The organism is Pseudomonas sp. GW821-FHT07G06 (assembly GCF_058986625.1).
Window position 1 is genome coordinate 1 of the sequence record NZ_JBYSVW010000005.1, and the last position, 55,203, is coordinate 55,203.

The window sequence follows — 55,203 nt, forward strand, 5'->3', positions numbered from 1 at the left end:
AGCTCAGCTGGGAGAGCGTCTGCCTTACAAGCAGAATGTCGGCGGTTCGATCCCGTCATCACCCACCATTCGTTTCAAGCGTTTCGCGCAGCGGTAGTTCAGTCGGTTAGAATACCGGCCTGTCACGCCGGGGGTCGCGGGTTCGAGTCCCGTCCGCTGCGCCATATTCGGTAACCTGGAACACTGAACGCCAGGTCACCACAGAAAGCCCGCCTTGTGCGGGCTTTTTGCTGTCTGGCATTTGTCCAGTCCTCAAAGCGATCCCGGGATCGCTTTTTTTGTGTCTGCCCGGTTATTGCTCGGCGTTGCGGCTGTGCCGGTAGTCGCTGACAGCTTCATAGACGGCCTTGCGCAGGCGATTGATGCCGCCGATGGGGCGGTGTGCCTCGATACCGAACCAGGGATTGAATGACTGGTTGTCGCATTGCAGGTTCAGTGCCGGTGTATCGAAGTCCTGCGCCGGCACCCTGATCTGCGCCACCGTCTCGAAGGGCGCATCGCTTTCGCGCCATTCAATGCTGGTGTCTTCAATCGGCATGTACTTGTTGGCGTCCTGTCGCTGGATTTGCAAGACGAAACACGCGGGTACCCGGTCGGTCGACAACTGTTGATTCAGCGCATTGCGCAGGAAGTTCGGCAACTTGCGGTTTTGCTCCGGCAGGTTGTAGGCCGGGCAACTGCCCGGATCGGGCATGACCCGGAACTTCGCATTGGCCTCACCGAATTTGTAGGGTGAAACCGAAAAGTACGTCGTCCGGGTTGGGCTCGATGGCGCAGGGGACAATGTCGCCAGGGCAATGAACAGGTGGCGAACCTGCCACGAACGCGGATCCCACCCCGGAAAGAACGCCATCATCTTTTTACCCTCGGCCTGGGCAGCGACGTTCTGACGGTATTCGGCCACGTTACTTACAAAGAAGTTCGGATGGCTGAACATCACAAAGTCCTGTTCGCTTCGCCCCGGCTGATCGCTCAATAGTTGTTTGCCCGCAACATCGAACAGCTTGATCGCCATGCCCCGGGCATCGCGGATGCTGTCGAACTGCGGGTAGGCATTGCCATTGGACAGGCGCATCGTCGCTTGCCAGGTTTTGCCCGGCTCGCTGAACACGCCCTGGCGCAATTCGCTGGTCAGTTCCGGCAACACCTGGACTTCGGCTTTGACGCAGCCGTGGGCCTTGGCGTGGGCATCGCGCAGGTAGCGGGTGCTTTCACGGTGCTGATCGACGATGCGCACGGCGGTCTGGATGATCTCCCGGGTCATCGCGGCTTCATCGTCCGCAATCGACTCCTGCGCCGAGACCGGTCCGCGCTGCTGCCAGGCAAACCAGGCGGTGGCCAGTGCCCAGCCAAGCACGCCGAGAACCAGCAGCCACAGCACCAGCTTGCCGAGGAAGGCGCCCAGGCGCAGCCAGAGTGTAATCAGCATGAGAGCGTCCTTTTGGCTGAGGCTGTGGTCATGGCAATTGCGCTTCCAGCGGGCCGCCCAGCACTTTCAGATATTCCAGCAGTGCCCAACGCTCCTGCGGCTGCAGCCAGCGGCCGATCACGCCATTGCCGAGTTTGCCGGCACGGAATTCATGACCACTGTTGTGGTTTCCGGTGATTCGCGTGTCGAACAGAAAACCATTGGTAAAGGCTTCGGTGCGGTAACCCAGGTGTCCCGGGTCATATTCGAAAGTGCCTTTGTAGAACGTGGTTGCACGCTCATCCTGAGGCGACAGCAATTGATAAATGCTCGGTACCGAACCGTTGTGCAGAAACGGCGCTGTCGCCCATACACCCGCCAACGGCCGGGCCTTGTACGAACGTAGTTCGCGCACACCGATTGGCAGGCCGAAGCCGTCCATTTCCGGGCGCTCGGCGGGGGTGACATTGGCGTCCTGATAGGCGCGGTCGCGGACAAATGCAGTGACATAGGCCAGCCCCGTGGCCACGGACATCTTGCTCAGGTCCAGTGGTTCGTCGGGTTTTGGCTCTACATCAAGTTTTTCCAGTTCTACCTGCTTCCATTGCAGCGCCGTCAGGTCGAAGCGATGGTCGGCGATGTTGTTGGCCGCGCCCGGGTCTGTACCGATGACATCCACCGGGAGCATTTTCAAGTGCTGAACGTATCGTCCCTCGCCCTGGGTGGTTCGCGGTACATGACAGCCCGCGCAGTTTTCCGCGAACAGGGTGCGCCCCTTGGCGGCCAGCGGCTTGTCGATCGCACCCAGCAGGTCTTCCGGCCAGGCCGGCGGCGAGAGTCGTTGCAGGGTTTCTTCGATCAGGTGCAGGTCGCGCACACGGACACTGGAGGGATAGCGGGCATCGCCCATCAGTGGCTGGCCGTTCTGGTCGAAGAAGCTCAGCGTGGCACCAACGCCCAACGCCTCGCCGATGTTGCGGGCCATCGGTTGTTTCGCCGAGCCGTTCCACTGCACCCATTCGAACGTCCACATGTCCCACAACTGCGGATAATCGACCGGAGCATTGGCCACGCGGTAGTTGTCGGGGGAAATTGCGTCACCGAAGCTGGCGTTGGCAATGCGCCCGAAGGCATCGGTGCGGCCCGGGCCTTCCTCGGTTGGATAGAGCCCGCGATGGGTATCGTTCCAGGCCACTTTGAGGAATGTATCGAGTGAAGTCTTGAATTCTTTGCGCAGTTGTTTGTGTCGCGTCTCGTAGTCCTGGCCCAGTACGTTGCGTGCGAAACGTTCGAATTTCCACGGGTTGTAGTAGGTCGAGACCAGGCTGGCGACCAGCGCTTGTCCGAAGCTGCCCCCTTTGAGCGTAGGAACGCTGGACGGCAGGACATGCTGCGCCGAACCGCCGTCGATACGCACGGCTTGCCCCTTGAATCGCAGTTCGCCGGTGTGGCAGGCCGCACAGGTGATGTCCAGAAACACATCCGGGCTGCCGGCATTCTGATGCCGGGTAAAGCCAGCGGGGAGGTTACCGGGGTTGTTCGGTGACGGTTTCTGGCCGGGGTCTACCAGAAAGCCGAAGCGCGCGAGGTACTCAGGGGTAGCAAAGCGTTGCTGCGAGAAGGGCAGTTCGAGGGCGGTGAACCAGTCATAGCGCAAGCCTTTGACCTGGGTGCCCTGGGGGGTAAAGTAATAAGCCTCTCGGTCGACGGCGCTCCATTGCTCCAGGTAATGCACCTGTTGAGCAGGTGACCAGGCCGGCAGTTTCGGGTTGGCGACGTAATAAAGAATCACGGCCAGGGCCAGCCCGAGCAGGACTGCGATGAGAACCAGCAAGCGTAGGAAGAGGCGCAAGATAAACATCCTTGTCGAATTATCATGCTGTTATGCCCGAGTGCCCAAGGTGCGGCAAGAGGCCATTACGCCAGATTGCAGGTTCAGGAATCAGCCTCTGTCGGAACAAGATGAAAGAAGCTTCATCATCCGAATTGTGAAAAGCGTTTAAACACCTGAACTTATCAATTGTTTCCGGCTCTCATGCCGGTAGCCATTGGTCGTGGCGGCCTGATAAGCTCGCGGCTTTACTCGATTGCCCTTTAGGCGCATGAACAAGGAAATAGCATGAAACAGCATCGGTTGGCGGCGGCGGTGGCCCTGGTTGGCCTGGTACTCGCGGGTTGTGATTCGCAGACCAGCGTAGAGCTGAAAACTCCGGCGCAAAAAGCTTCCTATGGCATTGGCCTGAACATGGGCAAGAGCCTGGCTCAGGAAGGCATGGATGACCTGGATTCCAAAGCTGTAGCCCAGGGCATCGAAGACGCCGTCGGCAAGAAAGAGCAGAAGCTCAAGGACGAAGAACTGGTTGAAGCGTTCGCCGCACTGCAAAAACGTGCCGAAGAACGCATGGCCAAGATGAGCGAAGAGTCGGCCGCTGCCGGCAAGAAATTCCTCGAGGAAAACGGCAAGAAAGCCGGCGTGACGACCACCGCTTCGGGCTTGCAGTACGAAGTCGTGCAGAAAGCCGATGGCCCTCAGCCAAAGCCGACTGATGTAGTGACCGTTCACTACACCGGCAAGCTGACCAACGGCACCGTATTCGACAGCTCCGTCGAGCGCGGCAGCCCGATCGATCTGCCGGTCAGCGGTGTGATCCCGGGTTGGGTCGAAGGCCTGCAACTGATGCACGTTGGCGAGAAGTACAAGCTGTACATCCCTGCTGACCTGGCTTACGGCGCTCAAAGCCCGAGCCCGGCGATTCCAGCCAACTCGGTGCTGGTATTCGACCTGGAACTGCTGGCCATCAAGGACCCGGCAAAAGAAGACGCCGCTGCCAAGTAACCAGCGCCTGCTTCGACAACAACGCCTCGCTCATGCGGGGCGTTGTTGCATCTGGCGTTCGGCAGGGGTAAACAAAACGAACAGACGCTCTAGGCCGGAGTCTTAGGCATAGTAGTGTAGGCGGTAGACGCACAAGGCCGCCAAGTCAATGAAATTATGGGTTTTTTTTGATGAGTAAAAAACGCCCGATCTGAACGCAGGCCTTGTAAGACGGGGCTTGCAGCGATGAAAAGCAGCTCTGTTCACAAGGTTATCCACAATTTGTGTGGATAACATTTCAACGGGAGGAATGATGAAAGCACCCTGGAATTTCGCTCGTTTCCTGCCACTGGCCGGACGTCTGCTGGCACGCGGTCGATTGCCGACCCTGTTGTTCGCGGTCGCCAGTAAAGGCGCAAGCCAGGGCAATCGACTGGGCAAGATCAAGGACGACCTGAAGCTGTTGCAGGCACTCTGCCTGGCCTACTGGCGTGGCGAGTATCGAGCCATCAGCCCCAAGGCGCTGCTTTCGGTTGTCGCGGGCCTGATGTATTTCCTCAGCCCGGTGGATGCGATCCCGGATTTCATTCCGCTGTTCGGCATGTTCGATGACATCGCAGTCCTGGCGTGGTTGATGAAAGTACTCGACGACGAGCTCAATGCCTTCCGCGCCTGGCGCAAACGGCAGGTCCCGGAGAAGCTCGCGGTGGTTGAGCGCCTGCCCGATACCCCCGAGCAACTTCAACTGCAAGGCCCGAAAAAACGCTGAGTCGATTTCGACGAGTTCATAGATTGATGCCCCCCGCGACCTTGGCCGCTGTTAGGATTACACTTCTAGGGAAAAGTGCCGACTCGCTAAGTGTTGTTGTCCTACGGGGTAGTGATGGATATTCAGATAATTACACGCGAAGGCGAGCCCGAGTATGCGGTTCTGCCATGGGCTCAATATCAGGCGTTATTGAAAGCAGCGGGCATCAAGGAGCAAGCGTCGCCTCAAGCCACGAAGTCTCAGGCGGCGACACCAGACGCGATTCTTCCGGGTCTGGATCAACTACGCAGTTTGCGCGAGGGGAAGGGCATCGCCATCGAGGCGCTGGCCCGCACGGTAGGCATCAGCCCGTCTTACCTGGCCATGATCGAAAGTGGCGAGCGTCTGCCCGACGCCGCGATTCGTCGCAGCCTGGCTTGGGAATTGACGGTGCCAGGGTGGAGGGATGAATCGTGAGTGTACGCATCAGTCGTCAACACTGGGACGGATTGCTGGGCGAACTGGATCAGGCGCGACGCCAGCGCCATCTGTTGACGTATCGGGCATTGCTGGAGCGTTTGCAGCTGCCGACTCCGGCCATGCAGACCCTGACGGCAGCCCTTGAGCATCTGGCGGCTCTGGACGCCAAGGCGGAGCAGCCCTTGCGCAGTTCGCTGGTGATCAGCCAGGGCGCCAGCCGTTTGCCGCGCACCGGATTCTTTGAGTGTGTCGAACGTCTCGGGCGGTTTTCCGGGCCGTCGGACGGCGTTGCCGCCGCGTCCTGGCACGCTTCGGAAGTGGTGCGGGTGTTCGAGTACGAATACCCGGAATCGGCCGAGGCCTGAATGTTTTTGCAACTCAAGGCGCGAGCCGGGTACTGGCTCGCGCGTCGGTTGTTTCACTGGTCGTGGTTTGTTCGCCAGCCGCAGGGCTGGCGCTGGCTCGAAGGCCAGTTTGCACGCATGGCCAACCTGGGCGACGTCGGCGCCCAGAGCTTCTATGGGCACATCCTGACGTTTCGCGGTGTCGGCCTCGGTGCTCGTGAGGAGGGCGTGCGTTTGTTGCGCTTGGCGGCGTTGGCGGGCGATGGCAAGGCGGCGTATCAAGTGGGCGTGATCTGTTTGGCCGGGACGGCGAGCAAGGCTCCGGATCCGCTTGAGGCGGCGCGGTTTTGGGAGATTGCGGCGAAGGCCGGGCATCCGTTGGCGTCGATCAAGTTGCAAGAGTTGGCGTCTCGCGAGTCTGGCCTATAACCCTGGGCCTGTCTGCAAGGCGGTCTGTCTTTTGTTGACTGTGTACATATCCGTTTCTTCGGTAACGGCGGCTTATGGTTTCGCCCTTACGGCGAGTCCCTTTTGTCAAACGACACAAAAGGAACCAAAAAGTCTCGCCCCTTACGTACGGCCCCTCGCTGAGGCTCGGGGTACCTTCGCTGCGGTATTCATCCGGGGGCATTGCCCTCCGGTCGGCTTCGCTTCGACCTACATGCAATGAGTTCGACTGCGTCGAACGGCGCTGCGCGCCCATCCCCGGATGAACACCTCCGCTCAGCCTGCCGAGGGGGCGGGTAGATCAAGAGCTGCAGGCGAGCTAACGCTCGGCCTGTTGAGTGGTGAAGAGCGCTTGTTTACGCAGATCTGCTTTTGCTCTTCTGTGGGAGCGAGCCTGCTCGCGAAAGCGTCCTGTCAATCACCGTTGCCCCATCAGGCAAGCACCTTCTCGTTCCTGCACAACCAGGCTATCAATCACATGCACGCTATAGCCCTGCACATTCTTCGCATGGTGCTTGGCTTGTGACGCCATTTCCGCCAGCTGGCTCGCATCGAGTTGTCCACAGGCCTGTGGATGAAGATGCACCACGCCGATCGACAGCGACAACAGCGCAAACTCCTGCCGCACGCCCTGGCGATTCGGTGCGATGAAGCAGCCGGCCTCCAGGTGCTCGCTGCGGTAGAAGCGTCGGCATTGGCTCTGGAAGTCGTCGAGCAACTGGTTCAAACGTTTGCGCCAGTCTTCCGGGCCGAGCACCAGCAGGAAATCATCACCGCCGATGTGGCCGACGAAGTCGCGGGACGGGTCGATGCGGTCGTTCAGGCATTGCGCCAGGCACAGCAGGACTTCGTCGCCGCGGCCATAGCCGTAGATGTCGTTGAAAGGTTTGAAGCTGTCGATGTCCACGTAGCAGATCACCGATTCCCGTTGCTGTTGCAGCAACCGCGTCAGGCATTGCTGGATCGGCACGTTGCCCGGGAGCAACGTCAGCGGGTTGGCGTAGCGGGCTTGCTGGATCTTCAGTTCGGTAATCAGTTTGAGCACGTCTATCACGCGGCCCAGCCCGAGATAGCCGCCATTGAGGGTGATGATGAAATCTTCTTCGATGCGCTGGCGGGCACGGCCTGTGATCAGGCGGCTGACTTGTTGCAGCGACTGACTCAGCTCGACGGCGAGGAAGTCATCGTTCATCAGGCGGCTGATGGGTTTGCGGGCGAACAGATCGGTGGCAAAGGGCTTGAGCAGGGCATCGGAGAGCGAATGCCGATGGACGATACCGCAAGGCTGACCCTGTGCATCCAGGACCGCCAGCGAGTTCAGGTTGGCCTGGCGGCGAAAGGCTTCGAGCACCGTGGCGGTCGGGGTGTCCCGGTTTACGGCGGGTTGCTCGTTGAGCAGTGCGCTGAGGTCGCTGCCGTCTTCGCTCAATACAACACTGGTGCTGTCCTGGCGGGGCATCATTGCCCGGGCATCCCGTGGCGCGTGTTCCTGGGGGCGGCAGAGCAGATAGCCCTGGACCAGATCCACGCCCATCTCGGTCAGTACCGTGAGTTCTTCCGGTAACTCGATACCTTCGGCAATGACTTGCGCCCGCGAGGCCTTGGCGATTTGCAGGATCGAGCCGACGAACTCGCGCTTGAGCGCATCCTGATGAATGCCATCAATGAAATGCCGGTCGATTTTCACGTAGTCCGGCCGCAGTTCAGACCACAAGCGCAAACTTGAATAACCCGCCCCCAGATCATCCAGCGCAATCGAAAATCCCATCGCCCGATAGTGATGCAGGGCAGTTTGCAACAGCTGGAAGTCATCCGTCGGCGTCTGTTCCGTGAGTTCGATGACCACCTGACTCGGCGGAATGCCGAAATCCTGCAGCAATTGCAGGGTGCGTCCCGGTTGATGGGCCGCTTCGAGCAGGGATTCCGGGGATACGTTGAGGAACAACAGGCCGGGCAGTTGTTGTTCATTGAAACGTCGGCAAGCGCTTTCGCGGCAGGCAATTTCCAGCTCGCTCAAACGACCGGCCTGACGGGCGACGGCGAACAGGGCGACAGGGGAGTGCAGAGGGCTGTTGGACGGGCCGCGACTGAGGGCTTCGTAGCCGAGAATGCGCCGCTCAGAGAGGCTGATGATCGGTTGGAACAAACTGTGCAAACCGCCTTGAGTCAGGACCGAGCTCAATGCACTCAGCTGTTCGGTTGTGGTCATGGCGATCTCTGGCGATAAAAAAAGGACTGGCGTGGTCCCTTTCGACAAGGAGCACGCCAGTCCCGTATTTCACGACAGAATGATGACTGTTTGATGACGCCCTGGAGGGCGTTAGCATTAAATTGCCATCAGCTGTTTGTTAACATTCAGTGCTTCGCCACTGCCGTGTTGAGTTTCAGGTAGTCCAGCAGAATCCGCCCGGTTTCACTCAGGTAGGCATCGTCTTCCGGTTTGGTCTTGTCGTCCTCGGCCGCGATGGCATCTTCGTCTTCTTTCTTCAGCTCTTTGAGCGGTTCTTCGCCCTTGGCCTTGCGACGGATGTTTTCCATGGTCAGCTGTTTGGCTTCGATGTCGGCGTGCTGGGCACGACGCTCGGCCTCATTGAGGCTGACGGTTTTTTCGGCCATCAGTTTCTGCGCCAGGGCCAGCTTGTCGCGGATGAACACGAACTCCGCATCCTTGGCCGTACGCATGTCATGCTCGGACTTGAGCTGCGAAATGTACGGCTTGAACGGATCCAGCGCCGGCTTGATCGCCGCCTTGATGGTGTCCCACGGCATGGCTTCGGGCAGGGCGCTTTCGCCGATTTCCTTGGTGTCGATGATCGACGGGTAATCGATGTCCGGCAAGACGCCCTGATGCTGGGTACTCTGTCCGGAAACCCGGTAGAACTTGGCCAGGGTCAGTTTCAGTTCGCCATGGTTGAGTGGCTGGATGGTCTGCACGGTACCTTTGCCGAAGGTCTGGCCGCCGATGATCAGTGCGCGGTGGTAGTCCTGCATGGCGCCGGCAAAAATCTCCGAAGCCGAGGCGGACAGGCGGTTGACCAGCAACGCCATCGGGCCTTTGTAGAACGCGCCCGGGTTTTCATCTTCCAGCACGTCAACACGGCCATCGGCGTTACGCACGAGTACGGTCGGGCCTTTGTCGATGAACAGGCTGGTCAGCTCGGTGGCTTCCTGCAAGGAGCCGCCGCCGTTGTTGCGCAGGTCGATGACCACGCCGTCGACTTTCTCTTTCTGCAGTTCGGTCAGCAGTTTCTTGACGTCGCGGGTGGTGCTCTTGTAATCCGGGTCGCCGGCACGGAAGGCCTTGAAGTCCAGATAGAACGCCGGGATCTCGATGACACCGAGCTTGTAGTCCTTGCCGTCCTGCTTCAGGTTCAAGACCGATTTCTTCACGGCCTGGTCTTCGAGCTTCACCGCTTCACGGGTGATCGGCACGATCTTGGTGGTCTGGTCGTTCGGCGCATTGCTGGCCGGGATCACTTCCAGGCGTACCACGGTGCCTTTCGGACCACGGATCAGCTTGACCACTTCATCCAGGCGCCAGCCCACCACGTCGACCATTTCCTTGTTGCCCTGGGCAACGCCGATGATCTTGTCGGCCGGTGCAACCTGCTTGGTCTTGTCCGCCGGACCTGCCGGCACCAGGCGCACGACTTTCACCTGGTCGTTATCGCTCTGCAACACGGCGCCGATGCCCTCGAGGGACAGGCTCATGTTGATGTCGAAGTTCTCCGCGTTATCCGGCGACAGATAGTTGGTGTGCGGGTCGTAGGACATGGCGAAGGTATTGATGTACGCCTGGAAGATGTCTTCCGCGCGGGTCTGGTCCAGGCGCGCCAACTGGTTCTTGTAGCGCTTGGTCAGGGTTTCCTGGATCTGCTTGGAATCCTTGCCGGCGATCTTCTGGCGCAGGACCTCGTCCTTGACGCGTTTGCGCCACAGGTCGTCGAGTTCCGCGGTGGATTTGAGCCATGGGGCGTCCTTGCGGTCGATCAGCAAGGTTTCCTTGGTGGTGAAGTCGATCTTGTCGACGCCCTTGTTCAGTTCGGCAAGGGCAAAGTCCAGACGCGCCTTCACGCGGTCCAGGTAGCGCTTGTAGATGGTGAACCCGGCGTTCAGGTCGCCGCTCTTGAGGAAGTCGTCGAACTGCGTCTTCCACTTGTCGAATTCGGCAATGTCGCTGGCCATGAAATAGCTGCGCGATGGATCCAGCAGCTTGAGGTAGCTGTCGTAGATGATCACCGAGCGCGCGTCATCGAGTGGCGGCTTGCTGTAGTGGTGGCGTTTGAGCAATTCCACCACGTTCAGACTGGCGATCACTTCGTCACGATCGGGCTGAAGCTTGTCCCAGCTATTGGCTGCGAATGTATTGCTCGACATCGGCAGCAAGCCGATACCGATGAATAAGGCGAGGGCAGTGCTGGGGAACAGATGCTTCATGCTGATTCGACGCGGGGACAATTGATAACGCATATTAGGCCGTCTTTGAAGTCGCCGGCTCTTTGGGAGCCGGTCGCATAATGCAAAAAGCCCGGCGCTATAGCTTCGGGCTCAGTCCAGACTCACTATGGAGGCACTGTGAAAGCATTGCAAGGCGTTGACGGTCAAGTGGTATGGGTTGATGAACCCGGTCCTGCATGCGATGTAGGGCAAGTTCGTATTCGAGTGGCGGCAGCGGGCCTCAATCGTGCCGATTTGTTGCAGAAAGCCGGTCTTTATCCGCCACCGCCAGGGGCCAGCCAGGTGCTCGGTCTAGAGTGCTCGGGGGTCATCAGCGAGGTTGGCGCCGGCTCCTCCTGGCAGGTGGGCGATCGGGTTTGCGCCTTGCTGGCCGGGGGCGGGATGGCCGAAGAGGTGGTTGTCGACGGGCGGCATGTGCTGCCGGTTCCCGACGGAATGTCACTGGTCGAAGCGGCGGCATTGCCTGAAGTTTATGCAACAGTCTGGCTGAATTTGTTTCAACTGGCTGCGCTCAAGCCGGGACAGAAAGTTTTGCTGCACGCCGGAGCAAGTGGCATTGGTTCAGCGGCCATTCAGCTGTGCAAGGCCTTCGGTAACCCGTGCTGGGTCAGCGTCGGCTCTGCCGAGCGACTGGCGTACTGCGAAGCGCTGGGTGCCCAGGGCGGCGTGGTGCGTAACGGTGATCTGGAGAGCTTGCGGGATCTGGGGCCGTTCGACGTGATTCTCGACCCGGTGGGTGGCAGTTACGCGGCATTGAACTTGAAGTTGCTGGCTCAGGATGGTCGCTGGGTGTTGATCGGTCTGATGGGCGGGCGCGAGGCCAAGCTGGATCTGGCCCAGGTGCTGGCCAAGCGCGTGCAGTTGCTGGGCTCGACCCTGCGCAGCCGGGATGATCAGTTCAAGGCAGATCTGTTCAGCGATCTGGGCCTGCACGTGTGGCCATTGTTCGCCGAGGGGCGCTTGAGTGCGCAACTTGCCAGGACCTTTGCGATCAAGGATGCCGAAGCAGCGTTTGCAGAACTGGCGAGTAATAACGTGGCGGGGAAGGTGGTGTTGGTGATTGACGAGAGCCTGAACTGACAACGAGAAACCTGTGGGAGCGAGCTTGCTCGCGATTAGCGGAGTGTCAGTTGATATTAATGCAACTGACTCGCCGCCATCGCGAGCAAGCTCGCTCCCACAGGGGGCCGGATTATTTCCAGAGGTGGATGGGCCACCCGGCCTTTTCGGCCTGCTCGCGCAACACCGGATCCGGGTTGACCACGTGGGGGAAATCCACCTTCAGCAACAGCGGCAGGTCATTGCGCGAGTCGGAATAGAAACTCGCGCCTTCGAGGTTTTCCTCTTCCGCATCCAGCCACTCCAGCAAGCGGGTGATCTTGCCTTCGCGGTAGGTCAGGGTGCCCACGGTATGACCGGTGTAAACGCCCTGAGCCACTTCCAGCTCGATGCCCAGAATCTCGTCGATCCCCAGGCGTTCGGCGATGGGGCCGACCAGGTGGGTGCCCGAGGCCGAGATCACCAGAATCCGGTCGCCGGCCTTGCGATGCGCTGCGATGGCCTTGGTGGCGTCACTGAATATGATCGGCTCGATGTAGTCTTCCACCCAGGGGCCAACCAGATGCTCGACCTCTTGTGGCGTGCGGCCGATCATCGGCTCCAGGCTGAAGGTCATGAAGTCTTCCATGCGCAATTTGCCGTGGCTGTAGGCGTCCATCAGCTCGTTGTTCTGTCGCATGAACGACTCGGGGTCGACCCAGCCCAGGCGACCCATCTGCTCGCTCCAAAGGGTGGCGCAGTCGCCGTGGATCAGGGTTTCGTCCAGATCAAAAATTGCCAGGGCCATCGGGTTCTCTCTGAGAACAGTTGCAAGCTGCAAGCTGCAAGCTGCAAGCTGCAAGAATTAGATTTAGGTGGTCAGCAGTCTACAACTTGAAGCTTGCAGCTTGAAACTTGCAGCTGCCTTCAAGCTACCTCACACAGGGCCGTCGGATCGATGGAAAGCGCCAGGCGCTGACCATCGGGATGCAAGTCGGCCGCCGAGCGGTTCAGCACATCCACCACCAGTTCCACGCCCCGGGCTTCGACCCGGTAGCGGATTACATTGCCCAACAGGCTGTGGCTGCGCACCTGCGCGTCCAGTTCACCGTTGAGGCTCAGTTCGATGGCTTCCGGGCGAATGGCGATGCGCTTGTTGATCGGCCGCTGCAGCAGCTTCGAGGCGCTGTCGGCGTCGAGCAGGTTGTAGTTGCCGATGAAACCGGCAGCGAACACATCCACGGGCGCAGTGTAGAGGGTTTCGGCGTCGCCGCTTTGTACGATTTTTCCCTGATTCATCAGGAAAATCCGGTCAGACATGGTCAGGGCTTCTTCCTGGTCGTGTGTGACGAAAATCGTGGTCAGGCCCAGTTCGCGCTGGATCTGACGGATCTGTTCGCGCAGGTGCTTGCGAATGCGCGCATCCAGCGCCGACAGCGGTTCGTCCAGCAGCAACAGGCGTGGCCGGGTCACCAGTGAGCGGGCGAGGGCGACGCGCTGGCATTGGCCACCGGACAGCTGATGGGGATAGCGTGCGGCGAAGTCCTGCAACTCCACCAGTTTCAGTACTTCGGCGACGCGTTTCTGGCTGTCATCGGCATTGACCTTTTGCATGCGCAGACCAAAGGCGACGTTTTGCTCCACGGTCATGTTGGGGAACAGCGCATAGCTCTGGAACACCATGCCGATCCCGCGTTTTTGAGGGCTCACCGGCACGATATCGGCACCATCGAGCAGGATTTTGCCGCCATCCACCGAAGTCAGGCCGGCGATGCAGCGCAGCAGGGTGGATTTGCCGCAACCGGACGGGCCGAGCAGGGTGACGAACTCACCTTTCTGGATTTCGCAATTGATGTCGCTGAACACCGTGGTGCCGGCGAAGCTTTTCTGAAGATGTTGGACGCTGACATAGCTCATTCGCTTTTGTCCCTGTTCAAGATATTGGCAATCCAGGTCAGAACCAGCACAAAGAAGAAGTAGGAAATCACCAGCGCACTGGTGAAATGACCGCTGCTGTTGCGCATGTTGTTGAGGTAGACCTGCAGGGTTTCGTAGCGGGTGCCGACGAGGATGTTGGCGAACACGAACTCACCGAACAGGAACGAGAACGACAGCAGCAGCGCCACCATCAGGCCCTTGCGCAGGTTTGGCAGCACCACCAGGATGGCGGCTTGCCAGGTGCTGGCGCCGAGCAACTGGGCGGCGTCCATCAGGTCGCGCAGGTTGATCGCTTGCAGGTTGTTGGTGATCGCCCGGTACATGAACGGCAGCGCCACGGTGAAGTAGCAACCGATCAGGATCCAGGGTGTACCGACCATGGCGAACGGTCCGGAACCATAGAGTTGCAGCAGCCCCACCGACGACACCACCGGTGGCACGGCGAAGGGCAGCAGGATCAGGATGTTCATCAGCGCATCGAGTTTCGGGAAGTGGTAATGCACCACGAACAGCAACGGCAGGATCAGCACCACGGAAAGAATCAGTGAACCGACGCAGACCAGCAGCGATTGCCCGAACGCATGCAGGAAGCGCGGATCGCTCCACAGCTGGATGTACCACTTGAGGGTGAAACCGCTGGGCAGAATGGTTGCCGACCAACTGCTGGCGATCGAGTAGACCAGCGTGCCGGCCAGCGGCAACAGCAGGATGGCAAACAACAGGTAAACCACGACGCGGTGGTAGACACCGACGGGCCCCAGTTCAGCGCGAGACATGGTAGCTCCTCTTCAACAGCAACTGATGCACAATGGTCACCAGGGTCATCAAGGCCACCAGCACCACGGCCAGGGCGCTGGCCAGGTTCGGGTCCAGGGAAATGTCACCGGACACCATCGCCGCGATACGGATCGGCAGCACGTTGAAGTTGCCGGTGGTCAGGGCGTACACCGTGGCGTAGGCGCCGAGGGCGTTGGCCAGCAGGATCACGAAGGTGCCCAGCAGTGCCGGCGTCAACACCGGCAATCCGATGTGTCGCCAGTACTGCCAACCGTCGGCGCCGAGTAGCGCGGCGGACTCACGCCAGTCTTCGCGCAGCGCATCGAAGGCCGGGTACAGCAGCAGCACGCCGAGGGGAATCTGGAAGTAGGTGTAGAGAATGATCAGCCCGGTTTTCGAATACAGGTTGAAATCCTGAATGATCCCGGCCTGCTTGAGCATGATGGTGAAGCTGCCGTTGAAGCCGAGCAAAATGATGAACGCGAAGGCCAGGGGCACGCCGGCAAAGTTGCTGGTCATGTTGGCGAAGGCGTTGACGAAGTTGCGCAGTTTCGAATCGACCCGGCGCAGGGAGTAGGCGCCCAGTATCGCGATGATGATCCCGAACACGCTGGACCAGAAGCTGATCTCAAGGCTGTACTGGATCGCTTGCAGGTAAAACTTCGAACTGAAGATTTTGCTGAAGTTGGCCAGGCCCCAGCCGAATTCTTCCGATTGCAGGCTGTTGATCATCACCCAGGTCAGCGGTGCGATCTCGAACACGATGAAGAACAGTGCGAACGGGACCAGGCATAAGGCTGCCAGCCATTTACTGCGGGTCATGGCATTCACTTGAGCAGCTCCCGGCAGACCGGTTTGTCGTGGGGCGCGCCCAGCAACTCGCAGACGGTGCCGCAGATCTCGGTCTGTTTCGGCGCTGCGCCGGCGTCGAAGCTGAATGCGTCACCGAGAACGAACAACGGCACCTCGCGTTCTTCCGGCAGCAGGCCGTTGTGGGAGCGGTCGTTGTTCATGCCGTGGTCGGCGGTGACCAGCACCTGATAACCGGCATCGAGCCAGCCTTGCAGGTAGTCGGCCAGGATGATGTCGGCCGAGCGTGCGCTGTTGCGGTACTGCGGGGTGTCGAGGCCGTGCTTGTGCCCGGCGTCGTCGATGTTCATCGGGTGGATCAGCAGGAAGTGCGGCGCATGGCGCTGGCGCAGGCTTTCGGCGTCGGCGAACAGGTGCGAATCGGGGTAGTGGTCGTTCCAGTAGAAATGCCCATGCTGGATCGGCAGTTGCGGGTCATCGGTGTGACGGTCCCGTGCCGCCACGAAGGGCGAACGGTTGTACAGCTCGCTGACCCAGTGATAGGCAGCCGCCGCGGTGACAAGACCTGCGTCGGTGGCGTAGTGATAGATGCTGCGCTGGTTGGACAGGCGCGAAACGTTGTTGTGGACGATACCGCTGTCGATGGGCGCAACGCCGGTCAGGATGCATTCGTACAGCGGGCGGGACAGGGCCGGCAACTCGCACTCCAGTTTGTAGAGTGCCGCACGTCCTGCACCGACGTACGCCTGCAGGTGCCCCATGGCGTGACGGGCGACCTCGTAGTTGAGGCCGTCGAGCACCACAAGGATGACGTTGTGCTTCATAGGGGCGATGACTCCAGAATCAAAACTGAACGGTGTAGGAGCTGCCGCAGGCTGCGATCTTTTGATCTCGAAAAAGCACAATCAAACGATCGCAGCCTGCGGCAGCTCCTACGGATGCAGCATTACTGCATATTGATAATGACTTCTTCCTGCCACTTCTGAGGAAGGGCCTTGGAGGTCTTTTCCCACGCATCCGCGTCTTTGATCGGCGTCACTTTCTTGTACTGCTCGTTAGGCAGCAGCTTGGCCTTCACGTCGGCCGGCAGTGTGATGTGCTCGGCACGGATCGGACGGGCGTTGCCCTTGGCCAGGTTGATCTGGCCGGCGTCGCTGAAGATGTATTCGCGGGTCAGCTTGGCGGCGTTCGGGTTTTTCGCGTACTTGTTGATGATGGTGGTGTAACCGGAAATCACCGAGCCGTCGGACGGAATCAGCACCACGTAGTCATCCGGGTTGGCCATCTTGGCCTTGTAGCTCAGGCCGTTGAAGTCCCAGACCACGCCGACTTCGATTTCGCCTTTTTCCATGGTGGCAATCGTCGGGTTGGACATCGACAGGCGACCTTGCTTGGCGATGTCGGCGAACAGCAGCAGGGCAGGCTGCAGGTTTTTCTCGTCGCCACCGTTGGCCAGTGCCGCGGCCAGTACGCCGTTGGCTGCCTGGGCCGCTGTGCTCACGTCACCGATGGACACCTTGTATTTGCCGCTCTTGAGGTCAGCCCATTTGGTCGGGGCTTCGGAGCCGTGCAGCAACTTCTTGTTGACGATGAAAGCGATGGTGCCGGTGTAGGCCAATGCCCAGTTGCCGTCCTTGTCCTTGGCCCAGGCTGGCACCTGATCCCAGGTGGAAGGCTTGTAAGGCTGGACCACGCCCTGCTTGACCGCGATCGGGCCGAAGGCTGCACCGACGTCGCCGATGTCGGCGCTGGCGTTGTCTTTTTCCGCGGCGAACTTGGCGATCTCCTGGGCCGAGCTCATGTCGGTGTCGATGTGCTTGAGGCCGTATTTGTCGCTCAGGTCTTTCCAGGTGCCGGCCCAGTTGGCCCAGTCATCGGGCATGCCGACGCTGTTGACGGCGCCTTCCGCTTTCGCAGCGGCTTCCAGGGTTTTCAAATCATCGGCCGCCATGGCGGCGGTGCACATTGCGATGGTCGAGCCTAACAGTGATGCCAGGAAAAGCTTTTTCATTCCGAAGCTCCTTGGGTCGTGTTCAACGCTGCGATTGCGGTTTGTGTTGGTCTAGGTCAGCAATACCTGAGCCAATTTAAGGGGGCTGGATGACACTTTGATGTCGCTCGTCGCCCTGGAGGACTTTTTGTTCAGCGGTATCGCGACTGGCCTGATAAGCGTAGACCATGGTCAACGCCCCGGCTGGCAAGGGACTTGGCCGATGAATTGCAGGTTTTTGAGTTCGCGGAATGGCGACCGTTGGGCAGCTTTGTCACATCTTGGTCATCTACGCTGCCTACGCTTGCAGACTATTGAATGAGCCGGTTTGCGCGGCGGTTCTGCCCTGAATTGGTGCTGGTCTAGTCCAGATAGGAAACATTGATGCGTGACGAGGCAACAAAAGCGGTAACAGCCATCGGCCAGGTGCTTCAGGAGCAGATCGACCACGGCCTGTTGGCTCCGGGCAGCAAATTGCCGGCCGAGCGCAAGCTCAGTGAGTTGTTCGGCACCACGCGGATCACTTTGCGTGAGGCGTTGTTGCAGTTGGAGTCGCAGGGGCAGATTTATCGCGAGGAGCGTCGCGGCTGGTTCGTCTCACCGCCACGCCTGGCGTACAACCTGATGCAGCGCAGCCACTTTCACGCGATGGTCAGTGCCCAGGGGCGGGTACCTTCCACCGAGGTGATTTCGGCACGATTGCAACCGGCGTCGGCGGCCGTTTGTGCCTGGCTGCAATTGCCGGCGCTGTCGAGCGTGATCCAGATATGTCGCTCTCGGCGGATCGACGGGCGGCTGGTGCTGTATGTGGAGCACTATCTGAACCCGCAATACTTTCCGGGAATCCTCGATTTCGATTTGAATCAGTCGATCACCGAGTTGTATGCGCGGCATTACGATCTGCACTATGGGCGGGTGCGCTTCGAGATTGTGCCCACGGCGTTGTCGGTGGATGCGGCAGCTCCTACAAGGGTTGCTCCGGGGAGCCGGTGGCGGCGGTGACCTGAATGCTCATCCGCGGTGTCGCCAGGTCCAGTCCGGCTTCATCCATGTGCCGCTTGAGTGACAGGTTGAACGCTCGCGACACTTCCCATTGCTTGATCGGCGCGGTCTTGAAGCGGGCGCGCAGGATCGCGTTGCCCGACTCGAAACTTTCCACTCCCTGGAACTCCAGCGGCGACCAGATGTTGCGTCGCTGCAACGGATCGGTGCGCATTTTCTGGCCGACTTCGCGCATCAGTTTGATGGCGTTGTCGATGTCCATGTTGGCCGGCACCGCGACCCGGAAGATCGCGTAGCCGAATTCCCGGGAGTAGTTCTTGATGCTTTTGATTTCACTGAACGGAATAGTGTGGACGATGCCGTCGATGTCCCGCAGGCGCACGGTGCGGATGGTCAGGCCTTCGACCGTGCCGAGGTGGCCGCCGACATCCACGTAGTCGTCGATGGCCAGGGAGTCTTCGATGATGATGAACAGCCCGGTAATCAGGTCGGCTACCAGCGATTGCGCACCAAAGCCGATGGCCAGACCGATCACACCGGCACCGGCCAGCAGGGGCGTGACGTTCATGCCCATGTTCGCCAGGGCAACGATCAGCGCGACGATGAAAATGGCCACGAACAGCACGTTGCGAATCAGCGGCATCATCGTCTGCGCGCGGGCATTGGCCAGGCCTTTGCGCGAGCGGGTCAGTGCGTGGTGCACGGCAGTGTCGCTGAGAATCCAGATCAACCAGGCGAACAGCAGTGTGCCAGCGAGGCTGAACAGCTTGACGCTGACTTCGTGGCCGTCGCCTTCTGTAAAGCGGATCAACGACATGCCCCAGACCCGCAGACCGAGCTCGATAAAGGCCAGCCACACCAACAGGTGGAGGATGGTGTAGAAGAAGTTTTTCAGTCGCTCCGAATACACGGCGTAACGCCGGATGCCGCGCTGGGGCTTGAGGGCGTGGCGGCGTACCAGGCCGTTGATGACCATGCACAACACCAGCAACACGGTGCAGATCAGCGACTGGCGCAGGGCCGTGCTGGTGTCGCCGGCGGAAATGAACGTCGCGAACAGGGAAATGGCCACCAGCACCAGCGCCGGCACGTACCAGAAGGTGCCGAGAATCGACAGGGTGTCGTTGAGGGCGCGGCGGGTCAGGCGTCGGGACAGCGGCTGGTTGCGGATCAGGTGGGCGATCGGGCGGCGGAAACGCAAGATGAACCGGGCCGTGGACAAGGCTGCCAGGACGTTGGCAATCGTGGCCGCCGTATGGGCCAGATGGCTGCCGAGGCTGTCGACCAGTTTTGGGTCGCTCAGCGCTTCGCCAAACGCGGCGAAGCTGCCGATCAGCCACAGCGGTCGAAACGCCTGGTGCCGCAGAATGTACAAGGCGCGGTGGCGGTGTGGGCCGTCGAGCAGGGAAAAGGCAATCACGCAGATGGCCGAGAAGCAGGTGCCGACGACCAACGCATAGGCCAGCACCATGGCCAGGCTTTTGCCCAGGGACGAGGGCAGGGCATAGCTCATGTAGATCGTGATCACCAGGGCGATCAGCCATGGCCCGAGCTTGCGCAAGGCAAAGCGCAACATGTCCAGGGCGCGGGGGTGTTGCGGCAGTTCTTCAGTCAGGCCGAAACGCATGCGCACGCGGTGGCTGATCCAGATCAGCGCGGCGGCCAGCAGGCTCCAAACCATCAGGATCATGGCGAACGCAAAGAGCATCGGCAGCCATTCATTGGCCGGAAGCGCCAGCGCCATCAACTCTTCCTGGGCCTGGTCGAACTCGCTGGACCAGCGTGTGAGCGGACTGTCGTCGCCGGAAAATTTCTTTTCGATCGTGGCCAGGGTTCCGCCAATCAAGCCCAGCACACCTTCTTCGGTAGTCGGCTGGGCCTGTTTGGTGGTGTCACGCAGCCTTTTCAGATCGGCCAGCAGCTTGGAGCGTTGCTGATCGTTTTCCAGTGACTTGATCACTTCGTCCAGGGACTGCCCCAGCGGTTCCTGCGCTTCGGGCTGCGCCTTGGCCTGGCCGCCGAGCAAGCTCGGCAGGCCGGCCGCCTGGGCAGGAGCCACTGGCAGCAGCATCAGGCAGACAAGGAAAAAATACGGAAGGGCAAAAAGACGAGCGAACACTAGGCGGTCAACCTCGCAGGGAGCGGATCGACCGAGTGTACGAGCCCGTCAAAATCAATGCGAGCCAAGGGCGATGAATTATTCGTTGAGTTTGGCGAGGATCTTGATCACCACGGTCGCGAGGATGGTCAGCATGCCGATCCACATGGCGAACACACCGGCATTTTTGTCGCGAAAGTTGAAGCCAACGGCCAGCAGGAGCATCCCGGCAAGAATCGGGATCAGCATGGCGTGAAAGGTGGACATCGAAATCATGGAGACAGCCTTGTCGAAGGGATACTTGAAGTCTAGGCCGCTTTTGAAGCGGCCGAATTGATGTGCGTGTGTAGGAGCTGCTGCAGGCTGCGATCTTTTGATCTTGTTTTTAAAAAAGCAAAATCAAAAGATCGCAGCCTGCGGCAGCTCCTACAGGGTTTACGGCAACTCGCGGCAGGCGTAGAACGCACTCAGTACCTTGACCAGGTGCGCCAGGTCGTGGCTGCCGCACAGTTCGCGGATCGAGTGCATGGCGAACGTCGGCAGGCCGATGTCCACGGTGCGCACGCCCAGGTGACTGGCGGTGATCGGGCCGATGGTCGAGCCGCAGCCCATGTCGCTGCGCACCACGAAGCTTTGCACCGGCACTTCTTCAGCCATGCACAGATGACGGAAGAACCCGGCAGTTTCGCTGTTGGTGGCGTAGCGCTGGTTGCTGTTGACCTTGATCACCGGGCCGGCGTTGAGTTTCGGGCCGTGGTTGGCATCGTGCTTGTCGGCGTAGTTCGGATGCACGCCGTGGGCGTTATCAGCCGAAACCAGCAGGGATTTCTGAATGGTGCGTACGAATTCATCACCTTCAGGCAGCAGGCGACGCAGGGTTTGCTCGAGCATCGGGCCGTCGGCACCGCAGGCCGAGCAGGAACCGACTTCTTCGTGGTCGTTGCAGACCAGCACGCAGGTTTCGTCGGTGTCGGCCGTCAGCAGCGCTTGCAAGCCGGCGTAGCACGACAGCAGGTTGTCCAGGCGCGCACCGGCGATGAAGTCGCCATGCAGGCCAATGACCGCAGCGCTTTGGGTGTCGTAGAAACTCAGCTCGTAATCGAGCACCACGTCGGCATTCAGACCGTGTTCGCGGGCCAGTTGGTCGGTGAGCACTGCGCGGAAGTCCACACGCTCGTCGCCGGCAAATTGCGCGAGGATCGGCGGCAGTTCGGTCTGGGCGTTGATGGCCCAGCCCATGTTGGCTTCTCGGTTGAGGTGAATCGCCAGGTTCGGAATGATCGCGACCGGGGCCTTGAAGTCGATCAACTGGCTCTCGACCTTGCCATCACGCCGGAAGGTCACACGGCCGGCCAGGGACAGGTCGCGGTCGAACCACGGTGCCAGCAGTGCGCCGCCATAGACTTCGACACCCAACTGCCAGAAACCCTGGCGTTGCAGTTCCGGTTGCGGCTTGACGCGCAGACACGGACTGTCGGTGTGGGCGCCGACCAGGCGAATACCGCCGTGCAGCGGCGAATGGCGGCCCATTTTGATCGCGACAATCGAAGAGTCATTGCGGGTGACGTAATAGCGACCGTTGGATTCGGTATTCCACGGCTCGCGCTCGTCGAGGCGTTGATAGCCCGCCGCTTCCAGGCGCTGAACAAGGCTGGCGGTGGCATGGAACGGGGTAGGGGAGGCCTTGAGGAAATCGATCAGGCCTTGGTTCAACTCTTCGCGCATAAAGTAGCTCCAGACAGCAGTGGCGCCAGTTTAACGTATTGGTCAGGGAATTGGCGGTGGTGTGCGGGTGGAGTGGCGCGCCCCCTGTAGGAGCGAGCTTGCTCGCGATGGTCGTCAACGATAACGCGGGAAGTCTGGCGCCCCGCGGCGTTCTTGGGATCATCGCGAGCAAGCTCGCTCCTACAGGGTTTGCTTTCGCTTAGAACGGTGCCGGGCACTCGAAACGCAGGCGCTCGCCGGTCTGGGGATGGGTGAAGGTCAGCATGCTCGCGTGCAGGCACAGGCGTGGCCAGGCCGCCAGCGCCTGCTCATGGGCATAGAGCCCGTCACCCAGCAGCGGATGACCGATCGACAGCATGTGTACGCGCAACTGGTGGGAGCGGCCGGTGATCGGTGTCAGCTCAACGCGGCACCAGTCGCCGCAACGCTCCAGCACGCGCCAGAAGGTCAGCGCATGTTTGCCGAACTCATGGTCGACCACATGCCGCGGTTTGGTCGGCGGGTCGTAGCGCAAGGGCAGGTCGATGCTGCCGCTGTCCAGTTCCGGCTGACCCCAGCACAGGGCGGTGTAGGCCTTTTCGGTTTCGCGGTCGTGAAATTGCCGGGACAGCTCGCGATGGGTATCCGGGTCGCGGGCCAGCAGGATGATGCCGGACGTTTCCCAGTCCAGCCGATGGACGATTCGCGCTTCCGGGTAGCCGTTTTCCTGCAGGCGGGTAATCAGGCAGTCCTTGTTGTCATCGGCCCGGCCAGGGACGGAGAGCAACAGGGTCGGTTTGTTCACCACCAGTACGGCAGCGTCCTGATGGATGATGTGGATGTTGGACAACGGCATTAAAACAGCCTCGTAACAAACGCCAACGGCGGCTCAGACCTCTCGTTCCCCGTAGGAGCTGCCGCAGGCTGCGATCTTTTGATTTTGCATTTCAAAAACAAGATCAAAAGATCGCAGCCTGCGGCAGCTCCTACAAAGGCCCGAGGGGCCTGAGCCGCCGTGGCTCCTGGCGGATCGACTCAGCGATCAGGCAGGGTGATGTTGAGTTCCAGAATCGAGCAGCTGCCCTGGCTTTCCAGTGCGACGTGCACGTCATCGGACCCGATATTGACGTACTTGCGGATCACCTCGACCAGTTCCTTCTGCAAGGCCGGCAGGTAGTCCGGGGTGCTGCGTTGGCCGCGTTCGTGCGCCACGATGATCTGTAGACGCTCTTTCGCTACCGACGCGGTGCTTTGCTTTTTGTTGGCACGAAAGAAGTCAAAAAGGTTCATTGCTTAGTTGCCTCCAAACAGGCGCTCGAAGAATCCCTTCTTCTGTACATCAAGGAATCGATGATCCACGGTCTTGCCCAGCAGGCGGTCAACGGTATCGCTGTAGGCCTGACCGGCATCGCTCTGGTCGTCGAGAATCACCGGAACACCCTGGTTGGATGCCTTGAGCACCGCCTGGGATTCAGGGATCACGCCGAGCAGGGTCACCGAAAGGATTTCCTTGACGTCTTCTACGCCGAGCATTTCGCCTTTGCTCACACGCTCCGGGTGATAACGGGTAATCAGCAGGTGTTCCTTGATCGGGTCTTCGCCGCGTTCGGCACGACGGGACTTGCTGGCCAGCAGGCCGAGCATGCGGTCGGAGTCACGTACAGAGGAGACTTCCGGGTTGGTCACGACGATCGCTTCATCGGCGAAGTACATGGCCAGGTGGGCGCCTTTCTCGATGCCCGCCGGGGAATCGCAGACCACGAACTCAAAGTCTTCCTTGAGTTGCATCAGGACTTTTTCCACGCCTTCGACGGTCAGAGCGTCTTTGTCGCGGGTCTGGCTGGCGGCCAGCACGTAGAGGTTTTCCAGGCGCTTGTCTTTGATCAGGGCCTGTTGCAGGTTGGCTTCGCCGTTGACCACGTTGACGAAGTCATACACCACGCGGCGCTCGCAACCCATGATCAGGTCGAGGTTACGCAAGCCCACGTCGAAGTCGACGATCACTGTTTTGTGGCCGCGCAGAGCGAGGCCGGTACCGATAGCGGCGCTGGTGGTGGTCTTACCCACACCACCCTTGCCGGATGTAACCACGAGAATCTTGGCCAAGGTGTTTCACCCCTAAGGAAAAAGGACTTTTCAGCCCCTGAAAAACATCTCCTGAAAAACTACTGCAGTCGGACAGCCTTGGCTGGAATCCGGTTTTGAGCGGCGCTTACCCCCGGTAAACACTGCTTTCGGCCTTTTTCCTACTTCGTTTGAGCCGTTTTCGCTACGTTTTAGAGATGCTTGGAAAATGCGGCAGTATCCGTTAAAGCCGAATGATGTTCAACACGTCGCCGGACAGGCTGACCTGCACACCCGAACCCCACAGAGGATCGCGGCGCAGATCTTCGGAAACCTTGTAATGTCCGGCAATGGAAATCAGTTCAGCGCTCATTTGCTGACAGAAAATCCGCGCCTTGGTGTCGCCCTTGACGCCGGCCAACACGCGACCACGCATCGGGCCGTATACATGGATGTTGCCATCGGCGAGAAGTTCCGCCCCCGGGCTGACCGAGGAGATCACCACCAGATCGCTGCCCTGGGCATAAATCTGCTGGCCACCGCGTACTGGCGACGTGATGATTTTTGTCGGTTTGATGGTCGGCTCGGGCGGTTTTTCCGGTTTTTTCTTCGGTTCGCCTTCGGTCAGGTCCAGTGGACGCTCCCGGGCACCGGACGGTGGCAGCACCGGCAGGTCGACCGCAATGGCGGCGGCAATGTCTTCGATGCGGCTGGCGCGGATCGCCAGGGTGCGCAGGCCATGCTGGCGGCACACGCGCATCAGGCCGGGCAGATCGACGGCGCCTTCGTTGGCCGGGAGTTTGTCCAGGGCCAGTACCAGCGGCGCGTTGCTGAAGAAGTTGGGCGCCTGGGCGACCTTGGCGGCCAGTTGCCGATCAAGGCTTTCGAGGTCGTTACGGGCCAGTTCCAGCACCGTAATGGCCAGCATGCTGCCCTTCAACTGGAACACGGGATCTTGGTCTAGCGGTTCGGTTTGGCTCATGGTCGGCATACAACGACTTGTCACTAAAAGTGCCGAGACTTATAACGAGAACGCCCGCAGGCCGCAAGCCGGGTCGAACGATGTAGAATGCGCGGCCATTGTCATTCCGGAAGCATTAATGGACCGCCCGCGTTTTCGAAAAGCATTTCTATCTCCACGTTTCTGGCCGCTGTGGTGTGGCCTGGGGCTGTTGTGGCTGATCGTCCAGTTGCCGTATCCGGCACTGCTGTGGATCGGCCGCGTCCTGGGTTCATTGATGTATCGCGTGGCCGGCGACAGACGGCGCATTGCCAAGCGCAACCTGGAACTGTGTTTTCCGGAAAAAACCGCCGCCGAACGCAAACGCCTGCTCAAGGAAAACTTCGCCTCCACCGGTATCGCGTTTTTTGAAATGGCGATGAGCTGGTGGTGGTCGCGCAAGCGCCTGGCGAGTCTCGCTCACGTTGAAGGGCTGGAGTATCTGCAGCAGGCCCAGCGCGAAGGCAAGGGCGTGATCCTGATGGCGCTGCACTTCACCACGCTGGAAATCGGCGCGGCGTTGCTCGGTCAGCAGCACACCATCGACGGCATGTACCGCGAGCACAAGAATCCGCTGTTCGACTACATCCAGCGCCAGGGCCGCGAGCGGCACAATCTCGACTCGCTGGCGATAGAGCGTGAAGACGTGCGCGGCATGCTCAAATTGCTGCGCTCGGGCCGCGCGATCTGGTACGCGCCGGATCAGGACTACGGCGCCAAGCAAAGCATCTTCGTGCCGCTGTTCGGCATTCAGGCGGCGACCGTCACCGCCACGAGCAAGTTTGCGCGGCTGGGCAAGGCGCTGGTGGTGCCGTTCACCCAGGAGCGTCTGGCGGACGGCAGCGGTTATCGCCTGGTGATCCATGCGCCGCTCGAAGGCTTCCCCGGTGAAACCGAGGAAGAAGACTGCATTCGCATCAACCTATGGATCGAAGGCGTCCTGCGCCAATATCCCGAGCAATACCTGTGGGCCCACCGCCGCTTCAAGAGCCGTCCACCGGGCGAGCCGAAGCTGTACGCCAAACGCCGTTGAACCCCGACCCCCTGTAGGAGCGAGCCTGCTCGCGATGGACTGGAGAGCGCCACGGGGCGTCAGGTTACCCGCGTTATCGTTGACGTCCATCGCGAGCAGGCTCGCTCCTACAAGGCAACGTCATCCCATCAAGCACCATGGAGAGTTGTGCATGAGTCCAGCTGAACCGGTTACAGGGCTGATTCTTTCCGGCGGCGGGGCTCGGGCGGCTTATCAGGTCGGGGTGCTGGCGGCGATTGCCGAATTGCTGCCGCCGGGGGCGAGCAATCCGTTTCCCGTGATCGTCGGCACCTCCGCGGGCGCGATCAACGCCGTCAGCCTCGCCAGCGGGGCAATGGACTTTCGTCATGCCATCCAACGCCTGACGGCCTTCTGGCAGGGCTTTCGCAGCCCTCTGGTATTGCGCAGCGACTGGCCAGGGGTCATCCGCCAGGCCAGTCGTTTTGTCAGCCACAGTTTGCTCGGCATCGGCTCCCAGGTTCCGGTGGCGCTGCTCAACAGTTCGCCGCTGCGGGATCTGCTCAACGACAAGCTGCATATGGGCGGTATCGCCGAAGCGATCGCACAGAAGCAATTGCAAGCGGTGGCGGTCACGGCGTTCGGCTATGAGTCCGGCCAGGCCGTCACTTTCTATCAGGGCGGCGGCAAGATCGATGCCTGGTTGCGCCATCGACGCATCGGCGTTCCCACCCGACTGTCGGTTGAACACTTGCTCGCCAGTTCGGCGATTCCGCTGCTGTTCGCCCCGGTGAAAATCGGTGAAGAGTATTTCGGTGATGGCGCGGTGCGTCAGTCGGCGCCGATCAGCCCGGCGCTGCATCTGGGCGCCAGTCGGGTGCTGGTGGTGGGCGTCAGCGGCAACCCCCGCGGTATCGACCCGCAACAACCCTTGCAGCGCAGCTACACCGGGCAGCAGCCAACCCTGGCGCAGATCGGCGGGCACATGCTCAACAGTACGTTCATTGACAGCCTGGAAAGTGACATCGAGCTGTTGCAGCGCCTGAACCAGTTCAGTCACCTGATGCCTGACGGCACACCGACCCGCGCATTGGGCGTGGCGCCGGTGGACGTGCTGGTGATTTCACCGAGCCAGCCGATCGACGAGATTGCCGCGCGACATCGTCAGGAGTTGCCGCCGGCATTGCGCCTGTTTTTACGCGGACCGGGCGCGACCAGGACCAGCGGGGCAGGGGTGCTGAGCTACCTGCTGTTCGAGGCGGGGTACTGCAGCGAGTTGATCGAGCTTGGGCGGCGCGATGCACTGGCCAAGCGCGGGGAGTTGTGCCGGTTTCTGGGACTCTCGGTGGCTGAGGCCGTTTGAACTGTCAGATCTGACAGTAGCTGTGCTCAAGTTTTTCCATCAGATTGAAGCCCTCAGGCAGAGGGTTCGAAGATGGCGGCTGCACAATGGATTGATGCTCACACACCGAGCCTGTCGGTGGTGGATTCGCGCAGTTTGGCTGTGCGAAATGTCGCCTATTGCCGTCATCCGCGGAACCCGTCCATTGAGACTCGCATCACCCGCAATCACTTTGGCGCTGCCGGACGGCTGGTGGCTTCCTGGGACCCGCGATTGTGGGGCACCGCGCCAAAACCGAACCTCGTGACGACGCACAACCTGCAAAATCAGCCTCTGCTGGTGGACAGCGTCGATGCGGGTTGGCAGCTGAGTTTGCTGGATCAGGCCGGTATGGCGCGATCGTTCTGGGACGGTCGCGGGAGCCAGCGGCACACTGAGTACGATGAGTTTCTGCGTCCGACGATCGTGACGGAGCAGATGAAGGATGAGATGTCGCGCGTGTCCGAGCGTTTTGCTTACGGCAGTGCGGGAGACGAGTCTGCTTTCCATAACCAATGTGGCCAACTGATTCGCCATGACCATCCGGCTGGCCGGCACAGCCTTTGCGAATATGGCGTGGGTGGTTTGCTTCTGGCGGAAGAAACCCGCTTCATGCTCGATCTGCCCCTGCCGGATTGGTCGTCCGAATCCGCCGATGCGCGCCTGGAGGGCGAGGCTTTCAGGACGGTTCAACAGTATGGGCCTTCAGGGGAAATGCTCTGCCAGACAGACGCCAGGGAAAACCTGCGTATCTTCGCTTACAACCTGTCTGGCGAGTTGCGGGAAACCCGACTGAGGTTGGCTGGCGCTTCCGGCCCTCCTCAAGTACTGGTGGGTGACATCCGATATGACGCCCTTGGCAAGGTTGAAAGTGAGCTTGCGGCAAATGGTGTCCTGACTACAGCCCGGTACGCGGCTGAAGATGGACGGCTGGCCGGATTGCTCTCTTGCGATGCCCGAGGCGTGGCGCTTCAGCACCTCGAATATGCCTACGATCCGGTCGGCAATATCTCAAGTGTCGAAGACAAGGTGGCGTTGACGCGCTATTTCAATCATCAGCGGATCGACCCGTTCAATCGCTATCGCTATGACAGCTTGTATCAACTGGTTGAAGCCACTGGCCGGGAAGTCAGCCAGCCCGGTCATGGTCCCGCATTACCTGCCTGGCAAACCACACCGCTGGACCCCAACCAGTTGCGCAATTACACGCAATCCTTCAACTACGACGCCGCCGGCAATCTGCAGACCCGTCACCATAGCGGTGCGCAAACGTTTGAGATGTTTACCTCGACCGCCAGCAATCGTAGCGTTGCGGAGGAAGGCAATCTGGCGGATGGCTTCGATGCCAATGGCAATCAGCGGGAACTGTTGCGCGGCCAGGCAATGAGTTGGGACATTCGCAATCAATTGAGTCGCGTGACGATGGTGCGGCGTGAGGATGGGCCCGACGATACCGAGTGTTATTTCTACGACAGTCCAGGGCATCGACTGAGAAAGGTCCGACTCACAGAGACGGCTCGTCGCACACTGCGTGCTGAAGTTCGTTACTTGCCGGGGCTGGAAATCCATCGGGATACGGCTACCGGCGAAGAGCGGCATGTGCTTAGTGTCGAGACGGGGCTTAGCCGTGTGCGGGCCTTGCATTGGGTCGAGAAGTTGCCCAAGGGCGTACGCAATGATCAACTGCGTTTTTGCCTGAGTGACCATCTGAACTCGTGCACGCTGGAACTGGATGAGCAGGGAGCGTTGCTGAGTCGGGAGGTTTATTACCCGTTTGGCGGGACGGCGTTGTGGGCGGGTGTCAGCGAGACCGAGGCTGAATACAAGACGGTTCGTTACTCGGGTAAAGAGCGGGATGCGACCGGGCTTTGTTGTTATGGGTATCGGTATTACGCACCGTGGTTGCAGCGGTGGGTGAGTGCGGATCCTGCTTTGGTTGCCAATAGTCTTAATTTTTTTAGTTATGTTTTGAATAACCCACTGGCGCTCAAGGATTTGTATGGGTTAGTGGGGGAGGATTTTAACGATCTACTTCTTCAGAATGATCATGAAAACTTAAGGGCGACTATAGGTAAGGCTGTTGTTGTGCGGCAGCAGGCTGTGCTGTTGGATTTTAACTTGGCGGACGATGTGCATAAGCGTACCTATCTGGAGGCTTATACGTTTGAATCAGGACCTTTTGTTAACGACTATTTAAGAACAGGTAAGCAAAGAAATTACCCGGAAGGGTACTTTCATAAAGAGGCTCGCATAGCCAGCGACAATGCGAGTCGTGTATTTGACTTGGCCAATATAGTAGGCGTGCTTCCTCACACCGGTGCTGTAACACTCTATAGGGGTGGGTCAGGGAGTCGTGGTACGTCGGGAGCTTTTTTTCGACAAGGTCGTTTAGGTACCGGAGATGTGTTGATCAATACCGATTTTGCTTCATTTACAGAAAACCCCATCGTTGCCGCCGAGTTCGCGGGATTTCGCTCAGGTGATGAAGGTCGCAGGTTTGACGAGACCTCTGTAATTTTTGAAATCGATCATCATTTTAGCCCCAAGCCTTTGGCACCAATATCCTTAAGGAGTGGTTACCCATTCTTTGAGTCTGAGTCACTGGCAAATCCCGGTGCGGCGTTTGAAATTATATCGGTAAACCTGACGGATATTTTACTGGACGGGCAGGAACAGAATTATGTGAAGGTGTCCATGTGTGAGGTAAGCCCTCCCAAGATAGCGGTTGGTAATGGAGTATTTGGGTCGGCTATTGTTTTACCTGACAATGTCTTTGATATGCGCACGGGCGAGCCTATAGATTTCGATGGTTTTGAGCAGCGCTTGGGGCAGGCATCCAAGCAGATTTTAAATGTCTATTACTAATGAAGGAAGTTGTGAAAATATCTGCCCGATATAATGACTATCGGGCGATATCTATTTAAAGGTTTTTTATCAGAAGTGAACCTTGACCAGGAAGCTGGTCACGCTCTGATCCGTCTTGAAGCCCTGACTGTCTTCAATCCCGTACTTGTTTTTCCAGTAATCATACTCGACACCCACGTACAGCTGCTTTTCGCCAAGGTTCAGCGCTTTGCCCAGGTCGTACTTGACCTGCGGATTGAAGTGCAGGTTGGCGTGGTATTCGCCTTTGCTGTTGACATCGTTGTCGACGACCCAGTCCATGAAGCCGTCGATCAGCACGTCCGAGTCACCCACCGGGATGGTGTAGGACCAGACCGGCGAGACCTGCCAGATATTGTCGCCCGGGCGGTCGCCTTCGGTGTGACGGTTGTAGAAGTTCAACTGGAAGTAGTCGAAGCCCGGGATGGCCAGGTCGAAGCCAGGGCCGATCAGGTAGGACTCGGTGTCGTCTTCACCGAACTCGTAGGTCATGGCCAGCAGGACGTCCTTGATCGGGCCTAACTCGAACTTCTGGTCGAAGATCTTGTTGAACGACAGGCGCGGGCTGAGCTCGCCATAGTGGGTGTTTTCACCCGCGAAGTGGTCTTCCTTGCCGTTGTAGAAGATCTTGTCGATGAAGAAGAAGTTGTCGCCGTACTTCCAGCCATCGGCGTGTTCGAAGGTCACCGTCTGCTGGATGCGCGGGTTGACCTGGAAGTCCTTGCCATACAGGTAGGTCAGGCTGTTGGTCTGCCACTGCAGCAAATCGCCGGCCATGGCCTGGCCCCCGGCCAGCATCGATCCCGCCAGCATCAGGCTAGTGCACGTACGTTTCATTCGGTTGCTCCCAAAAAGTAGGTGGTTCCACGTTATTTTTTTAAGGTCGGCGCTCTGGTGTGGCGCCTGTTTCCGTAGCGGTAAAAAATGATCCAGTCGGTCAGCTTTGGTGCTGATAGCAAGAGCTGAGCCAAGGCTTTCGAAAAGCAAAAAAACTCCCGCTCGACGGCTCAAAAGCGGTCGATTGAGAGGGGTTTTGGAGTGCCTTGGTGCCTGCCAGCGCCGGGATAAGTTGGCCTGCTGGTCAGGTTTTACATCCGGGCTTTTTTTTAAACCGGATTCGGGCGGCCGCGGAGAATACTGACTCCTCGGCCAGGTCTCAAGTGCTCCGCAACGGCGCACCGACGACAGGTTTGGCGCACGGTTGCGGGGCAGCATCAGAAATGCACCTTCACCAGCAGGCTGGTGGTGTTTTCATTGGTGTCGAATTTGCCGCTGTTTTCGATGCCGTATTTGTCTTTCCAGTAGCTGTATTCAGCGCCGACGTACACCTGTTTCTCCCGCCAGCCCAGGGCCTTGCCCAGGTCGTACTTGATCTGCGGGTTGAAGTGCAGGTTGGCGTGATAGGTGCCATGGGCGTTCTGGTCGTTATCCACTACCCAGTCGATGTAGCCGTCGATCAACAGGTTCGAGTTGCCCAATGGCAGGGTGAAGGACCAGGCCGGCGTGATCTGCCAGACATCGTCGCCGGGACGCGAGCCTTCGGTCTGGCGGTAATAGACGTTCAAGGTGAAAAAATTGAAGCCCGGTACCGCGAGGTCGAATCCGGGGCCGATCAGGTAGGCCTCGGTGTCGTCTTCGCCGTTCTCGTAGGTCATGGCCAGCAGCACGTCCTTGATCGGGCCAAACTCGAAGCGACGGTCGAGGATCTTGCCCAGGGAGAGGCGCGGGCTGAACTCGCCGTAGTAAGCGTGGACGCCCTTGTTCCGGTCTTTCTCGCCGTTGTAGTAGGTGCTGTCGATGAACATGAAGTTATCGCCGTACTTCCAGCGATCGGCGTGTTCGAAGGTAATCGTCTGCTGGATCGACGGGTTGACCGCGAAATCCTTGCCGTACAGATAGCTCAGGCTGTTGGTCTGCCACAGCAGTAAATCGCCGGCCATGGCTTGACTCGCGGCCAGCAGGCCAGCACCCAACAGCAGGTTGGTTTGTGTCCGAATCATCTGTTGCTCCCTCTTGTTTTTATTTTTAAGGCGCATGTAGCTCTCCTGTGGGAGCGGGCTTGCTCGCGAAAGCGGTGCATCAGTCAACGATGATGTTGAGGCTGATGGCCCCTTCGCGGGCAAGCCCGCTCCCACAGGTTTTGTGGCTTTCGTCTGTTAATGCGTGTGTGCGTGACAGTCGTTGATGGCCGCGCGTTCGGCGCCGCCAAGGATGTTGAACAGCAGGTTCAGCGTCAGCGCGCTGAGGGTGGCCATGGCGATGCCGCTGTGGGTGATCGGGCTCATCCACACGGGCAGGTGGGCGAAAAACTCCGGACGTACCACCGGGATGAGGCCCATGCCGATGCTCACCGCCACCAGCAACTGGTTGCGACGGTCACCGATGTCGGCTTCCTGGAGAATCTTGATCCCGGTGGCGGCGACCATGCCGAACATCGCAATCGCTGCGCCGCCCAGGACTGCCGGAGGGATCGAGGCCACCAAGAACGCGGCCTTGGGCAGCAGGCTCAGGACGATCAGCAAACCGCCGGCGACGATGGTCACGGAGCGGCAGCGCACACCGGTCATCTGCACCAGGCCGATGTTCTGGGCAAAGGAGGAGTGGGTGAAGGTGTTGAAGAACCCGGCGAAGAACGAGGCGCCGGCATCGCACAGCAAACCGCGACGCAGCATCCGTGGGCAGACTTCCTGGCCGGTGATCTTGCCCAGCGCAAGAAACATCCCGGTGGACTCGACGAAAATGATCACCACCACCAGGCACATCGACAGGATCGGTGCGAGTTCGAATTTCGGCATGCCGAAGTGCAGCGGCGTAACGAATTGCAGCCATGGCGCCTGCGCCATGCCGCTGAGGTCGACCATGCCGAGCAGGCCGCAGAGCACGTAGCCCAGGCACATGCCGATCAGCACGGAAATGTTGACCCAGAAGCCGCGCATGAAACGGTGCACCAACAGGATGGTGCCCAGCACCAGGGCGGCGATGGCCAGGTAGATCGGCGAGCCGAATTGAGCGGCGCTGGCACCGCCACCGGCCCAGTTCACGGCCACGGGGAACAGCGACAAACCGATCGAGGTGATGACCGTGCCGGTCACCAGCGGCGGGAAGAAACGTACGACCTTGGACATGAACGGCGCGATGAGCATGCCGAAGAAACCGGCGGCGATGGTCGCGCCGAAGATCCCCTGCAGGCCGATACCGGGCATGCCGGCCATGGCGACCATGCTGCCGACGGCGGCGAAACTGGCGCCCATCATCACCGGCATGCGAATGCCCATGGGGCCGATGCCGAGGGACTGGACGATGGTGGCGATACCCGCCACCAGCAGGTCGGCGTTGATCAGGAAGGCGATTTCTTCACGACTCAGGCCAGCGGCCTGTCCGATGATCAGCGGCACCGCGATGGCGCCACCGTACATCAGCAGAACATGTTGCAAACCGACCAGGATCAGTTGCAAGAGGGGCAAACGCTGAATGGCGGGTGCGTCGGGGATGCGCGCTGCGGATAGCTCGGACATGCAACACCTCGGATCTTTTTTATTCTTGTGATTTACAGCCGCAACGCTGCCGGCAGCTGTATTCGAATCAGGTTGGCCGCTTTGCGGCCATTCGCGGGCAGGCCCGCTCCCACAGGATCTGTGTTGCCTGTGTGGGAGCGAGCCTGCTCGCGAAGCTTTTAACGATTAATTGGTCTGGGCTCCCTGCACAATCCAGGCACCGATCAGGTCACGTTCCTGCTGGGTCATCTGGGTGATGTTGCCCAGTGGCATGATCTGGCTGGTGACGGCTTGCGCCTGGATCCGCGGTGCGTTCTGGCGGATCTGCTCGGGGGTGTCGAACATCACACCGGCAGGGGCCGCACTGAACAGCGGGCTGGTGGGCTTGGCCGAATGGCAAACCGCGCAACGTTCCTGAATCACGCTGTGCACTTTGTCAAAGGCAGGGCCGGCGTTGGACGCTTGCACCGGAGCGGCGGCTGGCGCTTCTGCAGGTTTGGCTTCAGCGGGTTTCAAACCACCGCCCACTGCGGTTTCCGGCAGCGGCTGGTATTCGATCTTCGCGGGTGCCTTGGCCACTTCCGGGCTGTTCAGCGGCGCAGGGCCGGTGACGTAAGCCAGGCTGATCATGCCGACGGCTGCGACTGGAAGCGTCCAGGCAAACTTGTGGCTGTCGTGACGGGTGTTGAAGTAGTGACGCACCAACACCGCCAGTACCGCGATCCCGGCCAGGATCAACCAGTTGTACTGGCTGCCGTAGGTGCTCGGGAAGTGGTTGCTGATCATGATGAACAGCACCGGCAAGGTGAAGTAGTTGTTGTGACGCGAACGCAGCAGGCCTTTGGCCGGCAGGGCCGGATCCGGCGTGCGGTTCTCGGCGATCGCCGCCACCAGTGCGCGCTGTGCCGGCATGATGATGCGGAACACGTTGCCGACCATGATGGTGCCGATGATCGCGCCGACGTGCAGGTACGCACCGCGACCGCTGAACACTTTGCTGAAGCCATAGGCCGCGCCGATGATCAGCACGAACAGGATGAAGCCAAGCAGGGCAGGGCGTTTGCCCAGGGCCGAGTCGCACAGGAAGGAGTAGACGAACCAGCCGATGAACAGCGAGCCGATACCGATGGCCACGCCTTCAGGACCGCTCAGGGTGCTGCCCGGAGCCAGCAGGTAGAGCGTCGGGTTGGAGTAGAACACCACGCACAGCAGCGCGATCCCCGACATCCAGGTGAAGTAGGCTTCCCATTTGAACCAGTGCAGGTTGTCCGGCATGGTCGGTGGAGCCAGCTTGTATTTTTCCAGGTGGTAGATACCGCCGCCGTGGATCGCCCACAAATCGCCGGCCAGGCCGGTTCTCGGGTTGACCCGGTTGAGGTTGTTTTCCAGCCAGACGAAATAGAACGACGCGCCGATCCAGGCCACGCCAGTAATCATGTGAACCCAGCGCACGCTCAGGTTCAGCCATTCCAACAGATGTGCTTCCACAGTCTTTACCTCTCGCCTGTCACTCTGTTGTCGAGTGATCAGACCTTCTCTTATTGGTGGGGGGCGAGGATCAAACGCTCATCCTCTTTGAAAAAATGCTCATCGCAGTTATTGCCTGTGCCACTGCGATCAACCACCAGGAAGTCATCCCGCTTTTCGATCGTCAGCACCGGGTGGTGCCAGACGCCGCGATGGTAATTAATGCCCTGCCTGCCGTTGGTGACGAAGGCGCGGACCAAGCCTGATACAGGTTCATCGCCAAGTGGCGCGACCACGATCAGAAAGGGGTTGCCGAGCAGCGGAATGAAAGCCTGGCTGCCCAGCGGATGGCGCTCCAGCATGCTGACGGTCAGCGGCATGTCCTGCGCGTCGGCGCGGAAAATGCTGATGATCGCGTTGTCCTCTGGCTTGGCGGTTTCGACCGTCGCCAGTTTATGGAAGCGCATGGTCGAACCGTTGTTGATCATGAAGTGATCGCTGCCGTCGGTTTCGATCACGTCACCGAAAGGGGCGAAGGCTTCTTTGGTCAGCGGTTCAATCGTCAGTGTGCGCATGCTGTTCTTCTTATCCAAAATTCGTTATCGATTCACCGTGCCCCTGTAGGAGCTGGCGAAGCCTGCGATCTTTTGACTTTGCTTTTTAAGATCAAAAGATCGCAGCCTGCGGCAGCTCCTACAGGCTCAGCATTACTTCGCGACCTTGCCCAAAACGCGCAGGCGGCTCACACCACCATCCGGGAACACGTTCAGGCGGATGTGGGTGATCGGACCCAGTGCCTTGATCTGCTCGGCGAAGGTGTGTTCGGCGTGCATTTCCAGCTTCTGGCTTGGCAGCAGTTCGCGCCAGAACAGCGATTGGGTTTCGATCTGGCTGTCGGTGCCGCCCTTCACGAAGGCGCCCTGGATCGAGCAGCTGTCCGGGTAGTTGCCCTTGAAGTGCAGGGTGTCGACGATGACTTTCTCGACTTCGCCGGCATGACCCAGCGCGACGATGACCCAGTCATTGCCCGGGGTACGGCGACGCGCGGTTTCCCAGCCGTCGCCCATGTTGATGCCACGGCCCGGGTTGAGGATGTTGCTCATGCGGCCGAAGTGTTCATCGGAGCAGGCGAGGGCGCGGCCACCGTTGAGGGCGGCTGCCAGGTCGACTTGCTCGTTGTCGCCGATGGCCGACCAGTCGCGGAACGGCACGCCGTACACACGCAGACGGGCCACGCCGCCATCCGGGTAGATGTTGAAGCGCAGGTGGCTGAAGGCCTGGTCGTTGCTGATTTCGTGGTAGTGGTGGCTGTTGCCTTGCAGCTCGACGGCGGACAGCACTTCAGTCCACTGGGTGTTTTCATCAGGCTCGCCCGACGCCAGGAAGCAGGCTTCCAGGGACGCCGACGGCGGGAAGTTGCCGGTGAAGAATGAAGTGTCGATGTCGACGCCCTTGATCGAACCCGGTACGCCCAGGCGGATCACGGCGCTGTCGAAGCCTTCGAAGCGCTTGCGGCGCGATTCCCAGCCGTCCATCCACTTGCCGTTGTCATCGAACACGCCCTCCTTCCATACGGCCGGGGTCGGTTGGAACAGACGGTTGGCGTCTGCGAACCAGTCATCGGTGACCGAGATGATTTTGGTGCCCAGGCGGGCATCGGCCAGGTTGACGAACTTCTCGAAAGGTACGGCGTAAGCTTTCATTCTTCTTGTCTGCCTTTAATAAGTTGGCTTGGGATGCTTGCAAGGCCCTGGGCGGTTTCGGCGTTCATGAAATCGCTGGGCCAGGCTTGCTATAGGGTCAGTAATCGGAACAGGGCGATCTTGTTGATCTCCGCCAACGCGCACTTGAACTCGGTGTCGACCGGGTTGTGGATGCGCGTTTCGAACGCTGCGAGGATCTGATGCCGGTTGCTGCCTTTTACCGCCATGATGAAGGGAAACTTGAACTTGGCTTTGTAGGCGTCGTTCAGCTCGGTGAAGCGCTGGAACTCTTCGGCCGTGCATTGGTGAATACCGGCGCCAGCCTGTTCATGGGTGCTGGCTTCGGTCAGTTGACCCTGGACGGCAGCTTTGCCGGCCAGGTCCGGGTGAGCGTTGATCAGAGCCAACTGGCTGGCGTGATCGGCGCTCAACAGGATGTCGCTCATGCGCTGGTGCAGGGTTTCGATCTCGTCGATCGAAGCGTCCTGGCCCAGGTCGAAGGCCTTCTCGGCCACCCATGGCGAATGTTCGTAGATGTCGGCGAAAGCTTTGACGAAGGCGTCGCGGCTCAATGTCGATGGCTTCAATGTTTGAAAGGCGCTCATTTCGCGGCCCCTTGGTACGGGTGGGTTTCCTGCCAGTGGCGCGCGATGTCGACGCGACGGCTGAACCACACCTGTTCATGACTTTTAGCGTATTCGATAAAGCGCTTGAGCGAAGCCAGACGCGCCGGACGGCCGATCAGGCGGCAGTGCAGGCCGATCGACAGCATCTTCGGTGCTTCGGCGCCTTCGGCGTAGAGCACATCGAACGCATCCTTGAGGTATTCGAAGAAGTCGTCGCCCTTGTTGAAACCCTGGACCTGGGTGAAGCGCATGTCGTTGGTGTCCAGGGTGTACGGAATCACCAGGTGCGGCTTGCCGGTCGGGTTGTTCGGCTCCCAGTAGGGCAGGTCGTCGTCGTAGGTGTCGCAGTCGTAGAGGAAACCGCCTTCTTCCATCACCAGGCGACGGGTGTTCGGACCAGTGCGGCCGGTGTACCAGCCCAGTGGGCGTTCACCGGTGATTTCGGTGAGGATGCGGATCGCTTCGAGCATGTGCTCGCGTTCCTGGTTTTCGTCCATGTACTGGTAGTCGATCCAGCGGTAGCCGTGGCTGCAGATCTCGTGGCCGGCATCGACCATGGCGCGGATCACGTCCGGGTGACGCTGGGCGGCCATGGCCACGGCGAAAATGGTCAGTGGAATATCGAATTCCTTGAACAGTTTCAGGATCCGCCAGACGCCGGCACGGCTGCCATACTCGTAAAGGGATTCCATGCTCATGTTGCGCGCGCCTTGCAACGGCTGGGCAGACACCATTTCCGAGAGGAAGGCTTCGGACTCTTTGTCGCCGTGCAGGATGTTGCGCTCGCCGCCTTCTTCGTAATTGAGTACGAACGACAGGGCAATACGGGCATTGCCCGGCCAGTGTGGATGAGGAGGGTTACTGCCGTAACCGACCAGGTCGCGTGGGTAGTCAGCGCTCACTGCAGGCTTCCTTCTTGTTCGATGATGACGGTTGGTGTGACGCCGCTGAAGATTGGTTGGCAGGCTGGCGTCACAGCGATGGGCTGATTGTATACAACTTTATATTCACTTTGTAAGCCTGAATTTTCGCATTTTTAACCGACTGTCATCTTTTACTGCTATTGGCGTGAGCCTGCAAGAAATCTGCCTGACTGGTCAGTAATTTGATGGAGGCTTCATGGACTGTGCTGTTCGGCGGGAAATCGGCGGTAAATGTGAGGGTGCCGGGTATAACGCGAAAAATGTCGTTTTTATTGTGTACAATTTTTTTGAAAAGTGTCTTAATCAGTCGCTCGCCGCAACTTTTCGTGCTCCGAATCGGTGCGGTCTCCTTTTCAACTGACTTCGGGAGGCGCGAAGTCTGACTGCTCCACGCAGGCAGGCGCGCAGAATCAATGGGACGTTTGACTACACACGTTTTGGACGCAGCACACGGTTGCCCGGGCAGCTCGATCAAGGTTGAGTTGTACCGCGTTGAAGGATCGCACCTGGAATTGGTCGCCAGCGCGGTAACCAACAGCGATGGCCGTGTCGATGCACCGTTGCTGCAAGGCGATGACTACCGCACCGGGGTCTATCAGGTTCAGTTTCATGCCGGCGATTACTACCGCGCCCGTGGCGTCAAGCTGCCAGAGCCGGCCTTCCTGGATGTCGTGGTGCTGCGTTTCGGCATCTCTGCCGAGCAGGATCACTACCACGTGCCGTTGTTGATTTCACCTTACAGCTACTCCACCTATCGCGGCAGCTGATCCCCCAAGCAGCTGCTGCACCCTGGAAGCGACTGCGCATATAGCTTCTTTGGTCTTTCGCCCGCTCACACTGCGGGCTTTTTTTCGTCTGTGAAAAAATCAAAAGATCGCAGCCTTCGGCAGCTCCTACGCGGGATATGTAGGAGCTGCCGAAGGCTGCGATCTTTTGCTCTTGCTGTTTAGCGGCTCAGCAGAGACGCAGCCCCCGCGCCACTGAACAACCCCGCACTGAGCCGGTTAAACCAGCTCTGGCCCTTGCCACTGCGCAGATACCGCGCCGCACCATGGGCGCCGAGGCCGTAGGCGAGCTTGCACAGCAGGTCGAGCACGGTCCAGGTGACAATCATCACCAGCAGCTGCGGCAGGAACGGCTGTTCGGCACTCAAGAACTGCGGCAGGAAAGCGGCGAAGAACAGGATGTCCTTCGGGTTGCTGGCGCCCAGCATGAACGCACGCCCGAACAGTGCGCGAAAGCGTGGCACCGGCGCGGCCTGTGGCACTTCAGCGCCATGGGAAGGCAGGCGCGATTGCTGCCAGCTCTGCCAGGCGAGGTAGAACAGGTAAAGGGCACCCAGAATCTTCAGGGCGCTGAACAGCTGTTCCGACGCCAGCAACAACGCACCCAGGCCTAGCGCCGAAGCACTCAGCAGGCAGATCGATGCGGACACGCCGCCGAGAAAGGCCGGGTAAGAGCGGCGCAGGCCGTAATTCAGACTGTTGCTGATCATCAGCAACGACAGGGGCCCCGGGATCAGGATCACTATCAGCGCAGCGCCGCTGAACAGCAGCCAGGTTTCCAGACTCATCACTTTCCTCCATTTGCACAAAAGCCTCACCCGACGGGGTGAGGCTGTTTTGAAGCGGGTCCTGCGTAAGGCTTACAGGAAGATGAACTTGGCGATGAAGATCGCGCAGAGCACCCACAGACTGACGGAGATTTCCTTGTACTTGCCGGTACCGGCCTTCAACGCCACGTAGGTGATGAAGCCCAGCGCGATGCCATCAGCGACCGAGAAGGTCAGTGGCATCATGATTGCGGTGACGATCGCCGGGATGCTGTCGGTCGCTTCATCCCATTCGATGTGGGCCATGCCGCCCATCATCAGCATTGCCACATAAATCAGTGCGCCAGCGGTGGCATAGGCGGGAATCATGCCGGCCAGTGGTGCGAAAAACATTGCCGCTATAAATAGCACACCCACGGTGACTGCGGTAAGACCAGTCCGACCACCCGCAGCGACACCGGCAGCACTTTCTACATAGCTGGTCACTGGCGGAACACCCACCACCGCACCGAATACGCTGGAAGCACTGTCGGCTTTCATGGCGCGGGAGAGGTTTTCGATGCGGCCGTCGGCGCCCACCAGGTTGGCGCGCTGGGCAACCCCCATCAAGGTGCCGGCGGTGTCGAACATGTGCACGAAGAGGAACGCCAGGACCACGCTGATCATGCTGACGTTGAACACGCCGGCGACGTTCATGGCCATGAAGGTAGGGGCGAGGCTCGGTGGAGCCGACATGATGCCCTCGTAGTGCACCAGGCCCAGACCCCAGCCAGCGAGGGTCACGGTGATGATGCTGATGAGGATCGCGCCGAACACCTTGTGATAGCTGAGGATGGCGATCATCAGGAAGCACACGGCGGCGAGCAGCGGGCCGGGTTCGCGCAGGGAGCCGAGCTTGATCAGCGTCGCCGGGCTATCGACGACGATACCCGCGGTTTTCAGGCCGATCAGCCCCAGGAACAGACCCACGCCGGCGCCCATGGCGAAGCGCAGGCTGACCGGGATGCTGTTGAGCAGCCATTCGCGGATTCGCGAGAAGGTCAGGATCATGAACAACACACCGGAAACGAACACCGCGCCGAGGGCGGTTTCCCAGTTGTAGCCCATGGTGCCGACTACGGTGTAAGTGAAGAAGGCGTTGAGCCCCATGCCTGGCGCCAGGCCGACCGGCCAGTTGGCGTACAGGCCCATCAACAGGCAACCGAGTGCCGCAGCGATACAGGTGGCGACGAAAGCCGCGCCATGATCGATCCCGGCATCAGCCATGATGTTGGGGTTGACGAAAATGATGTAAGCCATCGTGATGAAGGTTGTCAGACCGGCAATCAGCTCGGTCTTCACCGTGGTGCCGTGCAAACTGAGTTTGAACAGACGTTCCAGCAAGCCATTGCGTAGTGGCGGCGAGAGATCCAGCGTCGATGCTTCGGATTTGCGGCTTTCCACAGCGAGTACTCCTCAAGAGTTTTATTGTTATTTCCAGGGCCGGACCCATGAGGGTGGCAGCGGCCCTTTGAGGCACTTGCGAATTTGTTGACCGCTTGGTCAGGAACTCGCACGAAGTGGATTATGCTTTTGTATACAAAGAAAGCAAATAATGTTTTTCATTTTGTCGACGAAAAGTTTGGCAGTAGGGATATATCGCCAGGCATGACGCTTTCGCGAGCAGGCTCGCTCCCACAGGAAAATGCGGTCCATTGTGGGAGCGAGCCTGCTCGCGAAGGATTTCCAGGTCTCAGATTTTTTGTTGATTCTCACCAAGCGCCAGATTCACCGCCAGCCACCCATTCACCGCCGTCTCCCCAGCCTCGGCAAACACCCGCTCCAGCAATTTCACCTGCTCACGCCTCAATGCCTGTTCAAACCGCACACCTTCAGCAGTCAACTCCAGCAGACGCTTACGCTTGTCCGTCTCGGACGCGACGCTGTCGACCAGATGCATCTCCAACAATTGTCGCAACGGCATGTTCAGCGCCTGCTTGCTTACGCCAAGCAAGGCCAGCAGTTCCTTGACGCTCAGGTTCGGATAGCGGGCGATGAAAAACACGATGCGTTGATGCACCCGGCTCAGGCCGCGGCGTTCGAGCATTTCATCGGCCTTGGCGGTGAAAGCCTGGTAGCCGAAGAAAAACGCTTCCATGGCTTGCTGTTGGGAAAGCGGGTTTTTAAGGTCAAGCATGTTGACGTATCCATTCGAAGAAGCGTAATTTCGGTCAACAAGTTTGACTCATTTTCCACATGCCTCGCTACCGGTGATCCCCATGGCTTTTTCCGAACGTGTCTCACGCCTTAAAAGTTCTTTGATCCGTGAAATCCTTGCTGCGGCCCAGCGTCCGCAGATGATGTCGTTTGCCGGCGGTTTGCCCGCCGAAGCCATGCTGCCGAAGGTCGATTGGGCCGAGATGCCGCTTTCCATGGGCCAATACGGCATGAGTGAAGGCGAACCGGCGCTGCGTGAGGCGTTGGCCGCCGAGGCGCGAGCGTTGGGTGTGGCATGTGAGGCAAGTCAGGTACTGGTGGTCAGTGGTTCACAGCAAACTCTGGATCTGGCCGCCAAGCTCTACATCGACAAGGGCACCGAAATCCTGCTCGAAGCGCCGACTTATCTGGCGGCATTGCAGATTTTCCAGCTGTTCGGCGCCGATTGCCTGACCGTGCCGCTGGAGGCTGACGGGCCGAACCTGGCAGAGCTGCGCGCTCGCCTGGAGCAACACCGCCCGGCCTTCATCTACCTGATCCCGACCTTCCAGAATCCTTCGGCGGTGCGTTACAGCGAAGCCAAACGTGACGCGGTGGCAGCGCTGCTCGACGAGTTCGGCGTCACCCTGATCGAAGACGAGCCTTATCGCGAGCTGACCTTCGACGGCGGCAGCGCCACGCCGATTGCCGGTCGTTTGAAAAAAGCCAGCTGGATCTACACAGGGACCGTGTCGAAAACCCTGTTGCCAGGTTTGCGCGTCGGCTATCTGATCGCCAGCCCGGAACTGTTTCCCCATCTGTTGAAACTCAAGCAGTCGGCGGACCTGCACACCAACCGGGTCGGCCAGTGGCAGGCATTGCAATGGATCGGAACCGAGAAGTATCAGCAGCATCGCAGTGAGCTACGGGATTTTTACCGGGTGCGCCGGGATGCGTTCCAGCTGGCACTGCAAACCCACTTCTCTGATCTGGCGGACTGGAACGAGCCACAGGGCGGGCTGTTTTTCTGGTTGAAGCTCAAGCAGCCGCTGGACACTCGAACCTTGCTCAATGCGGCGTTGGCCAACGATGTGGCGTTCATGCCGGGCGAGCCGTTCTTCCCCGATCCGGACAAGCATCACGGGTATTTGCGGTTGAACTTCAGCCACATTGACCCGGCGCGGCTGGAGGAGGGGCTCAAGCGGTTGGCGGCGGTGGTGCGACAGGCGCAGGCGGCACAAGCGGCCTGAAAACAAATAAACCGGCGCAAGGGCCGGTTTATTTTTGTCTGAAGTTTGAGGTATTTGTGCCGGCCTCATCGCGAGCAGGCTCGCTCCCACAGGGAAATGCGGTCAACTGTGGGAGCGAGCCTGCTCGCGAAGGCGTCAGTCAGAACACCACAAGCAAATCAGGCTGCCGCGAAACGCTTGTCCAGATAATCAATGATCACCTTGGACTCATACATCCACGTGGTCTGGCCATTCTCTTCAATACGCAGGCACGGCACCTTGATCTTGCCGCCTTGCTCGAGCAAGGTCTGGCGATCCTGTTCGTTGTTCTTCGCATCGCGAAGGGCCACCGGCACGTTCAGGCGGCGCAGGGTGCGGCGAGTCTTCACGCAGAACGGGCAGGCGTGGAATTGATACAGCGTCAGGCCCTTGGCGGCCGCTTCGACCTGGGCCTGAGCCGCGGCGGGGCGCTTTTTCTTGCCCGGACGCGTGATGAAGTCGATGAAGATGATCAGTTGGCCAAGGCCGACACGAAGCGCTTTTACGAACACGTTGAAAGCCTCACGGTGCAAATGAAGAAGGGCGCGCAGCTTACCTGATTTTTTGCGGACGAAAAAAAACCGGCGATGAATGCCGGTTTTCTTCGTGCCGCGAATTACTTGATGAGGCTGAGGAATTCGCTGCGGGTGGCGGCGTTCTCGCGGAATTCACCGAGCATCACCGAAGTGATCATCGACGAATTCTGCTTTTCCACGCCGCGCATCATCATGCACATGTGCTTGGCCTCGATCACCACCGCAACGCCCAGGGCGCCGGTGACTTGCTGGACCGCATCGGCGATCTGGCGGCTGAGGTTTTCCTGGATCTGCAGGCGGCGGGCGTACATGTCGACGATCCGGGCCACCTTCGACAGGCCCAGGACCTTGCCGCTCGGGATGTAGGCAACGTGTGCCTTGCCGATGAACGGCAGCAGATGGTGTTCGCACAACGAGTACAACTCGATGTCCTTGACCAGCACCATTTCGCTGTTGTCGGAGCTGAACAGGGCACCGTTGGTGACCTCTTCCAGTGTTTGTTCATAGCCGCGGCAGAGGTACTGCATGGCTTTGGCGGCACGTTTTGGCGTGTCGAGCAGGCCTTCGCGGGAAACGTCCTCGCCGAGCTGGCCGAGGATCGCCGTGTAATTCTGTTCCAATGTCACAGAGCTTTATTCCGTATGGGTTCTAGAGGGGTACGGTTTCTGTCTGTACCAATTTTGTACCAATCAGGCTTTGCTCCAGCTTCCCGACTTCACTCCAGTCTTCACTGGAGTTGATCCACCGGGCGTAGGTCGACAGTAGCATTTGCACGCTGTGGCCGAGCTGATTCGCAATGAACCCGAGGTTCATGCCTGCCATGAGGCACATGGTAGCGTATGTGTGCCGGCAGTTGTATTGCCGTCTGGCTCTGATCTTCAAAGCCACCAGAGCCGCCTTGAAGTGTTTGTCGGTCACGCTGGCCTGTTGGATGAACTCGAAATTCTTGGTCGGCGGGAACACGTACGGCGAGTGCTTATGGTGTCGTCGGCTCTGCTGCGACCTCAGCTCGGCTACACCCTTGGCCACTTCAATCGCATTCAAAGCCCTGCTGTTCAGCATGACGCGCCGCGTCTCGCGGGTTTTCGTGCGCTCCTCGATCTTGTAGTCCACGACGATTCTGCACACGTTGGCGACTCGCCCCTCTGTATCCACCTCATCCCAGCGCAACGCCGCAATCTCCCCTGGCCGCATGCCGGTGTAAAACGCGAACTCGAAGTAGGCCGCGTACACCTGCATCGAACCGGCCAGCGCCTTATACAGGTGTCCAATGATCAAATCCGCTTCGGCCACAGTGAACGGATCCACCGGCTTCTTTGCCTTTACCGGCAACTCAATTGAGCCGACTGGGTTTCGCGTGATCAGCTCATCCCTCACTGCGCTTTCAAACATCGTGTGCAAGCGCTGGATCGCCGATCGCTTTACCGTGGACGATTTCCACGGCGTCTCGCTGACGATTTTTCGGATCATGGCCGAGCTGATCTGATCGATCGGGAGCAATGCCAGGTGCGGCATCCAGTAAATGTTGAGGGATATGCGGTAGTTTTTACGGGTGCCGACTACGACTTCCCGGCTGTCGAGCCAGGTTTGGGCGTAGCCTCCGAACAGGGGCGTGGCGGAGTACGTGGAATAGTTCGAATTCGGGAACAGCTCGGCGTAACGCTGGTCGTCCATCACGCCGTGCTTGATGAGGCTGACTACTGTAGCGCGAAGATCTGCGGCTGCCTTAACGCCTTTTGGCGTTTGGGGATAGGCGAGGGTCTCACAACGGCGGAACTTCCAGGTGAAGCGAATCCGGACTGACTGACCCGCGAATTCAACTCCGGTGGGCAATCCCAAAGGCTTTCTAGCCATGCCTCATATCTCCTGATGCTGTAGTAAATCTGCCCATCTATTTCGTTCCATACCCCTTTGGGGATGATGCCGCGCTGACGTTTGCCCTGGAGGGCGCGGCGAGTCGTCCCGACCATCTCGGCGAAGTTCTTTTCGGCGACCTTGTCGGACAGGTACTCGACTGGTAACTGTTCTGCTGCTGCCATGATGATGCTCCATGCCGCGCGTGGCGGCAGAAGGTGGTTATTGGGCGGCTTTGGCGATGGCTGCACGGACGACTTTCAGGTACTGACCATCGACACCGACATAGCCCATGCCTTCGCAACGCTTCTGGACACCTTTCAGTACCTCAACCAGCTCTTCGGTCAGCGCGCGTTCGTCCCGGCCGATATCCCAGAAGCGCTGCCCCCAGTGCCCAGCTGGCGGCGGGTTGCTGTTTTGCACACCCATGGCCATGGCTCCCACGGTTGCGTCGAGCAGGTCGCGCTTGTAGGCGTTGTCGCCGTCGATGCTCAGGCCGCGGCGACGTATTGCGCTGATGACCTCGTCCCGATCAAGACCCTGGTCTTCGATGACGATGTCGCGCTCCGGCTCGCCCGGGGTGTAGATGATCAGCGCCAGTTTGGCGCCTGGCAGGCAATACTCGCTGAGCTTGACCAGGGCGTCGTTGGCTGCTTCGTGGAAACGCTGAACTGCTGACATAGGAATTCCTCGCCCGCCGTTCACCGGCAGGCTGGTAGGTGGAAGAGTGGTTAGGCTGTTGCTTTGGAGATCAGCTCGCAGTCAGCGGCCAGTTTCAGAAGGTTTCGAGTGGTCGGCCTGAAGCTTCTGGTGTCCGGGTAGCATTCGAACTCATGACCTTCCGGAAAAGATTCGAACGGTCCATGCCAGGGCCAGTTGCTTTTCCAGTCTGCCCATACGGTGTATGCGGCCTGACCTTCGCCCCAATAGTCAGTGCCACCGCCGACACTTCTGACGTGACTCACGCGAGTGTGCTGTTCGTACGCCAGTTCGCTTGGCTCGTCTTTGTCGATCCAGGCACTGCGGTAAACGGCTGGATGCGGCTGAACAAGGCGCTTGCTCAGCTTCTTCTCGATGCGAGCCTTCATCGCCGCGGCCCCTTGTAGCAGTACACGTAGGCGAACCAGGCGAGGGCGATCATGGCGTCACCTTCTGGCCGAGCAGCACATCGCTGATGACTTCCCAGAGCTTGGCTGGTGACCACTGAAAACGATCAAAGTCGCCATCAGGCTCAACACCGATAATGCAGCTCGATTGCGCGCCTTTCAGGCCTTCCCAGCCTTTTTTCATGATCGTTGCCACCTTGCCGTCCCCGCCTGGCTCGGTTCGGTGAAAGTCGTACGCCCTCATGCGGTATGTAGAACCGGCAGCGATGATCTGCTTGTGCGTTTGCAGCATCTCGACGCGCCCGTTCGGAACCCATGGACGGCCGCCGCGAGCGGTACGGGCGCCTTCGTGAAGGTAAAGCTCGTGGGTTTCCTGCCTAAAACAAGCGGATGCTGGCAGCAGATCAGCATATTCAACATTGATCTGCTCGCCGACCAGAACCAGGGAATCAAAGTCGAAGCGGTGATTGTGGATCGCCGAGTGTTCGAAGCATGCCCGGCGCGGCAGCTCAGGGTGCCAGACGTGCAGGCGCTGATTGCCCTGCAGCTGGACCTGCACGAACCCAAGACCGTGCAGGGTGATTTTGTCCGTCATTACGTCATCGATGATCATCAGAAGTCCCCCCAGCCCAAGCCCTGAATGTATTCGCTCGGGATAGTCACGGCCCCGACCGGAATCGTGCTTTCAACTTCAAGGTTGCCGAAATAGCCGATAGCCGCCTTGGCTCGTTCCATCGACAATTGCGCGTGCCGCATTTGCCAGGACTTGCGCGCCTTGTACGAGCGCAGCGCCAGTGCCTTGTCGGTGTAGGCGAAGCGGCGGCCCCAGGTGCCACCTTCCTTCAGTACGCGCTTGCGACGCTTCTTCACGGCTTCGGCGGTCCAGCTGTATTGCGGGCCGCTGACCAGGTCGCAGGTATGCTTGTCGCCGATGTAGAAGCACTGTGCTGTCTCGCCGATCACCTGATAGGTGATGCAGTGCACCTCAAGACCTTCAGGCCCGATGGTGTCGATGTAGCGGTAGTGTTCCGGCCAAGCCGTTTTCTTTTCTTCAGGCATGACTTCGTCCTTGCCGCTATAGCGGCTGACTTTGAAGGGGGAGGGAGTTACTGGTATTTGTTGCTGATGCGCTTGGCGATGGCTTCGAGTTGCTCGGCCATTCCCCACATGTCGTTGTTGTCGCGGCGCGATACGACTGCTGCGCGTTGGACGTTGCGTTCGATCAGGATCTTTGCTGCCAGCAGGATCAGCCAGGCTTCGAACTTGCGGCGGATGAGGCGCTTCATGCGGCCTCCGTGTTTGGCTGACGGAAAACGGGAAGGGCGCCAGCCTGCTCGCGCACTGCCTTCATACCCGCTTCGTCGTAACCCCAAATGTTGCTGTCGTCGAAGCGCTCAGGTCCGAGATAGCCGGGGTGCAACTGCTCACCCGTCCGAATGTAGTCGCGGAAGTTTTCAACCAGGTCGCGCAGGGTGCCGCCGTGGCTGAATCCCCTCCACCGGCCACCCCAATTCGTTTTGTGCGTGAAGATTCGGCGAGCGCTGTAGTCGTCGATAAACCAGACCTTGCCCCGCTGATCGACCTCCATGCTGGCGTAGCGATTGGCGACCTGGTTGAAAAAGAACCGGCGCCCGTGATCGGCAATGATCCGGATTGCCTGGTTGACCTGTTCGCAGCGCTGGCGCTTCAAGGTCAGTTTGTTTTCTGTGGGCATGGGGCGTCCTATGCCGGGTCATGCCCGGTCGGTGGAGGGTGATCAGGGATCAACTACAGTTGAGCGATCAGCAAAAAAAGGGGAGTCGACATGAGTTGCTTTGTTTGTGATGGAATTGCGCAGGTTTGGGACCGAGACCCGGATGGGAAATCAGTTGATTGTCCCGGGTGTGGTCGTTACGACATTTCCGCTTCGACATTGGCTGATATGCATCAGAACATCAGGATTTTCACCGTCGATATGACTCGTACATGGCTCAAAGAGCAGCGCGAAGCCGGTGAAAATCCCCCTCTGATTGAGCGACACACAGCATTTTGGGACTGACAAACACGGCTACGCCGCTACAGCCTCCCGTTCAGCCATCCGCCATGGATCGTTCGCCCGCGCCAGGGCAGCCATCGGCGGCGGGCTGACGCTGTTGCCACACATGTGTACCTGCTGGGTTTTGGTGAATGGCTTGCCGTCGGCGCCGTGGCTGATGATGTAGTCCGCAGGGAAGCCCTGGGCCTTGTACAGCTCGGCCGGTTGCAGCATCCGCAGGCAGATGTCGACGATCACGTACGGCGTGCCCTTGATCGTGACGGTGACCAGGCCCAGCCGATCCTTGGTGGTGATTGTTGGTGCTGGCTCATTGGCTCCGCTCACGTTCTCGGTGCCGTAATAGCTGATCAGGAAAGCCGCGACCCGCAGAGCTCCGGCTTCAACCTCTGGCGAAAGCTGGAACTCGACCAGCGAACTCTTGCCGCCACCACCGGCGGTGATAGTTGGCGCGGGTTCGTTCATGGCCTGGCCGACGCTGGCGCCGAACTGTCGTTCCATGAAGGCGGTGACGACTCCGTGGTGAGTTCCTCCGGCACTGATCGTATGCAGCGGATCGGCGGTGTCGCGGGCATCACAGTTGCCGCGCATGTGCACCAGGTTGGCGGTCACCAGCTGCTGCTGGCTGCCGGAGTTGGTCACCGTGGTCATCGGGTCTTCGATGCTCTTGGCGTCGGTGGTGTTGAAGCCGCCGTTCATCTGGGCCATGAACACCGTCGAGATACCCATCGCGTGGGCGGCCCCGGCCGGGCGCTGGTAGTTGCCGCCGCTGGTGATGGTTGGCAGCGGCTCGTCGAGCGCCTTGCCTTCGTCTGCAAACCGGAACTTCACCAAGTGCGCCGCGGCGATTGCGCGGTGGTTCTGGGTCATCAGCGTCCCAGCTGGCTGATCTGCTGTCGCCGGTTTGCCGCTGTACTCAGGTCCACCCGCGCCGACCAGTACCGGGCTGATCAGCGTCAGCTCGCCGCGATTGGCGCATGTCACCGTCGGCAGCGGGGCGTGTGGATCGTTGATCCGGTCGCTGCCCTGGTGCGTAGCCGGCGCGATGATCGGGCTGGCCATGGCGAACGAACCGCCGCGAGGCCAGGAGGTTACGGTGCGCAGCGGGTCATGTGCTGACTGAACACTTTCACCGGACCAGTTTGCGATCGGCACAATGAACGGGTCAGCCGCATCGATGACGAACTTCTTCATGCCCTTGGCGATCCGGCGCAGCGTGGCGGGTGCCAGCGGCTTTGGCCGTTCGAAGATGCTTTTGCTTGGGATCGTCCAGTCGATGCACTCAGCGGCGGTGCGCCACTTCTGCTGGCCCTTGATGGGGTGCTTGGCGTGCGTAGGCGCCGGCCAGACAATCGGCTGACCGTCGCAGCGGGCAATCATGAACAGACGTTCGCGGCTGGTCGGAGCCCCAAAGTCGCAGGCCTTGATCACCTTCCATTCAACGACGTAGCCCAGGTGCTGCAGCTCGGCAACGAAAACGGCCCAGGTCTGCCCGCGGCGTTTCGGGTCAGGCACCAGAAACTGCTGGTGGACCGGTACCACTTCGCCTGGTGCAGCAACGCCGCCGCCAAGCTTCACGACACGGCCGGTGGTCTTACAGCGCTTGGCAATGAGCGGCCCCCACTGGAGGATCTGTTTCACGTTTTCCAGGCTGATGACGCGGGGCTTTTTCTTGCCGGCCCACTTCAGGCCGATCCACGACAGGTTACGAATCTCGCGTTTGCGTGGCTGTCCGCCGGCGGCCTGGCTGTGGTGCGTGCAGTCCGGCGACATGTGAAACCAGCCAACGGCCTTGCCGCCGCACTCGGTGTCAGGATCACCATCGAACACATCGGTGGTGTAGTGCACTGCGCCCGGGTGATTGACGGTGTGCATGCTGATCGCCTGAGGGCTGTGGTTCTTCGCAACATTCACTGCGCGGCCCAGGCCCATTTCCAGCCCGGTACCGGCGCCTCCGCCACCGCAGAAGAAGTCGACTACGATTTCATCGTCCTGAGTGCTGAAGCCGAGTCCGTATTGAGTTTTGAAATCGAAGGGATGTTTCTTCTGTTGTGCGGACATAGAGGATCCTCACCGGGTATATTTGCCCGATTAACGTCGAGATGGTGATTGGAATGTTGAACGACTACGGTAAGGAGCTATTTAAACCTTTGTGTTCTGTGCAGAATGTTGTCGTTGTTCTTTCAGTGTTATTCCTGCTAGCTCTTGCTGTTAAACACTTCGGCTTAAACAGTAGTGAGATTGCGAGCTGGGTCCAAGCAGTCGGTTCGATTGCTGCGATTTGGGGGGCATTTACAGTTAGTAATAATCAGGTGAGACAACAAATAGATCAGAAAAAAGAGGGTGATAAACGTAAAGCCGAAGCACTCTTTGCAGTTGTGAAAAGCGCTGCTGATCATGTCCGAACTTTAGGGGCAATCGTTGATGAGGGCTTGACTCCTCAAGTTTTCAGAATCAGTTGGTCGAAAGCTATCTCTGACGTAATGGAAATGTCTCTTAACTCTCTAAAGCAATTGCCGGCGCACGAGCTAGGAAATAGAGATTTGGTTGTAGCGCACACTGGTATAACTGGTGGTGTTTCAAATCTCTTTGAACTATGTGGACGCTTTCAGTCAGTAGATGCTCTAGTTGATCTCCAGCACCAGTACCTATTAACTGAGCTCAAGTTTCAATGTGAGTTCATTGAGAGACACTGGCATCAGTTTGAAAGAGCATCGGCGATGTAAAACCGAAGTGATCAAATCTCAACGCCGGTCGTGGCGAACCGCTCAAGCTGTCGTGACTGCTTTTCAGTTATGGTGATTTCAGGTCGCGACATGCTTGCGAAGCAAGCCGACTCATCGGCCGGCGCCGCCGCAAGATTCAGGATGAAGGTTGACACCGTCTCCTGCCACTCCTCGAAGCCGTGACGCTCGCCCAGGATCTGAAGGGCATCATCAAGCGCTTTCGACACAATCAACGACCGCTTCTCGGCGCCGATCCGATCCAGCAAGGCTTTCTCCTTGGCGCGCTTGTCCCGCTGAATATCCGCGTTGCTCTTGGCCATGGCCTACCTCTTCAATTCCGCTGGCCGGCATGTCCAGCCAGGTCTGTCGTCGGCGCTGGTGCGCCCGGTTGATCATTCGTTTCATGTTGGCGATGCGAACTTGAATCCATTTTCTTTGGCGATCAGTTCGATGCGCTTTTGCCGGATGCGGGTTTGCGTTGCTGCTGCGCTGGATGTGATGCCTGTTGCTGCCAGAGCCTTGAGCATGGGGGCGAGTTTGTCGCGCTCGGTGCGCAGACGTTCGCTGTGGCCGCTGGCGCCGGAGAGGCTGGTCTCGCCGCTGACGCCCGACGGAATCAGTTGCACCGTTTTGCCATCCCCGAGGAACTGATCCATCTGCTGGTTGAGGGTGGCGATGATCGAATCTCGCGGGTTGGGCATTGGCACGCCGATCACAGTGCACCTCCGGGGAGGCGGTTGGCCTGTTCTTCGAGCTGGATGGCGAAGTCAACAGCGGAGGCGTATTCGAAGCGGAAGCCGCGGGTCTTACCGGTGACCAGGTCGACGATGTGGTACGCCTTCGGTCCGACAGTCTTCACCTGGAAGCGCACCTTCTTCCCTGGCATTACCAAATTAGCGAGTCGGGCGAACTCTCCACGAGCCGCGTGGGTGCGAATCATCAGCACGCCGAGAACGTCCCGGCGCTGTTGGATCATTGGGTGCATGGTGCATTCCTCGGTGTCGGTTGCGGTTATTCGTCAGCACTCGGGACGCCTGCTGGTTGCCGTTGGGCGCAGGGGAGAGTGCTGGCGGATAAAGGCAGGAGTAAAAAAGCCCGATCGGAACCGGGCTTTTGTTTGCGTCACGAAGACCTCCCTACGTGACAGCGTGTGCCTCCTGCTGGAGGGCTTCGATCATCTGTTACATGGCTGCCAATCCTCCGTGTTGCGTTACTTGATATGCGGGGGGCCGCCTTGCGCGGTGCAGAATCATCCGCATCGGAGAGTGATCGAAACACCAGGGCGCTACCCCTGCTTATTTCCCGCCGCGTTTCTGGTATTGGCCGGCAGATCCGGCTCAGGAGATTTACGGGGCTTTGCGATCCTAGCGCTGCAGCCCGCTTGGGCACGCTTCGATCACTCTCCGATGCGGCCTGGTGCTGGGGAGTACCAGGGCATCGGGAAGGTCTCCAACCTTCTGACGGGGACTCTGATTATTTAGATTGCCGTAGGCCCGTGAAGCGGCAATTTCGGTCTGGCTTTCGCCTAATTCGTGCGGTGCATCAGCGAGAGGATCAGCGCCTGCGTGTAGCCAGGGACATCGCAGCTGCAGGCAGTCGGGTTGAGTCGATCGAATTTCACTGCGACGCGGGCCTTGCGGAATTGTTTGCGGTTCATCGTTTTGCCCTCTGTTGCCATCCCGCTGCCCACTCAGTGAATGGGCAGAAGTGATGCTTATTCAGCCTGGAGCGCTTCGATTGCCTTCCGGTAATCGGCAGCGTTGGTGCGGTTGTTCGCCGCGTCCTCGAACTGGCCTTCGGCCTCCTGGATCGCGGCGTTGTTCTCGCAGTTGGAAGCGTGGATTTCGAGCTGGGCGATTGCTGTTGCGTGCTTCATGGAGTTCTCCAGGGTTATGCGTGGTGGTCGTAAGCTTCGGCGCGTTTAGCCGTCCGGACCTGGGCGATACGGCGCTCAGGCACCCGACGATCACGCCGCATTGAGTCGCCATCGAGCATTGCGTGCATGGCGATGAGCGCAGCCAGCACGAAGCACATCGGCGAAATGATTTGGCGGCGCATTGCTTCGGCCACCAAGGCGGTGCGGCGGGTGACGCCGAGCTTGAACATTGCGTTCGTGAGGCGTTTCGCTACGGTGGCTGGCGAGATGCCGACTTCCCGCGCTATTTCTTTCGCGGTCAGCCCGAGGGCAACCCATAGAAGGAACTGAAGTTCTCGTGGCGCCAGTCCACGTCCGAGGTGACCCTTCCATGTGCCATTTACGATCTCTGTTTCCATCGCGTTGACTCCCGGTTGTTTTCCCAATGCACCCGGTCAACCAGGTGCAGCAGTGAAAAATTCCGTGTCCCTTCGGCGCTGCTGGCGCGGTACGGGCTCTTACAAGTTGTTCGTCCGACCGCGACTCAGTCCGCCGGATAACTGTTTGCGGTGCTTTACGCTGCACACCTGGGTCAGTTGCCAACCCTCTGAACCGTTGAGGCCGGTTCATCGCTGCCTTCCATCTGGCCGGTGGCTATCCGGCGTTGAAATGAATCTACAACCAATGGTTACAGTTGGCAAGCGTTTTGGTTGTAATAAAATTCGATAGAGGGCTGGTTTTTGAGCTTTATAGTTGTAAATTGGAAAGGTCCGGGCAAAAAAAATCCCGCTAAAAGCGGGACTTGGGATTGTTGATCTACCTGCTATCGGGCGTACATTGCCCACCAGAACACATGACCGAGAATTTGCATCTGATCGTCATGCATAGACTCAAACGTGTAGTCCTCGTCCTGATGTTCGTCTCTGTTGAAGCTTCGGAGGCGGATCCCCCCTGGTAGTCGGTAGAGCTGCTTTACACGTAGCTGTCCATTCTGGTTGATCGCGTAAAGATCTCCATCAATTATGTCGCTTATTGAGGTCTTCCCGATATTGACTCCCACTGTCGCGCCATCCCTGAGCACGGGGGACATACTGTTTCCTCGAACAGTTACGCATCGAGCCTTGTCGAATTGAACGTTGTTCTCCCTCAGCTTCCTCTTGCTGAACCGCAGGGTCTCACCCTCGTCTTGCTGAATTGAGAATCGGCCAGATCCAGCAGCCAGTTCCACCTCGCGCAGGAAGGGGACTGCAACCTCATCATCAGCTAAAGGTGTTTCTTCGTCCCAGGCTTCGATATTGCCGAGCAAATGAGCGGGCGCCGTTGACTTGGTATCTTCGCGGCCACCTTCCAAGAGATAGGTTATGGAAGTGCCGAGAATTGTAGCCAGCTCCGTTAGCTTGCTGTTGCGAGGCGTAGAGACTCCTGACTCCCACTTCTGGACAGCCTGCGGAGTGACCCCCATGCGACGGCCCAACTCCGACTGATTAAGGCCGGCCGCCTCGCGTTTCTG

59 protein-coding genes, 1 tRNA gene and 1 pseudogene (1 of these 61 only partly in view) are annotated in these 55,203 nt (G+C 59.3%); 15 read left to right on the forward strand and 46 right to left on the reverse strand.

Going from position 1 to position 55,203, the window contains the following annotated elements; all coding sequences use genetic code 11:
• The first annotated feature begins 87 nt into the window (after nt 1-87).
• Nucleotides 88-164, forward strand: a tRNA-Asp gene (locus AC3WJW_RS11135).
• Between the two features lie 128 nt (nt 165-292).
• On the opposite strand, the gene AC3WJW_RS11140 is transcribed toward AC3WJW_RS11135, so the two are convergent.
• Together AC3WJW_RS11140 and AC3WJW_RS11145 are read right to left on the reverse strand one after the other, a co-directional pair.
• Nucleotides 293-1,429: a catalase family protein gene (locus AC3WJW_RS11140; RefSeq protein ID WP_493726025.1), complete on the reverse strand. Its 1,137-nt coding sequence runs from the start codon at nt 1,427-1,429 to the stop codon at nt 293-295.
• Between the two features lie 28 nt (nt 1,430-1,457).
• Complete coding sequence (locus AC3WJW_RS11145; protein WP_493726026.1) at nt 1,458-3,260, reverse strand: di-heme-cytochrome C peroxidase; 1,803 nt, start codon at nt 3,258-3,260, stop codon at nt 1,458-1,460.
• Between the two features lie 267 nt (nt 3,261-3,527).
• Here AC3WJW_RS11145 and bamJ point away from each other — a divergent pair, with 267 nt between their 5' ends.
• The 5 genes from bamJ (at nt 3,528) to AC3WJW_RS11170 (ending at nt 6,224) form a co-directional block, all read left to right on the forward strand.
• Entirely contained in the window at nt 3,528-4,244 is a 717-nt protein-coding gene (gene bamJ, locus AC3WJW_RS11150; protein ID WP_102699340.1) for a BamJ family beta-barrel-assembly machinery protein, read from the forward strand.
• 292 nt (nt 4,245-4,536) lie between these two features.
• Nucleotides 4,537-4,992: a YkvA family protein gene (locus tag AC3WJW_RS11155; RefSeq protein WP_102699339.1), complete on the forward strand. Its 456-nt coding sequence runs from the start codon at nt 4,537-4,539 to the stop codon at nt 4,990-4,992.
• A gap of 114 nt (nt 4,993-5,106) precedes the next feature.
• The gene (locus AC3WJW_RS11160) at nt 5,107-5,448 is read left to right on the forward strand and encodes a helix-turn-helix domain-containing protein (protein ID WP_116582350.1); all 342 of its coding nucleotides are present in this window, start codon (nt 5,107-5,109) and stop codon (nt 5,446-5,448) included.
• Entirely contained in the window at nt 5,445-5,816 is a 372-nt protein-coding gene (locus AC3WJW_RS11165; protein ID WP_003223109.1) for a hypothetical protein, read from the forward strand. Before AC3WJW_RS11160 ends, AC3WJW_RS11165 begins: the two co-directional genes overlap by 4 nt.
• Nucleotides 5,817-6,224, forward strand: coding sequence for an SEL1-like repeat protein (locus AC3WJW_RS11170; RefSeq protein WP_493726027.1), 408 nt, complete (start codon nt 5,817-5,819; stop codon nt 6,222-6,224). It begins immediately after the preceding gene.
• Nucleotides 6,225-6,660: 436 nt separating this feature from the next.
• Here AC3WJW_RS11170 and AC3WJW_RS11175 read toward each other — a convergent pair whose 3' ends face one another.
• Together AC3WJW_RS11175 and AC3WJW_RS11180 are read right to left on the reverse strand one after the other, a co-directional pair.
• Nucleotides 6,661-8,451, reverse strand: a complete 1,791-nt coding sequence (locus AC3WJW_RS11175; protein ID WP_493726028.1) for a bifunctional diguanylate cyclase/phosphodiesterase — start codon at nt 8,449-8,451, stop codon at nt 6,661-6,663.
• A gap of 146 nt (nt 8,452-8,597) precedes the next feature.
• Nucleotides 8,598-10,679: a carboxy terminal-processing peptidase gene (locus tag AC3WJW_RS11180; RefSeq protein WP_493726029.1), complete on the reverse strand. Its 2,082-nt coding sequence runs from the start codon at nt 10,677-10,679 to the stop codon at nt 8,598-8,600.
• Nucleotides 10,680-10,817: 138 nt separating this feature from the next.
• Between AC3WJW_RS11180 and AC3WJW_RS11185 the strand changes: the two genes are divergently transcribed.
• Entirely contained in the window at nt 10,818-11,780 is a 963-nt protein-coding gene (locus AC3WJW_RS11185) for a zinc-binding dehydrogenase (RefSeq protein ID WP_007974970.1), read from the forward strand.
• 112 nt (nt 11,781-11,892) lie between these two features.
• Here the strand turns inward: AC3WJW_RS11185 and AC3WJW_RS11190 are convergent, their stop codons facing one another.
• From AC3WJW_RS11190 to AC3WJW_RS11215, 6 genes are all read right to left on the reverse strand, one after another.
• A complete protein-coding gene (locus tag AC3WJW_RS11190; protein WP_104449826.1) occupies nt 11,893-12,546 on the reverse strand; it encodes an HAD family hydrolase in 654 nt (217 codons plus the stop codon).
• A 119-nt stretch (nt 12,547-12,665) separates the two neighbouring features.
• On the reverse strand, nt 12,666-13,655 hold the full coding sequence (locus AC3WJW_RS11195; protein ID WP_095964001.1) for an ABC transporter ATP-binding protein: 990 nt from the start codon (nt 13,653-13,655) through the stop codon (nt 12,666-12,668).
• Nucleotides 13,652-14,452, reverse strand: coding sequence for an ABC transporter permease (locus tag AC3WJW_RS11200; protein WP_493726030.1), 801 nt, complete (start codon nt 14,450-14,452; stop codon nt 13,652-13,654). Before AC3WJW_RS11200 ends, AC3WJW_RS11195 begins: the two co-directional genes overlap by 4 nt.
• Nucleotides 14,439-15,275 carry an ABC transporter permease gene (locus AC3WJW_RS11205; RefSeq protein WP_165824810.1) on the reverse strand — a complete coding sequence of 279 codons (837 nt, stop codon included), beginning with the start codon at nt 15,273-15,275 and terminating at the stop codon, nt 14,439-14,441. The genes AC3WJW_RS11200 and AC3WJW_RS11205 overlap by 14 nt, the downstream gene beginning before the upstream one ends.
• 5 nt (nt 15,276-15,280) lie before the next feature.
• Nucleotides 15,281-16,087 carry an alkaline phosphatase family protein gene (locus tag AC3WJW_RS11210; protein WP_493726031.1) on the reverse strand — a complete coding sequence of 269 codons (807 nt, stop codon included), beginning with the start codon at nt 16,085-16,087 and terminating at the stop codon, nt 15,281-15,283.
• 122 nt (nt 16,088-16,209) lie between these two features.
• Entirely contained in the window at nt 16,210-17,274 is a 1,065-nt protein-coding gene (locus AC3WJW_RS11215) for an ABC transporter substrate-binding protein (protein WP_007974957.1), read from the reverse strand.
• Between the two features lie 363 nt (nt 17,275-17,637).
• Here AC3WJW_RS11215 and AC3WJW_RS11220 point away from each other — a divergent pair.
• Nucleotides 17,638-18,240, forward strand: a pseudogene (locus AC3WJW_RS11220) (UTRA domain-containing protein); the annotation flags it as partial.
• Here the strand turns inward: AC3WJW_RS11220 and AC3WJW_RS11225 are convergent.
• From AC3WJW_RS11225 to minC, 7 genes are all read right to left on the reverse strand, one after another.
• Nucleotides 18,218-20,326, reverse strand: a complete 2,109-nt coding sequence (locus tag AC3WJW_RS11225) for a mechanosensitive ion channel family protein (protein WP_493726032.1) — start codon at nt 20,324-20,326, stop codon at nt 18,218-18,220. The pseudogene AC3WJW_RS11220 and the gene AC3WJW_RS11225 overlap by 23 nt on opposite strands.
• Before the next feature lie 126 nt (nt 20,327-20,452).
• Nucleotides 20,453-20,629: a hypothetical protein gene (locus AC3WJW_RS11230; protein WP_008048365.1), complete on the reverse strand. Its 177-nt coding sequence runs from the start codon at nt 20,627-20,629 to the stop codon at nt 20,453-20,455.
• Nucleotides 20,630-20,788: 159 nt separating this feature from the next.
• Complete coding sequence (locus tag AC3WJW_RS11235; RefSeq protein ID WP_493726033.1) at nt 20,789-22,078, reverse strand: M18 family aminopeptidase; 1,290 nt, start codon at nt 22,076-22,078, stop codon at nt 20,789-20,791.
• A 199-nt stretch (nt 22,079-22,277) separates the two neighbouring features.
• Complete coding sequence (locus AC3WJW_RS11240; RefSeq protein WP_007974948.1) at nt 22,278-22,913, reverse strand: RluA family pseudouridine synthase; 636 nt, start codon at nt 22,911-22,913, stop codon at nt 22,278-22,280.
• Between the two features lie 179 nt (nt 22,914-23,092).
• Nucleotides 23,093-23,347: a cell division topological specificity factor MinE gene (gene minE, locus AC3WJW_RS11245; protein ID WP_007974947.1), complete on the reverse strand. Its 255-nt coding sequence runs from the start codon at nt 23,345-23,347 to the stop codon at nt 23,093-23,095.
• A 3-nt stretch (nt 23,348-23,350) separates the two neighbouring features.
• Nucleotides 23,351-24,163 (reverse strand): septum site-determining protein MinD, encoded by an 813-nt coding sequence (gene minD / locus AC3WJW_RS11250; protein ID WP_007974946.1) that lies wholly within the window; start codon nt 24,161-24,163, stop codon nt 23,351-23,353.
• 202 nt (nt 24,164-24,365) lie between these two features.
• Nucleotides 24,366-25,103: a septum site-determining protein MinC gene (gene minC / locus AC3WJW_RS11255; RefSeq protein WP_007974945.1), complete on the reverse strand. Its 738-nt coding sequence runs from the start codon at nt 25,101-25,103 to the stop codon at nt 24,366-24,368.
• Nucleotides 25,104-25,221: 118 nt separating this feature from the next.
• Between minC and AC3WJW_RS11260 the strand changes: the two genes are divergently transcribed.
• From AC3WJW_RS11260 to AC3WJW_RS11270, 3 genes are all read left to right on the forward strand, one after another.
• Nucleotides 25,222-26,154: a lipid A biosynthesis lauroyl acyltransferase gene (locus AC3WJW_RS11260; protein WP_493726034.1), complete on the forward strand. Its 933-nt coding sequence runs from the start codon at nt 25,222-25,224 to the stop codon at nt 26,152-26,154.
• 151 nt (nt 26,155-26,305) lie between these two features.
• Entirely contained in the window at nt 26,306-27,475 is a 1,170-nt protein-coding gene (locus AC3WJW_RS11265; RefSeq protein ID WP_493726035.1) for a patatin-like phospholipase family protein, read from the forward strand.
• Between the two features lie 72 nt (nt 27,476-27,547).
• Nucleotides 27,548-30,358, forward strand: coding sequence for an RHS repeat domain-containing protein (locus AC3WJW_RS11270; RefSeq protein WP_493726036.1), 2,811 nt, complete (start codon nt 27,548-27,550; stop codon nt 30,356-30,358).
• Nucleotides 30,359-30,427: 69 nt separating this feature from the next.
• Here AC3WJW_RS11270 and AC3WJW_RS11275 read toward each other — a convergent pair whose 3' ends face one another.
• The 8 genes from AC3WJW_RS11275 to puuE all read right to left on the reverse strand — a co-directional run bounded on the left by AC3WJW_RS11275 (nt 30,428) and on the right by puuE (nt 38,568).
• Entirely contained in the window at nt 30,428-31,213 is a 786-nt protein-coding gene (locus tag AC3WJW_RS11275; RefSeq protein ID WP_493726037.1) for an outer membrane protein OmpK, read from the reverse strand.
• A 377-nt stretch (nt 31,214-31,590) separates the two neighbouring features.
• Nucleotides 31,591-32,376: an outer membrane protein OmpK gene (locus AC3WJW_RS11280; RefSeq protein ID WP_493726038.1), complete on the reverse strand. Its 786-nt coding sequence runs from the start codon at nt 32,374-32,376 to the stop codon at nt 31,591-31,593.
• Nucleotides 32,377-32,532: 156 nt separating this feature from the next.
• Nucleotides 32,533-33,891 carry a nucleobase:cation symporter-2 family protein gene (locus tag AC3WJW_RS11285; protein WP_493726039.1) on the reverse strand — a complete coding sequence of 453 codons (1,359 nt, stop codon included), beginning with the start codon at nt 33,889-33,891 and terminating at the stop codon, nt 32,533-32,535.
• A gap of 165 nt (nt 33,892-34,056) precedes the next feature.
• Nucleotides 34,057-35,358: a urate hydroxylase PuuD gene (locus AC3WJW_RS11290; protein WP_493726040.1), complete on the reverse strand. Its 1,302-nt coding sequence runs from the start codon at nt 35,356-35,358 to the stop codon at nt 34,057-34,059.
• Nucleotides 35,359-35,408: 50 nt separating this feature from the next.
• Nucleotides 35,409-35,912: an ureidoglycolate lyase gene (locus tag AC3WJW_RS11295; RefSeq protein WP_008146154.1), complete on the reverse strand. Its 504-nt coding sequence runs from the start codon at nt 35,910-35,912 to the stop codon at nt 35,409-35,411.
• A 132-nt stretch (nt 35,913-36,044) separates the two neighbouring features.
• Nucleotides 36,045-37,040: an allantoicase gene (alc, locus tag AC3WJW_RS11300; protein ID WP_007974931.1), complete on the reverse strand. Its 996-nt coding sequence runs from the start codon at nt 37,038-37,040 to the stop codon at nt 36,045-36,047.
• An 89-nt stretch (nt 37,041-37,129) separates the two neighbouring features.
• Nucleotides 37,130-37,645 (reverse strand): 2-oxo-4-hydroxy-4-carboxy-5-ureidoimidazoline decarboxylase, encoded by a 516-nt coding sequence (uraD, locus tag AC3WJW_RS11305; protein ID WP_007988147.1) that lies wholly within the window; start codon nt 37,643-37,645, stop codon nt 37,130-37,132.
• Nucleotides 37,642-38,568: an allantoinase PuuE gene (puuE, locus tag AC3WJW_RS11310; RefSeq protein WP_102673301.1), complete on the reverse strand. Its 927-nt coding sequence runs from the start codon at nt 38,566-38,568 to the stop codon at nt 37,642-37,644. Before puuE ends, uraD begins: the two co-directional genes overlap by 4 nt.
• Nucleotides 38,569-39,002: 434 nt before the next feature.
• On the opposite strand from puuE, the gene uraH reads away from it, so the two are divergent.
• Nucleotides 39,003-39,356, forward strand: coding sequence for a hydroxyisourate hydrolase (gene uraH / locus AC3WJW_RS11315; RefSeq protein WP_493726041.1), 354 nt, complete (start codon nt 39,003-39,005; stop codon nt 39,354-39,356).
• 179 nt (nt 39,357-39,535) lie between these two features.
• On the opposite strand, the gene AC3WJW_RS11320 is transcribed toward uraH, so the two are convergent.
• The 3 genes from AC3WJW_RS11320 to AC3WJW_RS11330 form a co-directional block, all read right to left on the reverse strand.
• On the reverse strand, nt 39,536-40,162 hold the full coding sequence (locus AC3WJW_RS11320) for a LysE family translocator (protein WP_493726042.1): 627 nt from the start codon (nt 40,160-40,162) through the stop codon (nt 39,536-39,538).
• Between the two features lie 72 nt (nt 40,163-40,234).
• Entirely contained in the window at nt 40,235-41,584 is a 1,350-nt protein-coding gene (locus AC3WJW_RS11325) for an NCS2 family permease (protein ID WP_104449813.1), read from the reverse strand.
• A gap of 289 nt (nt 41,585-41,873) precedes the next feature.
• The gene (locus AC3WJW_RS11330; RefSeq protein ID WP_428608009.1) at nt 41,874-42,317 is read right to left on the reverse strand and encodes a MarR family winged helix-turn-helix transcriptional regulator; all 444 of its coding nucleotides are present in this window, start codon (nt 42,315-42,317) and stop codon (nt 41,874-41,876) included.
• 82 nt (nt 42,318-42,399) lie between these two features.
• Here AC3WJW_RS11330 and AC3WJW_RS11335 point away from each other — a divergent pair, with 82 nt between their 5' ends.
• On the forward strand, nt 42,400-43,566 hold the full coding sequence (locus AC3WJW_RS11335) for an aminotransferase-like domain-containing protein (protein WP_493726043.1): 1,167 nt from the start codon (nt 42,400-42,402) through the stop codon (nt 43,564-43,566).
• Between the two features lie 158 nt (nt 43,567-43,724).
• Here the strand turns inward: AC3WJW_RS11335 and AC3WJW_RS11340 are convergent, their stop codons facing one another.
• The 10 genes from AC3WJW_RS11340 to AC3WJW_RS11385 all read right to left on the reverse strand — a co-directional run bounded on the left by AC3WJW_RS11340 (nt 43,725) and on the right by AC3WJW_RS11385 (nt 48,794).
• Nucleotides 43,725-44,096 (reverse strand): glutathione S-transferase N-terminal domain-containing protein, encoded by a 372-nt coding sequence (locus AC3WJW_RS11340; RefSeq protein WP_007988133.1) that lies wholly within the window; start codon nt 44,094-44,096, stop codon nt 43,725-43,727.
• 104 nt (nt 44,097-44,200) lie between these two features.
• Nucleotides 44,201-44,746 (reverse strand): GTP cyclohydrolase I FolE, encoded by a 546-nt coding sequence (gene folE, locus AC3WJW_RS11345; protein WP_010456659.1) that lies wholly within the window; start codon nt 44,744-44,746, stop codon nt 44,201-44,203.
• Between the two features lie 22 nt (nt 44,747-44,768).
• Nucleotides 44,769-45,914: a tyrosine-type recombinase/integrase gene (locus AC3WJW_RS11350; RefSeq protein ID WP_493726262.1), complete on the reverse strand. Its 1,146-nt coding sequence runs from the start codon at nt 45,912-45,914 to the stop codon at nt 44,769-44,771.
• Nucleotides 45,818-46,159, reverse strand: a complete 342-nt coding sequence (locus tag AC3WJW_RS11355) for a hypothetical protein (RefSeq protein ID WP_493726044.1) — start codon at nt 46,157-46,159, stop codon at nt 45,818-45,820. Before AC3WJW_RS11355 ends, AC3WJW_RS11350 begins: the two co-directional genes overlap by 97 nt.
• Before the next feature lie 37 nt (nt 46,160-46,196).
• A complete protein-coding gene (locus tag AC3WJW_RS11360) occupies nt 46,197-46,655 on the reverse strand; it encodes a hypothetical protein (protein ID WP_493726045.1) in 459 nt (152 codons plus the stop codon).
• Between the two features lie 50 nt (nt 46,656-46,705).
• On the reverse strand, nt 46,706-47,062 hold the full coding sequence (locus AC3WJW_RS11365; protein ID WP_493726046.1) for a hypothetical protein: 357 nt from the start codon (nt 47,060-47,062) through the stop codon (nt 46,706-46,708).
• A 49-nt stretch (nt 47,063-47,111) separates the two neighbouring features.
• On the reverse strand, nt 47,112-47,693 hold the full coding sequence (locus AC3WJW_RS11370; RefSeq protein WP_493726047.1) for a hypothetical protein: 582 nt from the start codon (nt 47,691-47,693) through the stop codon (nt 47,112-47,114).
• Complete coding sequence (locus tag AC3WJW_RS11375) at nt 47,693-48,139, reverse strand: hypothetical protein (protein WP_493726048.1); 447 nt, start codon at nt 48,137-48,139, stop codon at nt 47,693-47,695. The genes AC3WJW_RS11370 and AC3WJW_RS11375 overlap by 1 nt, the downstream gene beginning before the upstream one ends.
• Nucleotides 48,140-48,186: 47 nt before the next feature.
• On the reverse strand, nt 48,187-48,366 hold the full coding sequence (locus AC3WJW_RS11380) for a hypothetical protein (RefSeq protein ID WP_493726049.1): 180 nt from the start codon (nt 48,364-48,366) through the stop codon (nt 48,187-48,189).
• Nucleotides 48,363-48,794 carry a YoqU family phage-derived protein gene (locus AC3WJW_RS11385; RefSeq protein ID WP_493726050.1) on the reverse strand — a complete coding sequence of 144 codons (432 nt, stop codon included), beginning with the start codon at nt 48,792-48,794 and terminating at the stop codon, nt 48,363-48,365. The genes AC3WJW_RS11380 and AC3WJW_RS11385 overlap by 4 nt, the downstream gene beginning before the upstream one ends.
• Nucleotides 48,795-48,884: 90 nt before the next feature.
• Between AC3WJW_RS11385 and AC3WJW_RS11390 the strand changes: the two genes are divergently transcribed.
• Complete coding sequence (locus AC3WJW_RS11390; RefSeq protein ID WP_493726051.1) at nt 48,885-49,118, forward strand: hypothetical protein; 234 nt, start codon at nt 48,885-48,887, stop codon at nt 49,116-49,118.
• A 9-nt stretch (nt 49,119-49,127) separates the two neighbouring features.
• Here the strand turns inward: AC3WJW_RS11390 and AC3WJW_RS11395 are convergent, their stop codons facing one another.
• Complete coding sequence (locus AC3WJW_RS11395) at nt 49,128-51,173, reverse strand: DNA cytosine methyltransferase (RefSeq protein WP_493726052.1); 2,046 nt, start codon at nt 51,171-51,173, stop codon at nt 49,128-49,130.
• A 53-nt stretch (nt 51,174-51,226) separates the two neighbouring features.
• Between AC3WJW_RS11395 and AC3WJW_RS11400 the strand changes: the two genes are divergently transcribed.
• On the forward strand, nt 51,227-51,838 hold the full coding sequence (locus AC3WJW_RS11400) for a hypothetical protein (protein ID WP_493726053.1): 612 nt from the start codon (nt 51,227-51,229) through the stop codon (nt 51,836-51,838).
• An 11-nt stretch (nt 51,839-51,849) separates the two neighbouring features.
• Here the strand turns inward: AC3WJW_RS11400 and AC3WJW_RS11405 are convergent, their stop codons facing one another.
• The 7 genes from AC3WJW_RS11405 to AC3WJW_RS11435 form a co-directional block, all read right to left on the reverse strand.
• Nucleotides 51,850-52,158, reverse strand: a complete 309-nt coding sequence (locus AC3WJW_RS11405) for a hypothetical protein (RefSeq protein WP_493726054.1) — start codon at nt 52,156-52,158, stop codon at nt 51,850-51,852.
• Nucleotides 52,159-52,239: 81 nt separating this feature from the next.
• On the reverse strand, nt 52,240-52,554 hold the full coding sequence (locus AC3WJW_RS11410; RefSeq protein WP_493726055.1) for a hypothetical protein: 315 nt from the start codon (nt 52,552-52,554) through the stop codon (nt 52,240-52,242).
• Nucleotides 52,551-52,823, reverse strand: coding sequence for a hypothetical protein (locus AC3WJW_RS11415; RefSeq protein ID WP_493726056.1), 273 nt, complete (start codon nt 52,821-52,823; stop codon nt 52,551-52,553). The genes AC3WJW_RS11410 and AC3WJW_RS11415 overlap by 4 nt, the downstream gene beginning before the upstream one ends.
• Before the next feature lie 540 nt (nt 52,824-53,363).
• Nucleotides 53,364-53,495, reverse strand: coding sequence for a hypothetical protein (locus tag AC3WJW_RS11420; protein WP_493726057.1), 132 nt, complete (start codon nt 53,493-53,495; stop codon nt 53,364-53,366).
• A gap of 57 nt (nt 53,496-53,552) precedes the next feature.
• Nucleotides 53,553-53,714, reverse strand: a complete 162-nt coding sequence (locus AC3WJW_RS11425; RefSeq protein WP_493726058.1) for a hypothetical protein — start codon at nt 53,712-53,714, stop codon at nt 53,553-53,555.
• A gap of 14 nt (nt 53,715-53,728) precedes the next feature.
• The gene (locus tag AC3WJW_RS11430; protein ID WP_493726059.1) at nt 53,729-54,112 is read right to left on the reverse strand and encodes a response regulator transcription factor; all 384 of its coding nucleotides are present in this window, start codon (nt 54,110-54,112) and stop codon (nt 53,729-53,731) included.
• Between the two features lie 404 nt (nt 54,113-54,516).
• A protein-coding gene (locus AC3WJW_RS11435; RefSeq protein ID WP_493726060.1) for an XRE family transcriptional regulator crosses the window boundary here: on the reverse strand, nt 54,517-55,203 show its 3' portion. Its footprint extends 27 nt past the window's final position; only the last 687 of its 714 coding nucleotides appear in the window; its start codon lies off the right edge, out of view; the stop codon is at nt 54,517-54,519.

Coding starts and splice junctions, on each gene's coding strand:
- AC3WJW_RS11140 (WP_493726025.1), bottom strand. CDS start 1,429: ATGCTGATTACACTCTGGCTGCGCCTGGGCGCCTTCCTCGGCAAGCTG.
- bamJ (WP_102699340.1), top strand. CDS start 3,528: ATGAAACAGCATCGGTTGGCGGCGGCGGTGGCCCTGGTTGGCCTGGTA.
- AC3WJW_RS11155 (WP_102699339.1), top strand. CDS start 4,537: ATGAAAGCACCCTGGAATTTCGCTCGTTTCCTGCCACTGGCCGGACGT.
- AC3WJW_RS11160 (WP_116582350.1), top strand. CDS start 5,107: ATGGATATTCAGATAATTACACGCGAAGGCGAGCCCGAGTATGCGGTT.
- AC3WJW_RS11170 (WP_493726027.1), top strand. CDS start 5,817: ATGTTTTTGCAACTCAAGGCGCGAGCCGGGTACTGGCTCGCGCGTCGG.
- AC3WJW_RS11175 (WP_493726028.1), bottom strand. CDS start 8,451: ATGACCACAACCGAACAGCTGAGTGCATTGAGCTCGGTCCTGACTCAA.
- AC3WJW_RS11180 (WP_493726029.1), bottom strand. CDS start 10,679: ATGAAGCATCTGTTCCCCAGCACTGCCCTCGCCTTATTCATCGGTATC.
- AC3WJW_RS11190 (WP_104449826.1), bottom strand. CDS start 12,546: ATGGCCCTGGCAATTTTTGATCTGGACGAAACCCTGATCCACGGCGAC.
- AC3WJW_RS11195 (WP_095964001.1), bottom strand. CDS start 13,655: ATGAGCTATGTCAGCGTCCAACATCTTCAGAAAAGCTTCGCCGGCACC.
- AC3WJW_RS11200 (WP_493726030.1), bottom strand. CDS start 14,452: ATGTCTCGCGCTGAACTGGGGCCCGTCGGTGTCTACCACCGCGTCGTG.
- AC3WJW_RS11205 (WP_165824810.1), bottom strand. CDS start 15,275: ATGACCCGCAGTAAATGGCTGGCAGCCTTATGCCTGGTCCCGTTCGCA.
- AC3WJW_RS11210 (WP_493726031.1), bottom strand. CDS start 16,087: ATGAAGCACAACGTCATCCTTGTGGTGCTCGACGGCCTCAACTACGAG.
- AC3WJW_RS11215 (WP_007974957.1), bottom strand. CDS start 17,274: ATGAAAAAGCTTTTCCTGGCATCACTGTTAGGCTCGACCATCGCAATG.
- AC3WJW_RS11225 (WP_493726032.1), bottom strand. CDS start 20,326: ATGCTGCTGCCAGTGGCTCCTGCCCAGGCGGCCGGCCTGCCGAGCTTG.
- AC3WJW_RS11230 (WP_008048365.1), bottom strand. CDS start 20,629: ATGATTTCGATGTCCACCTTTCACGCCATGCTGATCCCGATTCTTGCC.
- AC3WJW_RS11235 (WP_493726033.1), bottom strand. CDS start 22,078: ATGCGCGAAGAGTTGAACCAAGGCCTGATCGATTTCCTCAAGGCCTCC.
- AC3WJW_RS11240 (WP_007974948.1), bottom strand. CDS start 22,913: ATGCCGTTGTCCAACATCCACATCATCCATCAGGACGCTGCCGTACTG.
- minE (WP_007974947.1), bottom strand. CDS start 23,347: ATGAACCTTTTTGACTTCTTTCGTGCCAACAAAAAGCAAAGCACCGCG.
- minC (WP_007974945.1), bottom strand. CDS start 25,103: ATGAGCCAAACCGAACCGCTAGACCAAGATCCCGTGTTCCAGTTGAAG.
- AC3WJW_RS11260 (WP_493726034.1), top strand. CDS start 25,222: ATGGACCGCCCGCGTTTTCGAAAAGCATTTCTATCTCCACGTTTCTGG.
- AC3WJW_RS11265 (WP_493726035.1), top strand. CDS start 26,306: ATGAGTCCAGCTGAACCGGTTACAGGGCTGATTCTTTCCGGCGGCGGG.
- AC3WJW_RS11270 (WP_493726036.1), top strand. CDS start 27,548: ATGGCGGCTGCACAATGGATTGATGCTCACACACCGAGCCTGTCGGTG.
- AC3WJW_RS11275 (WP_493726037.1), bottom strand. CDS start 31,213: ATGAAACGTACGTGCACTAGCCTGATGCTGGCGGGATCGATGCTGGCC.
- AC3WJW_RS11280 (WP_493726038.1), bottom strand. CDS start 32,376: ATGATTCGGACACAAACCAACCTGCTGTTGGGTGCTGGCCTGCTGGCC.
- AC3WJW_RS11285 (WP_493726039.1), bottom strand. CDS start 33,891: ATGTCCGAGCTATCCGCAGCGCGCATCCCCGACGCACCCGCCATTCAG.
- AC3WJW_RS11295 (WP_008146154.1), bottom strand. CDS start 35,912: ATGCGCACACTGACGATTGAACCGCTGACCAAAGAAGCCTTCGCCCCT.
- alc (WP_007974931.1), bottom strand. CDS start 37,040: ATGAAAGCTTACGCCGTACCTTTCGAGAAGTTCGTCAACCTGGCCGAT.
- uraD (WP_007988147.1), bottom strand. CDS start 37,645: ATGAGCGCCTTTCAAACATTGAAGCCATCGACATTGAGCCGCGACGCC.
- uraH (WP_493726041.1), top strand. CDS start 39,003: ATGGGACGTTTGACTACACACGTTTTGGACGCAGCACACGGTTGCCCG.
- AC3WJW_RS11320 (WP_493726042.1), bottom strand. CDS start 40,162: ATGAGTCTGGAAACCTGGCTGCTGTTCAGCGGCGCTGCGCTGATAGTG.
- AC3WJW_RS11330 (WP_428608009.1), bottom strand. CDS start 42,317: ATGCTTGACCTTAAAAACCCGCTTTCCCAACAGCAAGCCATGGAAGCG.
- AC3WJW_RS11335 (WP_493726043.1), top strand. CDS start 42,400: ATGGCTTTTTCCGAACGTGTCTCACGCCTTAAAAGTTCTTTGATCCGT.
- AC3WJW_RS11355 (WP_493726044.1), bottom strand. CDS start 46,159: ATGGCAGCAGCAGAACAGTTACCAGTCGAGTACCTGTCCGACAAGGTC.
- AC3WJW_RS11360 (WP_493726045.1), bottom strand. CDS start 46,655: ATGTCAGCAGTTCAGCGTTTCCACGAAGCAGCCAACGACGCCCTGGTC.
- AC3WJW_RS11365 (WP_493726046.1), bottom strand. CDS start 47,062: ATGAAGGCTCGCATCGAGAAGAAGCTGAGCAAGCGCCTTGTTCAGCCG.
- AC3WJW_RS11370 (WP_493726047.1), bottom strand. CDS start 47,693: ATGATCATCGATGACGTAATGACGGACAAAATCACCCTGCACGGTCTT.
- AC3WJW_RS11375 (WP_493726048.1), bottom strand. CDS start 48,139: ATGCCTGAAGAAAAGAAAACGGCTTGGCCGGAACACTACCGCTACATC.
- AC3WJW_RS11380 (WP_493726049.1), bottom strand. CDS start 48,366: ATGAAGCGCCTCATCCGCCGCAAGTTCGAAGCCTGGCTGATCCTGCTG.
- AC3WJW_RS11385 (WP_493726050.1), bottom strand. CDS start 48,794: ATGCCCACAGAAAACAAACTGACCTTGAAGCGCCAGCGCTGCGAACAG.
- AC3WJW_RS11390 (WP_493726051.1), top strand. CDS start 48,885: ATGAGTTGCTTTGTTTGTGATGGAATTGCGCAGGTTTGGGACCGAGAC.
- AC3WJW_RS11395 (WP_493726052.1), bottom strand. CDS start 51,173: ATGTCCGCACAACAGAAGAAACATCCCTTCGATTTCAAAACTCAATAC.
- AC3WJW_RS11400 (WP_493726053.1), top strand. CDS start 51,227: ATGTTGAACGACTACGGTAAGGAGCTATTTAAACCTTTGTGTTCTGTG.
- AC3WJW_RS11405 (WP_493726054.1), bottom strand. CDS start 52,158: ATGGCCAAGAGCAACGCGGATATTCAGCGGGACAAGCGCGCCAAGGAG.
- AC3WJW_RS11415 (WP_493726056.1), bottom strand. CDS start 52,823: ATGCACCCAATGATCCAACAGCGCCGGGACGTTCTCGGCGTGCTGATG.
- AC3WJW_RS11420 (WP_493726057.1), bottom strand. CDS start 53,495: ATGAACCGCAAACAATTCCGCAAGGCCCGCGTCGCAGTGAAATTCGAT.
- AC3WJW_RS11425 (WP_493726058.1), bottom strand. CDS start 53,714: ATGAAGCACGCAACAGCAATCGCCCAGCTCGAAATCCACGCTTCCAAC.
- AC3WJW_RS11430 (WP_493726059.1), bottom strand. CDS start 54,112: ATGGAAACAGAGATCGTAAATGGCACATGGAAGGGTCACCTCGGACGT.